Source organism: Pseudoalteromonas sp. 2CM41L (assembly GCF_023161905.1).
Taxonomy (GTDB): domain Bacteria; phylum Pseudomonadota; class Gammaproteobacteria; order Enterobacterales; family Alteromonadaceae; genus Pseudoalteromonas; species Pseudoalteromonas atlantica.
The window spans coordinates 1-42024 of sequence record NZ_JALNTN010000004.1 but is presented as its reverse complement, the minus strand read 5'-3'; the positions used below and the strand labels follow the sequence as shown (position 1 = coordinate 42024).

The following is a 42024-nucleotide window of genomic DNA, read 5'->3' as shown; positions in this document are numbered from 1 at the left end:
GGAGTGGTAGTTCAGTTGGTTAGAATACCGGCCTGTCACGCCGGGGGTCGCGGGTTCGAGTCCCGTCCACTCCGCCACTTGTTATTTCCTCAATAGCAAGCTTATAAAATCCTTGGTTAAATAATTTTATAAATTACCCTTTGGCTATCAGCTATCAGCTATCAGCTATCAGCTATCAGCTATCAGCTATCAGCTATCAGTCATAATTTACACGTAAACCGTAGTAGATTTGAATTAAAAACTCATAGCTTAATTTTTAGTTTAGTTCATAGCTTTACGTGTTATCAGAATTCAAATTGTCCTTTAAAGTAGTTTATATGGCTTGAGGATAAGTCATAGCGCCGCAGATGTAAAAAGCTTATCTTTATAGTGAAGTGTTAGAGAGGGACGCTGTTGATGACACAGGCTTTTTCAGGGCTTCTGATACTGTTGCACTTTGCTAAAAGATTTATCGCTATTAGAAAGCGACGTTACTTTCCCGTTAGTGTTGTTTTAAAGCTGTGGTGATGGGTTTTGTTTCTCATAAAAGTTTACCTATAATATCACGCTTACTTATAGGGATATTTTATGATTGAAGTGATTGGCTTAAATAAGCAGTTTGTTACCAACGTGGTTTATCGTGATTACAATAAAGTGTTTAGCAGCCAAAAAATATGCATCGAAGCACCTAATGGCCAAGGGAAAACAACTCTATTGATGATGTTAGCGGGGCTTGAAACTTACGAAAGTGGTGAGTTTTTGTTTTCTGGAAACGCGTTAACCGAACCACATAAGCAAGTTGCTATAGCCTCTGACAGTATTGCTTTACCCGACTTTTTAACAGCAAAGCAAATAATTAACTTATCCTCAAATACATTTTGCTGTTGTTGGCCAACAGCTATAGTCGATGGGTTTAATTTTAATGAATTTCTAAATACACGCTTTGACGCTCTATCATCAGGTAACCAAAAGAAGTGCCAGTTAATTTTAGCACTTATGCGTGATGCACCGTATTTACTGTTAGATGAACCCAGTGCAGCGCTTGATCAAGCGAGTATTGAGTATTTATTAATTTTACTTGATGAATATTTAGTAAATAAGCCACAAGGTCAAATAATTATCACTTGTCACGAGCCCGAGCCTTTTTTACTGCATGGCTTTGAGTGTATGCCTTTATGATTGCAAATTTAAAACAATCAATTGGCCAATACCGCTCTTTTATGGATTATCGTTTTCTGGCATACAAGACTGAACTTACACAATTATTATTACAACTGAAAAGCTTTGGGGTGTTATTTTTAGTGGTGTTGGGCTCGTCAGTGTTGGGTTTGATATTGCTACTTTTTTTAGGGCTTGGAAAAATTATTGATAGTAGTGATGCACCTCAATATGGTGCGCAAATGGCTTGGCTGTATTTGCTGCTACAAAGTGTAATGTTAAGCGCAATGAAGACTGCAATAAAAAACTCAGCCCAACGAGCGTTTCAACAGACATTGGTAAAGCGGTATTGGCTTGGTTTGATGGATATAAAGCTTTTGCTGTTAAGTAATGGCTGGTTGATTGCAAGCCTTGTTATTACAATTGACCTGAGCATAAACCAGTGGCTTAGGGTGCCGCATTTTTTGGTGTTTTTACTATTACAATTTACGCTCGGCATTTTATGCTTATACAAGCCAATAGCGCTTGTTTATGGATTTTTGTTATCTGCAATGTGGCTAATGTTACCGTTTGATGTAAGTCCACTGACTTATCAGTGTGGCTTTGTGCTGTTATTTACCTTAAGCACCTTAATGGTACCTTTTAATTTTGCAGCTAAGTTAGAGCTAAGCTCACTTACAGGCTTTTGGCTAATGTTTTTTATACACAACAGCTGGACTTTGATTTGGCGAGGTGCTTTATTGTTGTGCGTATTTATGGCATTTGAGGTACTACTACAAGAGCGCGCTAATTTAGCTGATATATTCAGTATTTTGTCACTTGCTTTTGTGGTGTTGTTTAGTAGTTCATTACAATTTGATTGTAGTCATCTACATCAACAATATAGTGTGTTTTTTAAAATGCAGAATAAGCAAACAGCATTTTTTATTGGCCAATTTGTTCCTAGTTTAATTGTGCTCTTACTTTCGCTTATTGGTTTTTTTGCTTTATTCAACCAAGCAAGTGGCTTGTTGCTATTAACTGGCATTATTTGGTGCGCACTCCAACAAGCTATCGTGCAAAAAAAACCAGCGCATTACGCGCTGGTTTGGATGATCACAACAGGCGGACTGTTGGCTGCGTTAACCTAACGGGTTAAGCTGCATCTGCTTTGCTGTCTTCACTTTTACGTGCGGCTTTGCCTGCTAATAAATCAGCTGGGTCAAAGTCATCAACGTTAATCACATCTAAGCGGGCTTTTTCAACAGCGGCTAATTTATCAGCTTCTGCTTGGCTTAATATGCCAGCTTCAAGGCCCATTTGCGCTACTTTATCAAGTTGGAAGAATGGCAGTTTAAGGCCTTTTTCTTTACATACTCGTTCAAATAACGGCTCTACAGCCAGTACGTCTTTAAGTGTTTGCTCTTGACGGCCAACTAGGTTTAGTGGCTCATCTTTTAAGTAAACATAGCTTGCTAAACGGTTACGCGTTTCGCTAGGTACTTGAAGTAGTTGTGCTAGTTTATGCTCAAGTTTGTCGGTAGGTTTACGAACCGGGCGACCAAACGGGAATAACAATACTTTTAATACGCCACGTAATGGGGCAGAGGGCATGTTATTGATTAAATCAGCAAGGGCACGTTGGCAGTGGTAAAGATGATCCTGACAGCTCCATTTTACTAGGGCTAAATCTTCTTGTTTACGGCCTTCATCGTTATAACGCTTAAGCGTTGCAGACACTAAATATAAGTAGCTTAGTAAGTCACCTAAACGTGCTGAAATACGTTCTTTACGTTTAAGCGAGCCACCAAATACCGCCATGCTAATGTCAGACATAAGCGCAAGCGATGCACTAAAGCGTGATGCTATACGGTAAAACTCTGCGGTGTCGTCTTTGTACGGTACGCTAGTAAAACGTGCACCACTAAGCGCAAGCCACTTAGTACGTACAAGGTTCGACATTGTAAAGCCAATGTGGCCCATTAGCGCTTTATCAAATACGTTAAGCGCTTCTTCGCGGTCTTCAATTTCACAAGCACCAAGCTCGGTTAGTACAAATGGATGACAGCGAATTGCACCTTGACCATAAATAATCATATTACGGGTCAAGATGTTGGCACCTTCTACTGTTATAGCAATAGGGGCACCTTGATAGCCACGACCTAAATAGTTATTTGGCCCAAGCATAATCCCTTTACCGCCAAGTACGTCCATTGCATGAATGGTCGACTCGCGCATTTGCTCGGTAAGGTGGTATTTAATAATAGCTGAAACAACCGATGGCTTTTCACCTAAATCTACCGCACCCGTTGACATACTAACTGCTGCATCTGAGCTGTAAGCGTAACCTGCAAGTTTAGCCAGTGACTCTTCAACACCTTCCATTTTACCAATTGGTAAACGGAACTGACGACGAATACGGCTGTATGCACCTGTTGCTACGGCAATTGTTTTAATGCCACCGGCAGAGTTTGATGGCAATGTAATTGCACGGCCAACCGATAAACATTCAACCAGCATGCGCCAGCCTTGGCCAGCCATTTCTGGGCCACCAATAATGTAATCAAGGGGTACAAAAATATCTTTACCGCGAGTCGGGCCATTTTGAAATGGTACGTTAAGCGGGAAGTGGCGACGACCAATTTCAACACCTGGCGTGTTAGTTGGAATAAGTGCACAGGTAATGCCTGGCTCTTTGTTGTCGCTTAGTAAACCATCTGGATCTTGTAGTTTAAAGGCAAGACCAAGTACTGTAGCCACTGGTGCAAGAGTAATGTAACGCTTGTTCCAGGTAAGGCTGATACCTACTACTTCTTCACCGTTCCATTGCCCTTTACACACAACACCGTAATCAGGAATTGAGCTTGCGTCAGAGCCTGCTTCTGGCGAAGTTAATGCAAAACATGGAATTTCTTGGCCTTGGGCTAAGCGCGGTAAATAATGATTTTTTTGATCTTCAGTACCGTAGTGCTGTAGTAATTCACCTGGGCCTAACGAGTTAGGTACACCTACAATTGACGATAGCAAGGTCGATTTACTGGTTAACTTTTGCAGAACACATGATTGTGCAAACGCAGAAAACTCTAAACCGCCGTATTCTTTTTTGATGATCATGGCAAAGAATTTATTATCTTTTAGATATTGCCATACATCTTGCGGTAAATCGGTAAGCTCGTGTGTTGCTTCCCAATCATCTAGCATGCTACATACTACTTCTACAGGGCCATCAATAAAGGCTTGCTCTTCAATAGTCAGCTTTGGTACTGGGTATTGGTGTAGCTTTTTCCAATCTGGGTTACCACAAAATAAATCAGCTTCCCACCACGTAGTACCGGCATCGATTGCTGACTTTTCAGTGTCAGACATGTTTGGCGTTACTTTTTTAAAGGTAGTAAAAATCGGCTTGATTATATATTGCTGACGAATGCCAGTAACAGAAAGAGGAACTGCGATGATCAAAAAGATCAACCAGCTAATTAAACCAAAAGCACCTGCAAAGGTACCAATTAATAATGTTGCGGCAGAAACACCAAGTGCTGTGTTCCAACTCGCTCTGTGGTAAACCGCGATGCTGAGCAGTGCGATTAAACCGAGTGTAAATATGAGTGTCATTGCTTATTCCTTAATAGAGGTCAGACCACCTTAGTTAGAGTAGCGCTAGTGAGCGTAAGTTTCAAGTACATTACAGCGTTAAATTAACGACAAACTAGCTATTATGCTTATCATTATTCCCTTTATAAGGAACGAGCATGCATCACTGCTGTGTTTAATTCAATCACAGCGATTATTTAAGCGCTAAAAATCAGTAAATCAGCTAGCCAAAAAAGTTTTTTTAAGTAAGTATGTCTGTTGTAGCGCACAGCAAAGTACAGCGCTATTTATACGTATTTTTTAAGGGTTAGTTTATTAATGTGTGAATTACTTGGCATGTCAGCCAACGTACCTACGGATATTTGTTTTAGTTTTTCAGGTTTATTAGAGCGCGGTGGTAATACTGGCCCGCATAAAGATGGCTGGGGTATCACGTTTTACGAGGGTAAAGGGTGTAGAACCTTTAAAGATCCTGAGCCAAGCTATCAATCAGAAATCGCCAAGCTAGTAAAAGCCTACCCCATTAAAAGTGTGTCGGTAATTAGCCATATTCGCCAAGGAAACCGTGGCCGAGTGTGCCTTGAAAATACCCATCCGTTTACCCGTGAGCTTTGGGGACGCGAAATTACCTATGCACATAATGGCCAGTTATCTAACTATCACGATTTAAAACCACAATATTATCGCCCTGTGGGCAACACCGACAGTGAGCTGGCGTTTTGTTGGTTGCTAGATAAAATTCGTGAAAAATACCCAAAACGCCCCTCTAATATGGCCTCTGTATTTAGATACGCGGCTAAGCTTTCGCATACGCTACGTGAAAAGGGCGTATTTAATATGTTATTGACCGATGGCGTATTTGTATTGGCGTACTGCACGAATAACTTACACTACATAACCCGCCGAGCACCATTTGGTAAAGCAACGTTAATTGATGCCGATATGGTAGTTGATTTTAACGAAGAAACCACCCCAAACGATGTAGTAACAGTAATAGCTACACGGCCATTAACCAACGACGAACGCTGGCAAAAAATGCAGCCAGGGGAGTTTGCGTTATTTAAAATGGGCGAACTAATTTAGTTAAATAGCCTAAAAGCAAACACAAAAAAACGCGATATAAAATCGCGTTTTTGTGTTTGCTATCACCGTGTTTACGGCGCTTCTGATCTTACTTCGCTGCTCTCACTTACTGGAGTAGAAACAGGCTGGGTAACGGTAAATGAATTCATTTGTACTTCAAACTGCTCCATGCCTTTTTCGCCTTTCCACATACGTACAAGCATGTAGTCCATTTCTGGTGCAAACCAGGCAAGGGCTTGGCGTTTATCGTTATCGTATAAACGTTTTACTTTTATAGCTTCTACGTTACCAATTGGCAGCGAAATCATTTCTTTGCCAACCACTTCAAAGTTGTAGTCGCGGCGATTGCCTTTTTTATCAATAAGCGGAAACGAAAAATAAGTTTCGCCTTTTTTTAAGCCTTCGCGTACTTGTACTTGATACGAAATAGCATCTTGAAATTCGTCAGTCCATTCGCACTTTAGCGGGTATTCGCTAGTACTACTGGTGACCACTTTATTTTGTGTATCAAAGTCTATTTTATAATCTTTATCTGGGCCGGTGCCGGTACGCACCATATTGTAATGATGAGGAGTGACTTTGTTATCTAAAAAAGTAAATACTGAGGTTTCTTCTCGCTTGTCAGAGAAAATCATCCACTCAATATTGCTGTGATAAGTAAGTTGATATGTTTGCTCGCCAACTTTTTTAAGTTCGCGTACTGCCTCGCCATGATTTTTACCTTTGCGTAAAATATCGTAGCTGGCTTGATACTCTGTTAGTTCGCCTGCAATTAGGCTAGTAGGAAGTAAAGCGCCCACACATAACAGCAGGGCACTTATTTTTTTATTGTGGGTAGTGCGCGCCGTGTGCAGGAAGTTGTTTTTCGTCAAGAACTGCATAATCTGCTTCCATAGTAAGTCTGTGTTCACTGAACCACTTGACCACCAAAGGATAAATTATATGCTCTTGTTCGTGCACGCGTTTAGCTAATGTTTCTGCTGTATCATCCTTGAGTACAGGTATTTGCGCCTGAAGAATAACGGGACCGCCGTCTAACTCTTCAGTTACAAAATGAACACTTACGCCATGAACATCGTCTTTTGCATCAATTGCTCTTTGGTGGGTATTCAGCCCCTGATACTTAGGCAACAAAGATGGATGAATGTTCAACATTTTTCCAACATATTTTTGCACTAAGCTAGGAGTAAGAATACGCATAAACCCAGCTAATACAACTAGATTTGGCATAAAAGAGTCAATAACGTTCATTAATTGCGCATCATAGGCCTCGCGCGAGTCAAAATCTTTGTGACTGAGCACTTTTGTAGCAATACCTGCTTGTTTTGCACGCTCAAGGCCGTAAGCGTCTGCTTTGTTACTTATAACAGCCGCTATGTGTCCGTTTATTTCGCCGCGTTCGCAGGCATCAATAATGGCTTGTAAATTAGAACCACTACCCGATATTAATACCACTAAGCGAATGGGTGCCATTACTTAGCACCACCTACAATTTCTACTTGCTCTTCGCCGGCAACAGCATCTTGAATTTCACCAAGGTGCCATGCGTTTTCGCCAAGCTCTTTTAAAATGCTTAAGCTTTGCTCTAGCGCATCGCCTGGTACTACTAATACCATGCCTACACCACAGTTAAATGTACGGTACATTTCGTGCGTAGTAATATTGCCGTTTTCTTGTAACCAGTTAAAAACGGTTGGCCACTGCCAGCTATCGCCTTTAACTACTGCTTTTGCAGAATCAGGTAATACACGCGGAATGTTTTCCCAAAAGCCGCCGCCAGTAATATGCGATAGGGCATGCACGTCTACTTGCTTAAATAGCTCAAGTAAAGGTTTAACGTAAATACGGGTTGGCTCTAGTAAGTGCTCGCCTAGTGTTTTGCCGTCAATAACTTGGTTCGTATCGGCGTTTGATACTTCAAGCACTTTACGAATTAAAGAAAAGCCGTTTGAGTGCGGACCGCTAGAGGCAAGGGCAATAAGTTGATCGCCGGCTGCTACTTTTGTGCCATCAATAATTTTAGATTTTTCTACTACACCGGTACAAAAACCGGCCATGTCGTAGTCTTCACCATCGTACATACCTGGCATTTCAGCTGTTTCGCCGCCAATCAGGGCACAGCCAGAAATCTCACAGCCTTTACCAATACCGGTTACTACATCGGCCGCTGTGTCTACATCTAGTTTACCTGTTGCATAGTAATCTAGAAAAAACAGGGGTTCAGCGCCTTGTACTATTAAATCGTTTACACACATTGCAACTAAGTCAATACCTACAGTGTCGTGTTTTTTTAAGTCGATAGCTAAACGTAGTTTAGTACCTACACCGTCAGTACCTGCTACTAGTACTGGCTGTTTGTAACCTTCTGGAATTTCGCAAAGAGCGCCAAAACCACCAATTCCGCCCATTACTTCTGGACGACGCGTTTTTTTAACTACGCCTTTAATACGCTCAACAAGTGCATTACCAGCGTCGATATCTACGCCCGCATCTTTATAGCTTAATGACTGTTTTTGTTCGCTCACAGGTTTTCCTCAAATAATTGCTTGGGGTTGCTTTTCGATAGCTTAGAAACGCGCGTATTTTACAACAATTGCAACTGCGCGGCTAGCTCAAATATAGTTTTGAAATAATTAACAAGGACACTTGTCCGCTGTCTGTTGTTTAAATAAACAAAAAAACGCCCGCAGGCGTTTTTTTAGTAATTAAAGTCGTTAAATTAACAGCTATGCTTTTGCAGTTAAAATAGCTCTAAGTGGTGCAGGGTAACCTTCAATGGTTTTACTGGTATCGTTTGGGTCTAAAAAATCAACTAACGATTCGTTTTCCATCCAGTCGGTCCTGCGTTGCTCATCAAGCGTGGTAATTGCGCAATCTTTTATTTGCACATCTTTAAAGCCAACGCGCTCCATCCACAGTTTTAGTGCAGCAGTACTTGGAATAAACCAAACGTTGCGCATTTTTGCGTAGCGGTCGGTAGGTACCAGTACGGTGTTTTCATCGCCTTCAATTACTAACGTTTCTAGTACGAGTTCGCCACCTGGGCGAAGCTGCGCTTTTAACTGCGCTAAAAAATCGATAGGCGAGCGGCGGTGATACAGCACCCCCATAGAAAACACCGTATCAAACGCTTTAAGCTCGGGTAGTGCTTCTACACCTAATGGTAATAAATGCACGTTTTCGTCTGGGTTGTAATGTTTAATGGCCTGAAATTGACACAAAAATAAATCAGAAGGGTCAATACCCACTACAAATTCAGCGCCTTCACCGCGCATACGCCATAAGTGATAGCCAGAGCCACAGCCTATATCTAATACTGTGCGGCCTTTTAATGGCTCAATATGAGGAAGTAGGCGGTCCCACTTCCAATCGCTGCGCCACTCAGTGTTTATTTCAATACCGTGTACAGTAAAGGGGCCTTTGCGCCATGGCATCATGCGTTTTAATAAATGCGTGGCTTGTTTTTGCTCGCCTTCGCTCATCTCCCCCGGTGCGCCAATTTCTACTTTAGTGGCGATATCAACGTGGGTTGTTTTTACTTCTGGCAAATTTTTAAGTACTTTTTGCCATTTTGGTAAATCGCCATGGCTTGCCTCGTTTTGCCAATGCTTTAATTGAGCGGGCAGGGTTTCTAGCCAGTGGCTAAGCGGGCTTTGTGCAATTGCTGCGTAAAATTGGTTAAACCATTGAGACATAAGTCACTCTCTTTATTTAATTGCTACCATTGAGCAAAAATTAAAACATTGATACCACACCTGCGTTTGGCTAAAACCAATGTCGCTTAAACGATTAAAGTGAGTGCTTAGCGTATCGGGGCGCATCACGTTTTCAATGGCAGTACGTTTTTGGCTTATTTCAAGCTCTGAGTAGCCATTGTGGCGTTTAAAGTCGTGGTGCAAATCAATTAATAAATTATCGCACTGCTCGTTTTCGGCTTTAATTTTTTCGCTAAGGAGCAGTACGCCACCGGGTTTTAAGTTAGCGTAAATTTTTTCAAGCACGGCTTGGCGCTGTAATGGCGGAATAAATTGCAAGGTAAAATTCATGGCCACTACCGACGCATTTTGAATCTCAAGCTCGTTAATATCGCCTAAAGTTACTGTAACAGGCACGTCTGACTTAAAGCCTTGTAAATGAACCTTACAACGCTCAACCATAGCTTGTGAGTTATCTACAGCAATAATGTGGCAGTTATCGGTGCGAATATTACGGCGCATGCTTAGGGTAACCGCACCAAGCGAGCAGCCTAAATCGTAAAGGTTTGAATTACTTTGCGCATATTCACCGGCCAATTTACCCATAGTGCTTACAATGGTGGCGTACCCAGGCACAGAGCGCTGGATCATATCCGGAAAAACCTCAACCACATTTTGGTCAAAGCTAAAATCTTTTACTTGTTGCTCAGAGGCGTAAATACTGTCTTTTATACTCACTAAGGCAGTCTCTTTAAAAATAATGGCACTATTTTAACATTTTATACTGGATAGTCAGTGATAAATTCAGTAGCTTGGCTAGAATTATGAATAATAAGTATAAAAGAGAACGTTAAATGAGCAAAAGTAAGGTAATTAGCACAGACGATATATTAGCAACCCTATGTCATTCAGTGACGGGTGTTCTGTCATCAGCCAGCGGTAACGAAATTAGCTACTCGGCTATGGTGCAAAAAATAACGCGCACCTGTATGCGTCCAGACATTGGCTGTTTTGTATTATTTGATGGTGGCTTTACAGGGCTGGTAGTCACTAATTTTACAGCGCAAGCGGCAATGGAAATTTACGGCGATTACATGCGCAATATGGGCATGCCTGAAGAAGAAATTGCCCACAGTCATTTATCGGATGACGTTTCAAATGTAATGGGCGAGCTGATGAACCAAATTGTTGGTGACTTCACTTCTAAAGTGCGTGAGCAGTTACATACCTCTATTACGCAAAACCAGCCAAAAATGATGGCGATTAATAAACAAGTGCAAATATCGGTTGATACCACTATGGATCGCCCACAAGCACGCCGCGTAACCTTTACTACGCGCAACCAAAATATTTTTTACCTAGAGCTGGCAATGGATAAAACAGAGTTTATTAAACTACATGACTTTGACATTGTAGAAGCGATAGACCCTGATGACATTATCGAAAACGAAGCTAAGCAAAAGGCCGAAAAAGCAAAAGCTAAGTCAAAAGAAGCAGAACAAGATGATGCCGATGATGACTTTATGGCTGAGCTAGGGCTGTAATGTAGGTTGGGTTGAGCGAAGCGAAACCCAACGTGCTTTTGAGCTGTCAGTTTTAAGCTATCAGTGAGTTATTAAAAAACGCGATTTAGTATCGCGTTTTTTATTTAATAAATTCAGCTTATCACCTCTTTGTTAAATCACTCATTAACGTTGATATTGGGATGTAATAAAGGATTGAAAATCCATACCAAGTGAGTTGAGCCCAATATACGATTTCGCTAATATCATTTAAAAAATTAAGCCCGATATAAAGAGTTAAAGATAAAAACGAAAAGATGAAAATTTGTACTTGTTTAGTGCTGAATTTATCTTTGTTTTTGTTTTTATCTGGTACATCAAATGTTTTTGCTAGCAATTGCCCCCATAGTATTGACGTTGCTAAAGCAAAATCCGAAAGTTTAATAAAACCAATGAAATCGCCTTGGAGTACTTTAAGTAATAAAAGCACAAAAAATGGTAAAGCTATAAATAAAGCTTCCTTTTTTGCACTCTCATAATTTATCTTACCCATCACTTAAATCCAATTCAGTTTGTTTAACTTCTTCTTGTGGTATTACTCGTATAACTTTAATAATTTCACATTCGATAGATGTCGTTTGTCGGTGATTATTGACTTTCTTAGTAGTTTTAATATCGGCTAAAAGTCCATCGCCAGGCCAAAGTTGTGCATCTTTATCATGATTCCTCCAGCTTTCGAACCAAACCTCATCCGTCATTTTAGCTGAAAACTTTTTAGGTTTTCTTGAATTACTTTCTAAGTCCCAATTTAGACCAAAAACATAAGAAGGGCGTCGAATAACTACAACCTCTCGACATGGTAAAGTCATTTCTACATTTTCGAAAATCTGTGATGCAGGTCGAGGACATGAAAAATCATCTGAAATATCAACAAATTTCTTCATTTTCCCAAACTGTGCTTTATCCTCTTCAGAGAGTAGATTCAACGCGTTATCTATTTTGTGGAGAGCTTCAGCGATTTCGAATAAATTTAGATTTGATTCACAAGTAAACTCTTCTAAATCAAGTCCATTAGCGGCTATTTGAGAATAAATTTTCTCAGCAAATAATTTAACGTCAGATTCAGAGTCAATCTTTTTTGCTACTGCAATTTCTTCTTCGAGGCCTCTATAAATTGCATCGCAGATAGATTCAAAGTTGACCCCCCTGACTTTATCAATGACGTTATGTTTGATATCGGCAATTACAGATCCTTTCCGTGTTTCTGAAAGTGCGGAACTAAACTCTATTTTTGTGCCAAAGCCTAGTAGTATCGTTGAGTGTAGTTTATCAAAACCTTCAACAAGTAAACCCATAGAGTTGAAGACTCTTTCGGGGTTGCTTACATTACGAGCAAAATCTATTCTAAGAGAGTAACTAGGGGGCATTAGATAATTCCTTTTTTAATGTGTAACTTATACTACTTAATAGATAGATATTTGTCACAGCTAAAATCAGCTAAACATAAGGATTCTCTCCCATTGCCACCACCACACAAAAAATCCTCAAATCTAACTCTAACTGATGGTATTGCGGCTCCATATGGCAGCACAATTTATAAAAGCTCTTGTTGTGGTCTTTTTCTTTAAAGTGGGCGAGTTCGTGTACGACTAGCGCTTTTAACAGTGGCTCAGGTGCGCGCAGTAAATCGCTGTTTATGGCTAAATCGTGCTTACGGGTTTTACCTTGCATGCGGTAGGTGTGAGTACCGAGTGCGTTGGTTACCATATCCCCTTGTTTTTTAAATGCAGCGCGGCCAAACGGTGGGGCGTTTTTTAAATACTGCTTTTTTAAATCAGTGGCGTAGCTGTAAAGTAGTTTGTCGGTGGTGATGGTGTGCGTATGTGGGTATTTTTTAAGTAAGTAGTCACATACCTTGTTGTTATTTATAAGGCTTAATACTTGCTCAACAATGTTAGCTGGGTAGCCGGTAAAGTAACGTGCGTATTCACTCATTTTTGTTCTCTATTTAAAAAAGCGTTGGCTGGTGGGCTTCTTTTTCGCCACTGAATGGATTTAATACCGGGTGATTATACCCTAGGTCTTCACAAAACTGCCTAGCAAGGAGTGGAGATTCACGGTTATCGGCAGTATGAAAAAACACATACGGGGATTTACCCTCATCAAGCCATTGTTTTACTTTATTGAGCCAGGGTTTATAAAAGGGTTTATAGTCGTTTTGTAAATCGGCTATTACAAAGCGCGCCATCGGCTGCGAGCCAGTAGCTATTGCATGTACCGGTAAGTGGGGCTTTTTTTGTTGTGCATCTATTAAAGCCTCGGTGGTGGGCTTTACTGCAAAAAGCGCACGGGTATCCATAGAAATACGGTTTATATTATTTGCCATTAATAGCTGATTAAGAGCAATCTCGGCCTCACCTTTTTTAAAAAAATCACTATGGCGTACTTCTACGCCGTAATTTAGCTCTTTGGGGAGCAAGCTAATAAATTGCGTTAATTTAGGTAAATCGTTTGGACCAAACGCTTTGGGTAATTGCAGCATTATTTGCCCTGTTTTTTCAAGTATTGGGGTAAATAACGTAAGCCAGTCATTAAGTTCTGTTTGAACATTACTAAGCGCAAGCTCGTGGCTAAAGCGACGATGAAACTTAAACGTAAATTTAAAGTCCTCGGGTACGCTTTGAGCCCAGCGTAAAACAGTGCTTGGCGCTGGGTCTGCGTAAAAGCTGGTATTGCCTTCAACTGAGTTAAAATGCTGGGCATATTGGCTTAGCATATCGGCATTTTTACATTGGCGGGTAAATAAGTTGCCTTTCCAGGCGCTGCTCGACCACTGAGGGCATCCAATATATAACATAAAAAGGGTGGCTTAATGACTTCGTGGCGTAAGTGTACCAAATACATACGGTGCTTGCTGCAAATTCAACCACCAACGTTCAACATGCCCTAGCATCTTGATACTACTTGGGTATAATGCAGGGCTTAATTTGATTATTTTTAGATTGCTAGCGGCTTTATTTGTATTGTGGTGACCAGTTTTTTAAATCACACGCCTTAAAACAAATAAATATAACCGTTTAAGCCTTTTATCTGACAGGAAAACTATGCGCTCTATATATTGCGGACAGCTAAATAAAACTCACGTAGATCAAGAAGTTGAACTATGTGGCTGGATCAACAAACGACGTGACCTTGGTGGACTTATCTTTGTCGATTTACGCGATAGAGAAGGGTTAGTACAAGTTGTATTCGATCCAGAGGTTGAAGGACTAATGGATAACGCTAACAAACTTCGCCAAGAGTTTTGTGTGCAGTTAAAAGGGGTTGTACGTGCGCGCCCAGAAAGCCAAGTAAATAAAGACATGGCAACAGGCGAAGTGGAAATTTTAGGTACCGAGCTAACTATTATTAATCGCTCTGAGCCGCTACCGCTTGATTTTAATCAAACCAATTCAGAAGAGCGCCGCTTAAAGTACCGCTACTTAGATTTACGCCGCCTTGAAATGAGCGACCGTATTAAACTGCGCGCTAAAGCAAGCAGCTTTGTTCGTCGCTTTTTAGATGACAATGGCTTTTTAGACATTGAAACACCTGTACTTACAAAAGCAACACCAGAAGGTGCACGCGATTACTTAGTACCAAGCCGTGTTCATAAAGGTAGCTTTTATGCATTACCACAGTCACCACAGTTGTTTAAGCAATTGTTGATGATGTCGGGTTTTGACCGTTACTACCAAATTGTTAAATGTTTCCGTGATGAAGATTTACGTGCCGATCGCCAACCTGAATTTACCCAAATAGATTTAGAAACCTCGTTCATGAGCTCTGATCAAGTACGTGGTATGACTGAAAAAATGATCCGTGAAATGTGGCAATCATTATTAAACGTTGATTTAGGCGATTTCCCAATTATGCCTTACAGCGAAGCAATGAGCCTTTACGGTTCTGATAAGCCAGACTTACGTAACCCAATGAAGCTTGTTGATGTAGCTGATTTAGTAAAAGACGTAGAGTTTAACGTATTTTCAGGCCCAGCTAATGACGAAAAAGGCCGCGTTGCTGTATTAACAGTACCGGGTGGCGCTAAGCTTTCGCGTAAGCAACTTGACGATTACACTAAGTTTATTGGCATTTACGGCGCTAAAGGTATGGCGTGGATGAAAGTAAACGACCGCGATGCAGGCGCTGAAGGCGTTCAATCTCCAGTGGCTAAGTTTTTAAACGAAGAGGTAATTACCCAGTTACTTGAACGCACTAACGCACAAACGGGCGACATTATTTTATTCGGTGCCGATAAACGCAACGTTGTAAACGAAGCAATGGGCGCGCTTCGCTTGAAGATTGGTGTTGATTTAGAAATCACTAACCTTGATAGCTGGGCGCCACTTTGGGTTGTTGACTTCCCAATGTTTGAAGAAGATGACGAAGGCACGTTACATGCTGTGCATCATCCATTCACAGCACCAAAAGATATTAGCGCAGAAGAGCTTGAAGCAAACCCAGCAGCGGCTATTTCAGATGCTTACGATATGGTATTAAACGGCTACGAAGTAGGTGGCGGTTCGGTACGTATTCATAATGCTGATATGCAAGAAGCAGCATTTAGAATTTTAGGTATTGATGCGCAAGAACAACAAGATAAGTTTGGCTTTTTACTTGATGCCCTTAAATACGGCACACCACCACATGCTGGTTTAGCCTTTGGTCTTGACCGTTTAGTTATGCTTTTATGTGGTACCGATAACATTCGTGACGTTATTGCATTCCCTAAAACCACTCAAGCATCGTGCTTATTAACCGATGCACCTAGCAAAGCTAATAGCGACTCGTTAACTGAGCTTGCAATCAGTGTGGTAGAAAAAGCAATTCCTAGCGAAGAGTAATACCGCGCGCAACAAATGCGCTTAGCTAGATTTAAAAACCCTTAGGAGTATGCCTAGGGGTTTTTTTATGGTTAAATTTAAAGCAGTTCATATCAATCGTGTTAAGTTATTAGTCTATTTAGCACGCTAGAATAGTTAAATATTCAAGTTGCTTGGTATCAAATATTATTCAATAGAGAGGGAGTTCTTATGTCGTTTAATCTCACATTATTTGGTGAATTTTTAGCTTTTTTTATTTTGTTTTGCATTCCAATTTTTGCGCTGATTAGCTATAAAATAGGTAAACGCAAAAGCACCATGCCGGGCGTTTTAGCTTTTGTGGGCGGATGCTTAGCGGTATTTCCGCTCTTTGGCTTAATTTTTATCGCCTTATTAGCGCTTAAACAAGACTTGCCAAAAACCAGCCCTTATGCCCATTAAACAACCCTAAATACGGACACGTAGTCACAGTGCCAATTTCTAATAATAACTATTATTGCGATCAGCAATTTAGTGCCTTACAGCTAGCAAAACACACACTCGAAAACACAGAGTTTGAAGCGTGTACGTTTATAGATTGCGACTTATCTCAGGGGCAATTTAAAGCGTGTCGATTTATAGAGTGCAGCTTTGAGCATTGCAATTTATCGAGCATTGAATGGGGATACAGCTCGCTTGAAAATGTAAGCTTTAGCCATTGTAAGTTAAACAGCGTGCAATGGAGCAATGCTGATTGGGGAGCCCTAAGTATAAATGCGCCGGTGAGCTTTAATAGCTGTGAGCTTAGTAACTGCTCTTTTTATGAATTAACTTTAAAATCACTAAAATTAATTCACTGCTTTGCAAAAAATGTTGATTTTAGACATGCCAATTTAAAGCAAAGTACATTTACAGGAAGTAATTTTCGCGATAGTGAATTTTTTCAAACCACTTTAACTGAGTGTGACTTTGTAGGGGCTACAGAATTTAATATAGATTTAAACAGTAATGCGTTAGCGGGTGCTAAGTTTGAGCGCTTTGAAGCTCTTAATTTACTTACAAGCCTTAATATTGAGCTTTGCGATTAATATGTGAGGAGCGTTTAGAAGCTGCATATTGCAAGCCTCTAAACAATGAATAACCTTTAATAAGATTAAACAGTGGCCTGTAGCTTGGTATTAACAGCTAGGGCCATTTTTATTACGTGCGTTTGCCAATGTGCGGGCAATTTCAAGCAGTGCAGGGGTGATGTCATAAGCGCCGTCTTTGATTAATTTGGTTACATCGCCTGATGAATATAAGCTATCGCGCGGCGACTTGATACCAAGTTCGCGCACAAAGTCTTTTGTTTTACCTGTGCTGCCTGTTTCAATAAATTTAAAAATAATACGCTCGTTGTTACTTTTTGGCTCGGCCTGTAACACGGCAATTTCTTCTTTATAGGCTTCTATTCGACTTTGCAAAATGTCGATACGTTGTTCAATAGTGCTGTATGATTTCATGGGGTACTTTTCTAAATTAACTAAAAATAATAGCCGTATTATCGCATACATTAGCAATGGCGCGCGCTAACCTTTATAGTAAAAGTTATTTTTATTTAAAAACAATAATTTATATAAGTTAAAACATGCATAAAACAATAAAAAAGTTACTAACATTAAGTGCATTTAGCCTAACCGCGAGTTTAATATCACCATTAAGCTTTGCTGATGATGTAATAGTGGATCAAAGCCGCAATCGGACCATCCCTATAAATATCACATACCCCAATGAGAGTAATCAATGCAGCGTACACGCAAAGTGCCCTGTAGCATTTGTAAATGCAGGCTACGGCATTAGCCACAATGACTACACGTTTGCGAGTAAGCTATTTAATGCACAGGGTTATTTAAGCATTGCAGTCGCACATGAGCTAAAAACCGACCCTGCGCTTAATCGCATACAGCCTTATTTAACCACCCGCATGGAAAACTGGCATCGCGGTGTAGTTACCCTTAAATTTTTAGTTAATCAGCTAAGTGCTCAATACCCTGAGTATAACTTTTCTCAGCTCACGTTATTTGGCCACTCAAACGGCGGCGATATATCTGCTTTATATGCTTCAATTTACCCAAATGAAGTAAGCCAACTAATTACCCTCGATCACCGACGCATGTTGATCCCACGTAATAAAAACATACGCGTGCTTACACTGCGTGGTAGCGATTACCCAGCCGATGCGAATGTTTTATTAAATGAAACAGAGCTAAAAAACTTCCCTGTTAGCCAAGTAATGATTGAAAAATCGCGCCATAACGATATGTACGACGGCGGGCCAAAATGGCTGGTACAGAGAATAAGTAAAGAAATGCAGGCGTTTTTAAATTAACAAAAATTTGTAGAGCTTTATTTTAGGGCCTGTTGACCTTTCAGGGTTATAATTTGTTCAATCTAGGGGCCATTTAATCACGGCGCGAGGTTTGTAACCTAGTGGGCTCGATAACTGCTCCTGCGTTATTCTAATGACTTACATCCCTGTAAGAATAAGTAAAAACCGAGTAACAAAGAGTAAATGGCCCCTAGGCAGAACCCTTTGGGCAGCGCCTGTTTGGCATTTATACGTCGTTATCGCCTATTTATGGGGGAACAACCACACTACATATGCTCTGCCTTGCCTAAATACCAAACAGACTGCTGCAAATTCAACCTCGAAAGGTAAACAGGCCCTAGTAAATAGCGCAGCCACAGCTGCGCTATTTTTGTTTTAGTTACTCAACTAATTCACTTACTACAATTGGGCTGTTATGCAGGGTTTTATGCACTGGGCATTTGTCGGCTATTTCTAGCAGGCGTTGGCGCTGTGCTTCGGTTAAGTCGCCGCGTAGGGTAATTTTACGGGTAATGGCCTCTAGGTTTTGGGTGCATTCGCCGTTGTCGCAATCTTTGTAATAGTCGCGGGTGTGTTCAAGTTCTACTTTTATATGATCAAGCGGCAGCTTTTTTAAGGTTGCATACATACGCAGTGTCATTGAGGTACACGCGCCTAGGCCTGCGAGTATATGGTCGTAAGGATCGGGGCCTAAATTACTGCCACCTACCTTTAACGGCTCATCGGCAAGCCATGTATGATCTTTAGTACTTACGTGCTGAGTAAATATATGATCTTTTTCTTCAACCAGTACTTTGCCGTTTTCTAATTTTGCGCTGTAGTTGCTTTGCTCATATTTAACGTAGCGGTTTGCCCAATTAGCAATAAGCGTAGCAGCGTACTCGGCATCGTTTTTATTACTCAGTAAGTGGTCGGCGTTATCGAGGCTAATAAAGCTTTTTGGGTGTTTGGCTGATGCATAAATTTTCTCGGCTTCTGAAATATTAACCGTGGCATCAACAGGGGAATGCATAACTAAAAGTGCGCGTTTTAATTTACCTATATGGCTACGGTCGTACTTTGCGATGTCCTCTACAAATTGTTTTTTTATGGTAAATTCGCGCCCAGCTAAGCTAACTTTAGCTTCACCTGCGGCGTTTATTTCGTCTAAATGGGCTTCAAAGTTATGTGCAACGTGTTGCGCATCTGAAGGAGCGCCAATTGTTGTAATAGCCGATACCTCAGGAATATGCTCTGCAGCAGCCAGTACGGCAGCGCCGCCTAAGCTGTGGCCAATTAATAACTGCGGCGCATCAAAGTAAGTACGCAGGTGATCGGCTGCGGCCACTAAATCTTGAATATTTGATGAGAAGTTACTGTTTGCAAAGTCGCCGTCGCTATTGCCAAGGCCGGTAAAGTCAAAGCGCAGTACGGCAATACCCTGTTGGGTAAGGGCGCGGCTTATGCGCGTAGCGGCAGCAATATCTTTACCACAGGTAAAGCAGTGTGCAAATAAAGCATAAAACTTTACATCGCCGGCTGGGCGTTCAAGCTGGCCTGCAAGTTCTAAATCGCCGCTTTTAAAAGATACTTTTTGTCGCATAGAAGAGCCTTAGTGTTTCATTAAAATACGTTACAATAATAGATAAGATATAAGCACTAACTAGTGTAATTTCAATGTTTATTATGCTTTGATCTTGATCAAGTAAACTGCTTACTATTTCATCGTGAGGACATTTGTCCTTATGTTTTTTGGGTGGTTTGTCTATCCTCGCACAGCGCTATAATGAAGGTTTTGCTACTTTATATTGGCTAATTAGCTATATTTTAAAGCAGCTCACTTCTAACAACCTATTCACTGGAACGTACAATGCAATTACCTACTGTTGATTATAAAGCTCCCGATGCGGCTGCTCACTTTGTTGAATCGTTAAGAAACACCGGTTTTGGTGTATTAAAAAATCACCCAATCCCGCAATCTTTAGTTGAGTCTATTTACGAAAAATGGCAAGACTTTTTTAATTCAGAGCAAAAGCACGACTTTTTATTTTCTAAAGAAACGCAAGACGGTTATTTCCCGCCTTCTGTATCTGAGGTAGCTAAAGGCTTTACAGTAAAAGACATTAAAGAGTACTTTCATGTTTACCCTAAAGGTCGCGTGCCTGCTGAGCTTGAAGCCGACGTACGTGAGTACTACCGCTTAGCTAACGAATTTGCAGCAACGCTTTTAAGCTGGGTTCAAGCAGAGGCACCAGCCGATGTACGTGCTAAGTTTTCTATCGATTTAAAAGACATGATTGCTGATTCTGAGCAAACATTGTTACGCATTTTACATTACCCGCCAATGACAGGTGATGAAGAGCCAGGTGCAATTCGCGCTGCAGCACATGGTGACATTAACTTATTAACTGTATTACCTGCATCGAACGAGCCAGGCCTGCAAGTTCAAAAAACTGATGGCGGTTGGTTAGATGTGCCATGTGACTTTGGTAGCTTAATTATTAATATTGGTGACATGTTACAAGAAGCGTCGGGCGGGTACTTCCCATCGACTATTCACCGTGTAATTAACCCAACGGGTAAAGCGTCGACTAAGTCGCGTATTTCTTTACCGCTGTTTTTACACCCACGTCCTGATGTTGTGCTTTCTGAGCGTTACACTGCAGACAGCTACCTACAAGAGCGTTTACGCGAGCTAGGTGTTAAATAACGTTATATTTATTGAGTTAAATATAAACCAAAAGCGGCTTTTAGCCGCTTTTGTTGTTTTTAAGCAAGGTTATACCAATCCGCAATAATGTTGAATCATTTTTAGGGGCTAAACGTGTCGCTATCTGCGTTAAAAAATTCTCATTTATGACTATATGGATGCAGAAGGTAGAGCAATGCAGGAGCAATTGCCGAGAACAACTAAATAACGAATTTATTGTCTAGCTATCAACACGTTTATCTATTCTCAAAATAGATCACTTAATTAAGCGGATTGGTATTAATTTTTTGGGTAAGTTTGTTTCATTATTAAAACCGACTCAGCAATTATTTGCTCAAGTATAGCTAAATCGATATTTTCCAATTTTGTCACGTACAAACAGCTTTTACCTAGGCTATGTTTACCAAGCTTATTTAATAATGCCGCTATTTTGGGGTGATCAAAGCCAGGCATAATATAAATAGAAAGCTTAGTTTTGCGTGGTGAAAACCCTGTGATTGGCCATTCACCTGTGCGGCCGGAGTCGTACCTATAGCTGTATTGGTCATACCCTATAATATCTTTACCCCATACAACAGGCTTTGCCCCTGTGACTTTTTCAAACAGGGTTAGTAAGGTCTGTGTGTCTTCAATACGCTTTGAATCTATACTTTCTAGGCATTGCTTAAGTGTTATTTGGTTTGCTTTAGTTTTTAATGTCATAGCGTTGATTTGTATTGTTATTAGCTACTCTAAGGTTAGCACTTAATTTGCTAAGTGAATATTTCCATGCATTTCTAAGTTAGTTGCGTATAATGCGCCCTTGGCCGGTTTGGCCTTTATTTTATTGAGAGATTTTATGAGTTTTGATGGTTTAGGTTTATCACAGTCTTTAGTTAACGCGGTTTTAGAAAAGGGCTATGAAACGCCAACGCCTATTCAGGCTCAAGCAATTCCTGCAATTATTGAACGTCGCGATGTGATGGCGGCTGCACAAACAGGCACAGGTAAAACCGCCGGTTTTACGTTACCGCTAATTGAGCTGTTATCTAAAGGCAGTAAAGCAAAAAGTAACCACGTACGTGCCCTTATTTTAACGCCTACGCGTGAGCTGGCTTTGCAGGTAAGCGAAAACGTTGAAGAATACGCTAAGCACTCTGATGTAAGTTCGTTTGTAGTGTACGGCGGCGTAAAAATAAACCCACAAATGCAGCGCCTTCGTAAAGGGGTTGATATTTTAGTGGCCACGCCTGGGCGTTTAATCGATTTACACAATCAAAACGCGGTTAAATTTGATAATGTTGAAGTGCTGGTACTTGATGAAGCCGACCGCATGCTTGATATGGGCTTTATTCACGACATTAAACGCCTGATTGCTAAAATGCCGCCTAAACGCCAAAACTTAATGTTTTCGGCAACGTTTTCAGATGATATTCGAGCATTAGCAAAAGGGTTAATTAACGACCCTGTTGAAATATCAGTTGCGGCAAAAAACACCACTGCTAAAAGCGTAACGCAAAGCGTTTACGCTGTTGATAAATCGCGTAAAACCGCATTACTTAGCCATTTAATTCGTAGCAACGATTGGCAACAAGTATTAGTGTTTAGCCGTACCAAGCACGGTGCAAACCGTTTAGTTAAACAGCTTGAGCGCGACGACATAGTAGGCGCCGCTATTCATGGTAATAAATCACAAGGCGCTCGTGTTAAAGCATTAGATGGCTTTAAAAGTGGCGAAGTACGCGTACTAGTAGCGACTGATATTGTGGCACGTGGCCTTGATATTGTTGAGCTTCCGCATGTGGTTAACTACGACTTACCAAACGTATACGAAGATTACGTTCACCGTATTGGCCGTACCGGTCGTGCTGGAGCATCAGGGCATGCTATTTCGTTTGTAACAGCCGATGATGCCGCTGATTTATACGGTATTGAACGTTTTATTGGTGAGCTAATCCCTCGCGCTGAAGAGCCTGGATTTGAACCAACTAGCCCAGTACCTGAGCGCGCATTAGATGCTCGCCCAATTAAACCTAAAAAGCCTAAAAAAGCAAAGCAGCCGTTTAACAAGCCTAAGTCTGATAAGCCGAACAGCAAAAAACCAAACAATGGGGGAAGCGGTACAGGCCCTCGTCGTGGTGGTTCTAAAAAACCAGCAGCCAAAACCGATGACAACGCACAAAGCCCATGGGCAAAGCGCCAATCGGTAGGTGGTAATGGCCAGCGCCGTCGTCGCCCAAATAACGATTAATCATTATTAAAGATTGTATTGGCCTTTAATTAAACGCCAATACAAAAAAACGCGCTACCTTTTTAATAGAAGTAGCGCGTTTTTTATTATCTGTAATTTATACTTACCTGATCAACGAATTAACGCCTAAACCTACAAACAAGGTAACGCTAACGCTTAGTAAGGTGCCTAGCATAACGTACTCGGTGAGCTTTTTATCTTTACTGGCACTTAAATCGCCAAACCTAAATACCGACTTGGCAGCTAGCAAAAAGCCAAGCCCAGCAAATTGATCAAGTAATATAAAGCTGAGCATAAGTACTCGCTCTATCATGCCAATGCTTTGTCCGGCCAACGGTAAGCTGCCCTCACTTGAAAAGTTAGCGGTGAGCCTTTCAAGCATCATTCTTATAAATACGGCACTTGGGCTTAATATAATTAAATATCCGCATACAACCCAAAGCACTTTAGGGTTTGTGGCAAGTGCGCTTACGTACGCGATTAAACTTTGGTTATCAGTTATATAAATACACAGCGCTATTATTACGGCTATATGCGCTATTTGGTCGAGTAAAAAGGGCACAACCCCTTTGTTAGAATACGACTTAGCAATATCTATTAGGTAGTGGCTAAGCATAATTGCAGCTGTTGAAAGTAACACGGTGCTTAGTTGTTGCCAGCCATAGCTATATTCCCAAAGCGCTAAAATAACGGCGCTAACCACACCGTGTACTAATACATGCAGGTAGAGCTTTTTAGCTTTAAAGTGGTGGGTGTTTCTATCGTTTACCCAGCTCATTGGTTGTAAAAAAAAGTCACTGACTAGGTGGCCTATAATTAATGCCGCTAATAATAACGAAAACCCCATTACTCACTTCCTTTTGCAATCGTTGTTATGACCTGTTTAGCGTGTACTATAAATCGCTCTATTAGCTGATAATTTGCTAAGTTAAGCAATTTAGTGACATTTTCGCGACTGGTGTTAAGCTCTTTTGCCAGTGCTGCATGGCTGTTATCGGCCTGGGTTAAATACACGTAAAGCGCATTGGCTTGTTTTTGCGTTATTTTGCTAAGCAAGGTATCAACAAAGGCAAGGTTAAGACTAAAGCCTTCATCTAGGGTGTGCTTTGCTATCTGTAAGGTAAAGCGCTGATTGGCTATTTTATCAAGGCCTTGCCCTGAGAGCACAAAGGCCGAGCCGGTGGCTGTTTTTATATCGCTGCGTGGGTTGTCTACCTCACCTAAGGCCATACTTTGGCGTAGCTCGTAACCTGCCGACTTTAAATGCAAATAAATGATAATAGCGGTTTTAATTAACTGCTCGCTTTGATTTATTTGCAACTGAAAAGCATCACCTCGGTATATGGTCCACAGTGAGGTATTATTACTAATTGCACGCAAACTTTGCTCTAGCTGATAAAGCATGGCATCGTATTGCTGCTTAGGTATTTTTTGCGATTTAATTATATCGCCGCTGATCACACCAATCATAAAAATCCAAAAAGTAACTTAATGCAGTTACATAGAATCAGGTAACCAAATTTGGTTACATTTAGTTAAGTAACCAATTTAGGTTACTTAAAACAAAATTGCAAGGTTCACTCGTTAATGGCGTTTTATTTCAGCTGCGCTGAGTTGTGAGCACTTAAGGAAACAAATGACTTTACAAAACGATCAGCAAATCAGTAAGCCACGTGTAGGTATTTTTGTTGATGTACAAAACATTTATTACACGTGCCGCGAAAGTTACCGTAAAAACTTTGATTACAATGCATTTTGGGCGCACATGAAGCAGCAGTATTCTATAGATTGTGCATTTGCGTATGCCATTCACCGCGGTGATGAAAAACAAAACCAGTTTCAAAATATTTTGCGTGCTATTGGCTTTGAGGTAAAACTAAAGCCGTTTATTCAGCGCCGCGACGGCAGCGCAAAAGGGGATTGGGATGTAGGCATAACGATAGATATGCTAGAGCAAGGCAAAAACCTCGATAAAGTCATTTTGCTCTCTGGTGATGGCGACTTTGCGTTATTGCTAGGGCATTTAAAAAATCAATACAATGTACCGTGCGATGTGTACGGCGCCGATAAGTTAACCGCAGAGGTGCTTAAGCAAAGTGCAGAACAGTTTCATTTAATTGATGATAGCTTGCTACTCTAAAGCATAAAATATAGCGGCTAAGTGCCTGCAACATGAGAGTTTTTAATAAAGAGCCTATATAGCTAATTATAGGCTTTTTTTATTGCGGTAATAAATTGGGTTTACTCAGCGGTTATGGTAATTTTACGCCATACCATGTTATTGAGGACTCACATGCTTTATTACAGCGACATGCCATTAGACCGCGGGTCTAATTTTCGTAAAAACGCGGCGTGGTTAAACGCACAAATGTCGGCACAAAGTAAGTGGCTTTTGGTGAATAATAACCACACTTTGTTTTATAAAGACGCAGCTCAAGTGTGCTACTTAACGTATCAGCAAATTGCCCATTTAGATTTATCAAACGCTATTTATTTAGGCTCAAATACTGAGCAACAGGGTGTGTTTGCGTTAGATGTTTCAGCCATACACGATGACGAACTCAAGTGCGTTATAGGCGACGCACAGTTTTTTGATATACGCCAATATGGCCCTCACGTTGATATACAAGATGGCTCTATAGCCGCACTTGCACGTGGTTTATGTTATTGGCATGCAACGCATAGTTTTTGCGGGCGTTGTGGCAGTAAAAATACATTAGTAGAAGCAGGACATTCACGCCTATGTGAAAACGAGCACTGCAAGCACCCTACATTTCCACGCACTGACCCTGCAGTAATTATGGTGGTTACTAAAGTATTTGAAGATGGAATAGAGCGTTGTTTATTGGGTCGCCAAGCAATATGGCAACAAGGTATGTATTCGTCATTGGCAGGCTTTGTAGATCCAGGTGAAACACTAGAGCAAGCTGTAGCGCGCGAAGTTAAAGAAGAAGCAGGCATTGACGTTGATAATGTACGTTATATTGCCTCGCAACCTTGGCCATTTCCTTCCTCTATTATGTTGGGTTTTATTGCTCAGGCTAAAACTGAGCAAATAAACGTAGATAAAGACGAATTAGACGATGCCAAATGGTTTACGCGCGAAGAAGTTAAGGCGTTTGGCAATATGGGCGATGAAGGCGATCATTATAAACTCCCTCGGGTCGATTCAATTTCGCGTTTTTTAATTGAACAATGGCTTTCAAATAAGGCTTAAGGATTGGTAATGGCGACAAGCAAAAATAAAAATACCCAGTTAGTATCAACGGGGCGTAAAAAAGTCTACACCCATGGTGTGGTAAATCCCGTAGTACAGCGCGCTTCTACAATTGTATTTGACAGCGTGGCCGAATTAAAAGAAGCCGCTAAAACCCGCGGAGATAAAACATTATTTTATGGCCGCCGTGGCACAACTACACATTTTGCACTGCAAGAAGCGATAACCGAGCTTGAAGGCGGCGAAGGCTGCGCACTTTACCCATGCGGCGCTGCGGCAATAAGCCAAGCGTTATTGTCGTTTGTAAAAGCGGGCGATCATATTTTAATGGTTGATAACGTGTATGAACCTACGCGTGATTTTTGCGATAAAATTTTAGCGGGGCTAGGTGTTACCACCACTTACTACCCACCTACAATTGGCGCAGGTATTGAGGCGTATATTCAGCCAAACACAAAAGTGCTGTTTTTAGAATCGCCTGGCTCTATAACCATGGAAATACAAGATGTACCTGCCATGGTTAAAGTAGCCAATGAGCATAATATTATGACCATGCTTGATAACACCTACGGCAATGGCTTGCATTACCGCCCACTTGAACACGGTGTAGATATTAGTATTCAAGCAGCAACTAAGTACATTGTTGGCCACTCTGATGTAATGATGGGTGTAGCAGTGGCAAATAAAAAGTACTGGCCAACCCTACGTGAGCAGTCGTACTTATTAGGGCAATGCACCAGCGCAGATGATGCCTATTTAGCGCTTAGAGGCTTACGTACTATGGCAGTGCGTTTAAATCAGCACGAAAAGGCGGCTATAGAGGTGGCAAAATGGCTTGAGCAACATGAGTTAGTTGATCATATTCGCCATCCTGCATTTGCAAGCTGCCCTGGGCATGAATTTTTTAAGCGCGACTTTGATGGCAGCAATGGATTGTTTTCATTTGTAATGAAAACCGGAAACCAAAAAGCCATTGATGCGTTTTTAGATAGCCTTGAGCACATTAAAATGGGCTTTTCGTGGGGCGGCTTTGAAAGTTTAGTTACCGCAAATTTGACCATGAAAGGTTTACGTTCGAACACCGGCTGGGATTTAGGCCCTGTTATTCGCTTGCATATTGGCCTTGAAGACATTGATGATTTAATTAATGACTTAAGCCAAGCACTTGAGGTATACCAACAGCATTTATAAAAATAGGCTAAATAAACAAAGTTTGGCCTGTTACATTTAAACGGTTTGTTACAAAGCTCACGTATGGTGAGCTTTTTTTTGCTGGTAATTCAAGGTGTTTACACTTACTGTTGTTACATTACGCTTTATTTTAAAGCATGAGCAACGTCATTAAGGAAAGCCAATGGCAACATCATCATTATTGAACATAGGGCGATTAACCCAAATAGCGGGTTTTGAGCTAGTACGTATGTTTTTAACCAAGCGCGGCTTAATTGCTATGGCCGCCTTTGCCCTTGTGTGGTTACTTATTTTACGCTACCCGATAGGCCAAGCCGTCAGCATTATTAGTGCCCCCAATTTTGAACAAATGGCACGCGATATTTCAGGCAGTATTGGTTTAAGTAAGTTGCTTGATTGGCCTGAGGCAGAATTTGCTATGTACTGGCTAGTCGCTTTGTATAGCTTTCCGCTGTTTGCTATTTTTATATCAAGCGATCAAACCGTTGGCGATAGAGCGCGCGGCACATTACGGTTTTTATCATTGCGCTCTACACGGTTTGAAATTTTATTTGGCCGTTTTTTAGGTCAGCTTGGCGTGTTAGCGTGTTTATTAGCTATTACCCTAGTGGCAACCCTTGGCGTACTTGGTTACAGAGAGCCTAGCCTATTAATGGGTGGGTTAAGCCGTGCGGTTTCTATATTTATAATAATGGTGGTGGTACTTAGCCCGTTTGTGGCATTAATGAGTTTGATTAACACGTTTGCTCGCTCGTCGCGTTTAGCCATTGTATTAGCCATTTTATATTTTGCTGGTGGCGGCATTATTGTGGGTATATTGGCGTGGCAAGTACCGGCTTTAAATGCGCTCGATTACCTTTTCCCAGGGGTTAATTCTGAACTTTTAGCTGGGCAAAACCTACCTTTATTGAGTGCCTTAGGTGTGCCGCTTATTCAAAGCGCTGTATTTATAGCGATTGCGCATCGAATATTTACAAGGAGTTCGCTATGAGCGTATTAATAAAAGCCAGCGGCTTGAGTAAATCGTATGGCGCAAAGCAAGCACTTAACAACGTAAGCTTTGAAATTCAAAAAGGCGCACCTGTGGCGTTAGTGGGCCCTAATGGCGCCGGTAAAACCACATTATTTAGTTTATTGTGCGGCTATATTAACCCAAGCCACGGTGAGCTCAGTATTTTAGGGCATAAGCCTGGTAGTGCCGCGTTGTTCAACCAAGTGAGTGCATTACCGCAAGATGCGCAGTTAGATCCGCGTTTTAATATAGATAAGCAACTGGCGTTTTATGGCAAGCTTCAAGGCATGGGTGCTAAACAAAGCCACAATGAAGCGCTGCGCGTACTTGATTTGGTTGGCTTAAAAGAAGTCGCTAAACAGCGTGCGGGCGATTTATCTCACGGTATGCGCAAACGGGTAACGATAGCGCAAGCGCTGATTGGCTCGCCGAAAATAGTGATGCTTGATGAAGCCACAGCAGGGCTTGACCCTATTCATGCCAGAGAGGTGCGAGAGCTGGTATCGAGCTTAAGCGATGAAGCCACCTTTATTTTAAGTTCGCACGATTTAACCGAGCTTGAGCGATTATGCTCCCAAGTGCTTCACCTAGATAAGGGCATTTTGAGCGAGCACCAAACAAAAGACAACAATACGCATACTCACTTTTATACCTTAATGCTCAACGAGGCGTATCAAAATGTGGAGCAGCAACTGCAGGCGTTAGCAGGTGTAAGCCGTGTGTATATGAGCCAACATAAAGAATACGTGATTGAGTACCAGCCAACCGGTGAGCCACTTGATATTGCTTTATTAAACTTTTGCCATCAACAAAACTGGCAATATAGGCAGTTAGTAAATGGTCACACCTTAGAAAATCAAATATTTACACAGGAGAAAGCATAATGGGACTACTCAGTGGTTTAATGGGGACTACTCAGTGGTTTAATGGGAAATGCAAGCGAAGTAGATGATTCTGATTTAGAAAAAGTACTTGCCAATACCCTAATAGATGGCGAACAAGTAGAAAAAGCCTATAAGGTGATTCGCGATATGTTTATTTTTACTAATAAGCGTTTAATTTTAATTGATAAGCAAGGTATGACCGGCTCTAAAATGGAAATGGTGAGTATTGCTTATTCTAAAATTACTAAGTTTAGTAAAGAAAGTGCAGGGCACTTTGATTTAGATGCCGAGCTTAAAATTTGGATTGGTTCAGACCCAACGCCTATTAGTAAAGAGTTTAAATCGGGCGATAATATTAACGAAGTTTATCGTGTAATAAGTCAGCATGCGCTTTAGTTTGCTGAACATGTTTTAAGTAGTTGTTGACTATATGTTGCAACTACTTTAAATTTACAGTTTCTTACACCTACTTACAATTAACTTAATAAATACAACTGCTTAATTAAGTTTTCATTCAGTTTCTCAGCGTTAGCATGTCCCCACTTTAGTCAATGAGCTAAAGCATAAAAAGCAATGCACAAAGGGAAGTCTTACAATGAAAAAATTAGCAGTTATTATTTCAAGCATTTTATTATCTAGCACTGCGGCTGCTGCAGACAGCTACAATTCAATCAGTAATTTAAGCTACAAAGATAGCGATAACAACGACACCGTTGCTGTAGACTCTATTTATTACCTATCTCCTAAAAAAACATTAGGTCCGTACGATCAGTTTGAGTACATTAATAAACAAACTAACGTTTACGGCGGTTATGCTGATGACGACTTTGGTGATGTTACTAACATTGGTGGCGAATACTTTATTAATGAATTTGTTGTTGGCGCATCTTACGAAAACCTTGACCCAGATTCGGGCTCTAACGGTGAGCTTTACAAGCTAACTGGTGGCTACTTCTTTAACCCTGATTTATTAGCAAAAGTAACGCTTGTTGAAAACAAAGACGGCGATGACTTTGCTTTGTTTGATTTAGCATACAATCACATGCTAAACAGCACAGACTACGTAGGTGTAACACTTACATCTGATGACGACTTTGATTACCGCGCTGTTGCAGCTAAGTACTTTATTGACTTACAGCAAGGTAACTTTTTAACGTTTGAAGGTAAATACGAGAGCATTGAAGATGCAGAAAACCAGTGGGTAGCAGAAACTAACTACTACTTCTCAAAAGCAACCTCGGTATTTGCTAACTACAACAAGCAAGATACATACAGCTTTGGTGCTCAGCACTTCATCAATAAAAACATTGGTCTTAAAGTAGGTTACGAGAACAATGCAGATGACTCTGATAACGATGCATACTTTGCAAACATGCGTTTTCAGTTTTAATTAAGCCCTGTACTTAATTAAAAGCATAAAAAGCCCGCTACTGTAGCGGGCTTTGTTGTTTTTAACTTAAATTAACTGTGGTAAAAGTTTTACCAGCCGCATTTACGGTCTTTGTTCTGCTCATCTAAATAGCGTTGCAGCGGTGCAAAGTAATCAAGCATAGCGGTTGCATCCATTTGCGGCTTGCCAGTGATGGTTTCAAGGGCTTCTTGCCATGGACGAGAAGAGCCCATTTCTAGCATTGCGTTTAGCTTATCTCCTGCTTCTTTTGAATTATAAATAGAGCAGCGGTGTATGGCTTTATCGTTACCGGCTATTTCACATAAGCTACGGTGAAATTCAAACTGTAAAATATGCGCTAAAAAGTAACGTGTATAAGGAGTGTTGCCTGGTACGTGGTATTTAGCACCTGGATCAAAGTCATCTTCGCTACGTGCAATAGGCGCTTTCACACCTTGGTATTTTTCACGTAGCTCCCACCACGCTTTATTATAATCTTGTGGCTTTACTTGGCCCGAAAATACCTGCCAGCGCCATTGATCAACCATTAAGCTAAAGGGCACAAAGGCGACTTTATCTAGCGCCATTTTCATTAGTAAGCCAATGTCTTTTGACTCATCAGGTACTTGCTCAAGTAAACCAATTTCTTTTAAGTAACCGGGTGTAACCGATAAAGCAATGGTGTCGCCAATGGCTTCGTGAAAACCATCGTTGGCACTTTCTTGATAAAATAAAGGTTGTTTATTATAAGCGCGCTGATAAAAGTTGTGGCCTAGCTCATGGTGAATAACAGAAAATTCTTCGCCTGTGCGTTGAATACACATTTTAATGCGTAAATCGTCTTTGCTATCTATATTCCAAGCAGAGGCATGACACTGTACGTCTCTGTCTTTTGGTTTTACAAATAACGAACGCTCGTAAAAAGTCTCTGGCAGTGGCTCAAACCCCATTGAGGTAAAAAAGGTTTCAGCACCTTTAACCATTTTTAGCTCGTCGTAATTATTTTTAGCTAAAAGCTCGGTAACATCGTAACCCGGATCGGCGTTTTCTGGCGCGACCACATCGTAAATGTTACCCCACGCTTGTGCCCACATGTTTCCTAATAAATGCGCAGGAATAGGCTCATCTTGGGCCACTTTGTCGGTGCCGTATTTTTCGCCTAATTTAGCGCGTACATGGCAATGCAGTGAGTTATAAAGTGGCTTTACTTGCCCCCAAATGCGGTCAAGCTCGGTTGTAAAGTCATCGGCTGGCATATCGTACTTACTACGCCACATTGCGCCGGTATCAGCATAACCTAGCTCTTTAGCCCCTTCGTTTGTTAGGGTTACTTGCTGCTCGTAAAGTGGGCGCATTGGCTTTGAAATTTGACGCCACCCTTGCCATAAATCAAGTAGCTCGTTGTAATCACGGCTGGTGGCCATTTTTGCGGTCATATCACCAAGGCTTAAACAGCTGCCATCATCTTTACAGTATTTACCTTTACCGTATAAACCCCCAAGCTCTGCCACAATAGTTGAAAGTTGGGCTGTTTTTTCGGCGTCCTGAGGAGCGGGTAAAGTAAGCGCAAGTTTAAGTTTATTAAGCTTGCGGCGTGCATCGTAATCAAGCGCTAAGTCGTCAAATTGGGCTGCCTGATTGGCTAAACGTACGACCGACTCGGTCATTTTACGATTAACCTCGGCAGATAACGCCGAGGTGTCGTGCGTTATAAAGTTTGCGTAAATCCACTCAGCGCGGCTCGACTCTAGGTAAAGCTCACTTAGTTCTTGCTCGGCTTTGGCAATAAATGCATTGGCATCTTGTTTTGTAAGGGGCTTCTTGGTCTGTGCTGAATCGGTAGTGTCTATGGCTATTTCCGCTTCGCAGGCGGTTAGCGCTAATGTACTTGCGACTATGAGGGCGCTCATACTTAATTTAAAGCGTGGCGTGTTCATTGTATTCCTTTGGTTTATTGTTATTAAGAAAGTGATAATAGCAGCGATGTTTAAAACAATAAAATTAATACGTTAAGGCGTGTGGTGCATCGCGCAATGATTGTATTTAAACTAAGATGGGTCATAATTAAGTTACTATTTTCATTCAATGTAAAAGGAATGTGCTCATGTCAGTATTTATAATATTGCTGGTCGTGGTGGTGGTTATTTTTGCAGTCAAAGATATTCGCCTCAACCTGATCAGCCGTCCTACGTTTAAAATGTTTAAAAAGGTACTTCCGCCGCTCTCGCAAACTGAGCGAGAGGCAATGGAAGCCGGCGATGTATGGTGGGATGGTGAGCTATTTAGTGGTAACCCAGATTGGCAAAAACTGCATAACTTTCCAAGGCCTGAGCTTAGCGATAAAGAAAATGACTTTATGGATAATCAGGTGAACACGCTACTGGCAATGCTAGATGATTACCAAATTGTACAAAAAGACAAAGACCTACCAAAAGAAGTCTGGGATTACTTAAAAACAGAGGGCTTTTTTGCGCTGATCATTCCTGAAAAATTTGGTGGACGTGAGTTCTCTGCCATTGCTAATTCAACCATAGTGTCAAAAATTGCCACAAAAAGCTTAACTGCGGCGGTTACTGTTATGGTGCCTAATAGCTTAGGCCCAGGCGAGCTGTTACTGCATTATGGCACAAAAGAGCAACAAGACCGTTGGCTACCAAGCCTTGCAAGTGGTAAAGATGTGCCGTGTTTTGCACTTACCGGCCCAGAAGCTGGCTCTGATGCGGGCAGTATTCCCGACTCTGGCGTAGTGTGTAAAGGGCAGCATAATGGTGAAGAAGTTATAGGCCTGCGTTTAAATTGGTCTAAGCGTTATATTACGCTCGCGCCAGTTGCAACTGTACTTGGCCTTGCCTTTAAAATGTATGACCCAGATGGGTTATTAGGCGATGAAAAAGAGCTAGGTATTACCTGTGCGCTAATTCCTACAGATCACGAAGGGGTAGAAACGGGTGAGCGCCATTATCCATTAAACATGGCATTTATGAACGGGACTACCTACGGTAAAGATGTTTTTATTCCGCTAGAGTGGATTATTGGTGGTGAGCAGGGCGCAGGACGAGGCTGGCGCATGTTGGTTGAGTGTTTAAGTGCTGGGCGCGGTATTTCTTTACCTGCACTAAGCACCGCAACAGGACATTTAGCCTCTAAAATGACTTCTGCTTACTCTGTGGTACGCCAACAGTTTGGTGTATCAATCGGCCAATTTGAAGGTGTACAAGAAGCCTTAGCGCGTATTGGCGGGTTAACGTATACATTAGAGTCTGCGCGTTTAATGACCGCAGGCGCAATAGATTTAAAACTGAGCCCATCGGTTGTTACCGCCATTGCAAAATACCATATGACCGAAATGGGGCGTACGGTAATGAACGATGCAATGGACATTCATTCTGGTAAAGGTATTCAAGTTGGGCCTAATAACTATTTAGCCCATGGTTATATGGGGATCCCGGTATCGATTACCGTTGAAGGGGCAAACATTTTAACCCGCAACTTAATGATTTTTGGCCAAGGTGCCACCCGTTGTCATCCGTTTGTGTTAAAGGAAATGGAAGCTGCCGCAATGGAAGACGATGATGCAGCACTTGATCAATTTGATAGTTTATTGATGAAGCACATTTTATTTGCTGCCAGTAATGCCGGCATGGCTTTTGTGCATGGTCTTACGCGAAGCTGTTTGGCAAAAGCGCCCGTGTGCGGTGCAACCGCTGTGTATTACAAACAGCTAAGCAGAATGAGCCGAGGGCTTGCTTTTACTACAGATGTAGCCATGTTGGTACTTGGTGGCGAGCTAAAGCGTAAAGAGATGATTTCGGCGCGTTTAGGTGATGTGCTTAGCCATTTATATTTAGCGTCTACTGTATTAAAGCGCTTTGAAGATGAAGGGCGCCAACAGGCTGATTTACCTTTTGTGAAATACGCTATTGAAAATTCTCTTTATGAGATAGGCCAAGCGTTTGACGGTTTTTTCAAAAACTTTTCAAATCCGGTGGTTAACTTTTTACTTAAACGCATTGTGTTTCCGCTGGGGAATCACTACCACAAGCCAAGTGATGAAACAGCCCAAAGTATTTGCGAGCATATGACGCAACCTGGGGTGTTTAGAAACCGTTTAACGCACTTATGTTATGTAGATGAAAATGCGGGCACAGGCGTGATGGAAAATGCATTTTTAGCTATGCACGATATGCAAACACAGTTTAAAGAATTAAAACACTGGCAACGCAGTGGTAAGGTCCCTGCAACACTCGACATAGAAGGCGCAATAAATTACGCACTAGAGAATGAGCTCCTTGCGCAAGCAGATGCCGATGCAATGCACCATACCAATAAACTAAGAAAACAAGCAATTGCCGTTGATAACTTTAAACCCGGTGAATTATAACGCTTAAGATAAGCGCTAAACGCAAAAAGGCCTTACATGTGTAAGGCCTTTTTTGTGGTGTATAAGTTAGCGTGCGTAAGGGTCTGCAACTATTTTATCGATATACCATTTCCCTTTTTTACGAAGCATTTTAACGCTGCGCATATCATCGACTTTATCGCCATTAAAGTAGCCTGTAAAAATGAGGTTTATTTTGGCGTTATCGCCATATTGTTCGCGTACGCTCATGTTGGTCATATCGACTTCAATTACTACTTCATCGTATTGCAGGTTTACTAAGTTTCGGGCAAATTGCTTAGCGGTGCCATAGGATTTCATAATTCGGCTGAGGTTAGGGGTGGCCATTGTACTGGCTTTTTGTAAATCTTTTTGATTATACAATGCATCAAAGTAAGCGGTGGCTGTATCGCCCGGTGAGTCGCCCAGCGTTTGTACGCTATCGCCACAGGCGGCTAAAAATAAGCATACGATAAAACTTAAATAAGCTGTTATTTTTTTCATGTTGAATGTTTTTAATTAGTTTTTTTAAAGTGTGTGGTTAATTAAACAAGATGTAAAGCAGCACTGAGGAATAAATAGAAAATTGAATCATAAATAATAAAAAAGGATGCCATAAGCATCCTTTTAAGTATCTCAAGGAGAGAAGTTTACTGTACTAATTCTTGCTCGCTAAATTCTTCAGCAAACATTGGGCTAGACAGGTAACGCTCTGTGGCACTTGGTAAAATCACCACAATATTTTTATCAGCGTTTTCTGGCTTTTCAGCAAGGCGTTTAGCGGCAACAACAGCTGCGCCTGATGAAATACCCACTAAAATACCTTCTTTTTTCATTAGCTCATGAGCCATTGCAATAGCATCTTCGTTTGATACTTGCTCAGCACCATCAATCACACTTAAATCAAGGTTTCCAGGGATAAAGCCTGCGCCAATACCTTGAATTTTATGTGGTCCTGGTTTTACTTCTTCGCCTGCAAGCGTTTGGCTAATAACAGGTGAGTTAGTTGGCTCAACTGCAATCGCTTTAACATCTAGGCCTTTTTCGTTTTTAAGGTAACGGCTAACACCTGTAATAGTACCGCCAGTGCCTACGCCTGCTACAAAAAAGTCTACTTTACCATCAAGCGCTTCAAAAATTTCTGGGCCGGTTGTTTCAAAGTGAATTTTAGGGTTAGCTGGGTTTTCAAACTGTTGTAATAAAATGTATTTTTCTGGATCTGTTGCTTGAATTTCTTTTGCTTTTTCAATTGCGCCATTCATACCTTTAGCGCCATCTGTAAGCACTAAGTTAGCGCCTAATGCTTTTAATAGTTTGCGGCGCTCTAGGCTCATTGTATTTGGCATGGTAAGTGTTAATTTGTAACCACGTGCTGCTGCAACAAATGCAAGGGCAATACCTGTATTACCCGATGTAGGTTCAATTAGTTCTTTACCTTCAACAAGCTGACCTGATTTTTCAGCTTCCCAAATCATTGATGCACCAATACGACATTTAATACTAAAGCTAGGATTACGCGATTCTACTTTAGCGTAAACGTTTCCGCCTGTTACGCGATTAAGTTTTACCAGTGGTGTATTACCAATGCTTAGTGAGTTATCTTCAAAAATAGTAGACATAATGTTCCTTTGGATACAATCTGATCAATGTGTTAATAGCCTTTGCTATTAACTATATAAATACACTTTACTGCGAGTTTAAAAAAACTAAAGTAAAGTTTGGCTATAACATATATCTATTGGGCTTATAACCAGCCGAAATAAAAATTAGTTATTATTGTTGCTTTAGTTATTAAAGATGCGGGCTCATTTTTAAATTTAAAGAGTAAATTTCGCCACGTAGTTAAAAAATGCTCAGAGTAGGCTAATTATTGCGATGTTTTTGTGTGTTATTTGCGCACATGAATATAACTTGAATACTTTTATCACACAATGCGCCTAAAACATGTTAAAAACACTCTATCTATATTCAACTAAGCAATCACAATGAAGTTAATCTTAAAATTAATTGCCGGTATTGTGGCCGGTATTTTGGTCGGACTTTATGTTCCTCTCACAGGTGTTGAGCTTTTATTTACTGTTAAAGAACTTATTGGCCAACTCATTTCTTTTACCATTCCATTAATTATTTTATTTTTTATTGCTTCTGGCATTGCGGGCTTGCCTAAAGGGTCTGGCCATTTATTAGGTAAAACCGTTGGCTTTGCTTATAGCTCTACAGTAATTGCAGGTACGCTTGCCTTTTTACTAGTAAGTGCGGTTATTCCACTGCTAAGTGGCAATATTACGTTTGAAGCCGAAGTTGCCACTGAAATTGGCAGTTTTATTGATTTAGAAATTCCACCGCTGATGGGTGTAATGACAGCGCTTGTGACTGCATTTGTGTTTGGTATTGGCATGAGCCAACTTGAATTAGAAACACTTAAAAAAGTGTCTGATCAGGGTCGCGATGTAATCGATGCTTTATTATCTAAAGTAATTATTCCGGCATTACCATTTTACATTGCGGGTGTATTTGCAGAAATGACCGTAGCAGGGACCGTGGTCGATACACTGCAAACCTTTGGTGTTGTGCTTATTGCTGCACTTGTTATGCATTGGCTGTGGCTAACCGTATTATATGTTTCTACGGGGATATTACTTAAACGTAACCCGTTGGAGCTCGTTAAAAATATGCTTCCTGCTTACTTTACAGCACTGGGGACAATGTCGAGCGCGGCAACCATTCCGGTGTCTTTGCAATCAAGCAAAGCAAATAACGTAAAAGAAGATGTAGCAAACTTTACAGTGCCACTGTGCGCTACTATCCATTTATCGGGTTCTACCATTACGATTGTGACGTGTGCAATGGCCGTTATGTTTTTATCGCCAAGCATGGAAGTACCTTCTTTAATGGGGATGCTGCCGTTTATTATGATGTTAGGGGTAGTAATGATTGCAGCGCCAGGTGCACCTGGTGGAGCAGTAATGTCGGCGCTCGGTTTATTAACTAGTATGCTTGGCTTTAACGAAGGCGCTGTGGCACTTATGATTGCACTTTACCTTGCGCAAGATAGCTTTGGTACTGCGTGTAATGTAACAGGCGATGGTATTATTGCCCTATGGGTAGACCGTTTTAGCGAAAAAGCAGCGTCATAAAAAACTAAAGTACTGGTTTTTAGCAGTAGTAAAATAATGCTAAAAGATGAGTACACCTAAAGCGAAGCAATAATATTAGTTATTGTTTCGCTTTAACTGTGGTAATGTGGCAAATTAGATTGTTTGTTGCGTATTGTTAGGTTAATGAGGGTATTACATTGATTAATGTGCTTTTAGTTGATGACCATGAGCTGGTACGAACTGGTATAAAACGTATATTAGATGATGTACGTGGTTTTAAAGTGGTAGGCGAAGCTAAAGATGGAGAGGCTGCGGTACAGTTTTGTCGCCAGCACGCACCTAATATTGTATTAATGGATATGAACATGCCTGGCATGGGTGGCTTAGAGGCCACTAAAAAGATTTGTCGCTATTGCCCAGATGTAAAAATTATTGTGCTTACGGTTAATTGCGAAGACCCGTTTCCATCAAAAGTGATGCAAATTGGCGCGCATGGCTTTTTAACCAAAGGTGCAGGCTCTGATGAAATGGTTCGTGCTATACGTTCTGTTCATGCAGGTCAGCGTTATATCGCCCCAGAAATTGCACAACAAATAGCCCTTGCACAAGTAACAGGGCGTACCGATGAAAACCCTTTTCAAAGCTTATCTGAGCGCGAGCTACAAATTATGCTAATGATCACCAAAGGTGAAAAAGCTCAAGATATTGCAGAGCGCTTAAATTTAAGCTCAAAAACAGTGAACAGCTACCGTTACCGTATGTTTGAAAAATTAAACGTAGGGGGCGACGTTGAGCTTACTCATTTGGCTATTCGCCATAAAATGATTGATATAGACGTATCTCATTAATTTTTTAATTTATGTCTGAATTCGATCACGCCCAATTTTTAAAAACGCTATCAAGTGAACCGGGTGTATACCGTATGCTTGATAGTGAACAACAAGTTATTTATGTCGGTAAAGCTAAAAACTTAAAAAAACGAGTAAGTAGCTACTTTAGATCTAATCTAACCGACAGTAAAACCCGTGTGTTAGTGAGTAATATTTGCGATATTGAAGTTACGCTCACAAACACCGAAACCGAAGCCCTGCTGCTTGAAAACAACCTTATAAAAAAATATCAGCCGCGTTATAACATTTTATTACGTGATGATAAGTCATACCCCTATATATTACTTACCAGTCATAAACATCCGCGTTTAGCCTTTCATAGAGGCAGTCGCAAGGTAAAAGGCGAGTACTTTGGGCCTTTCCCAAGTGCTGGCGCAGTGTCGGAAAGTTTGCGTTTAATGCAAAAAATATTTCCTGTACGTCAGTGCGAAGATGCCTATTACCGTGCCAGAAGCCGCCCGTGTTTACAGTATCAGCTAAAGCGCTGCTCAGCACCGTGTGTTAATAAAGTGACAGAGCAAGAGTACGGCGAACAAGTTGATTATGTACGTAAGTTTTTAACAGGTAAGTCGCACGAAGTAATAGCCGATTTAATAAAAAAAATGGAAGCGGCGAGTAAAGACCTTAACTTTGAGCTCGCAGCTAAAGTGCGTGACCAAATTATGCTACTGCGCAAAATGCAGGAGCAGCAGTCTATTTCAGGTAATTTTGCTGAAATGGATGTGGTAGGTTTTGCGCACTTAAATGGATTAAATGGGATTCATTTATTAATGATCCGCGATCATAAAGTGCTAGGCAGTAAAACCTATTTTCCAAAAGTACCTAAAGATTCGGGGCAAGAGGAAATACTCACTTCGTTTTTAGGGCAATATTATTTAGCGCCTGGTGCGACAGGGCGCATAGCAAAAGAAATTATTTTACCGTTCGAGATTGAAGAAAGTAGCGCATTGAGTGAAGCGCTTACGCAAATTAGTGAGCGCAAAGTATCGCTTAAAGTGGTCACCCGCGGAGAGCGAGCACAATACCTTCAGCTTGCTAATAAAAACGCATTAAACAGCATCACCGTTAAACAAAGTACGCAAGACTCTATAAACAAACGTTATGCACAATTAAAAGCGACCCTGGGCTTAGATGATATAAACAGAATGGAATGTTTTGATATCAGCCATACCATGGGGGAGAACACAGTAGCCAGTTGTGTTGTATTTGATTCGCAAGGGCCGAATAACAAAGAGTACAGGCGCTACAACGTAACGGGTATAACCGGCGGTGATGATTACGCGGCAATGGAGTTTGCACTGAACAAACGCTACAACAAAGTGGTAGATGAAGACAAAATTCCTGACGTTATATTCATTGACGGTGGTAAAGGGCAACTAGGCCGTGCAGAGCAGTATTTTGCCACGTGGCCACATGCTAAAATGCCGCTGTTAGTAGGTGTAGCAAAAGGCACAAGCAGAAAGCCAGGCCTTGAAACCTTATTAATTGATGGCGGGCGAAAAACGATTCCTATGGATTCGGATGCGCCAGCACTTCATTTAATCCAGCATATTCGCGATGAGTCGCACCGATTTGCTATTGCAGGGCACCGTAATAAGCGCCAAAAACAGCGCACGCAATCATTATTAGAAGAGATCAACGGAGTAGGTTCTAAGCGCCGCCAAACATTATTAAAATATTTAGGGGGCATGCAAGGGGTAAAAGCTGCTAATATAGAACAGTTAAAGAAAGTTCCTGGGATCAGTCCTGACATGGCTGAGAAGATATTTAACCATTTGCATGACAAGGGCTAGCCCTTCATGCGAATATAGAAAAAAAGACATATCCAAGTAGTTATGTGGAATATTCCAAACACACTCACAACCTTTAGACTTTTTCTTATCCCCATATTTTTGGTGATATTTTACTTGCCTTATAGCTGGGCGTTTTTTGCTGCCGCTTTTATTTTTTGGCTTGCATCAATCACCGATATACTTGATGGCTATTTAGCACGAAAGCTAGAGCAATCTACGCCTTTTGGTGCGTTTTTAGACCCTGTAGCCGATAAGGTTATGGTGTGTGCTGCACTTGTTGCGCTCTCTGATCATTATCAGTCTATGTATATGACGATTCCGGCCCTTATTATTATTAGCCGTGAAATAGTGATATCTGCATTACGTGAGTGGATGGCCGAACAAGGCAAACGTGGAAACGTTGCAGTATCAAATATGGGCAAAATAAAAACCGCGGCGCAAATGCTGGCGATTATTGGCCTAATTTGGCAATACGATACGTGGATGATCTATTTAAGTTTTGCTTTATTGTATATAGCCACCTATTTAACACTGAGCTCTATGGTGCAATATTTAATGGCTGCATGGAGTGAATTGACCAAAAATTGATTGCAAACGTCTAATAACGCACCGTTTTAGATAAAAAATAATCAAACAGTTCAAAAGTGGCATTTTTTGTGTTGACGCGTTTAATAATCTCTGTAGAATGCGTCCGTGTTGAGAGGGCATAGCCCCTAAGATAAAGAAAACCAAAGTTACTTAGTTAACAGCGTAAACATCGCAAGATGTTGAATAACGCAGATAATTAAATAATAATGCGGCACTAGCTCAGTTGGTAGAGCGCGACCTTGCCAAGGTCGAGGTCACGAGTTCGAGCCTCGTGTGCCGCTCCAAGTTTTCATTAGGTTGTCCAACGGTTTGGCGGAATGGCAGAGTGGCCATGCAGCGGATTGCAAATCCGTCCACCTCGGTTCGACTCCGGGTTCCGCCTCCATTCAACACTCCACATGCTTTAAATAGCAAACTCGATGCCCGAGTGGTGGAATTGGTAGACACAAGGGATTTAAAATCCCTCGA

At 41.2% G+C, this 42024-nt stretch carries 39 protein-coding genes, 3 tRNA genes and 1 pseudogene; 25 read left to right on the top strand and 18 right to left on the bottom strand.

Translation table 11 applies throughout. From position 1 onward, the window contains the following. From MTF64_RS07005 to MTF64_RS06995, 3 genes are all read left to right on the top strand, one after another. Window positions 1-77: transfer RNA gene (locus MTF64_RS07005), tRNA-Asp, on the top strand. A gap of 490 nt (window positions 78-567) precedes the next feature. Then, complete coding sequence (locus tag MTF64_RS07000; protein WP_248450994.1) at window positions 568-1158, top strand: ATP-binding cassette domain-containing protein; 591 nt, start codon at window positions 568-570, stop codon at window positions 1156-1158. After that, window positions 1155-2267 carry a DUF6136 family protein gene (locus MTF64_RS06995; RefSeq protein ID WP_248450993.1) on the top strand — a complete coding sequence of 371 codons (1113 nt, stop codon included), beginning with the start codon at window positions 1155-1157 and terminating at the stop codon, window positions 2265-2267. The genes MTF64_RS07000 and MTF64_RS06995 overlap by 4 nt, the downstream gene beginning before the upstream one ends. Window positions 2268-2271: 4 nt before the next feature. On the opposite strand, the gene fadE is transcribed toward MTF64_RS06995, so the two are convergent. Further along, complete coding sequence (fadE, locus tag MTF64_RS06990) at window positions 2272-4728, bottom strand: acyl-CoA dehydrogenase FadE (RefSeq protein WP_248450992.1); 2457 nt, start codon at window positions 4726-4728, stop codon at window positions 2272-2274. Between the two features lie 297 nt (window positions 4729-5025). Here fadE and MTF64_RS06985 point away from each other — a divergent pair, with 297 nt between their 5' ends. Then, window positions 5026-5790 carry a class II glutamine amidotransferase gene (locus MTF64_RS06985; RefSeq protein ID WP_004587229.1) on the top strand — a complete coding sequence of 255 codons (765 nt, stop codon included), beginning with the start codon at window positions 5026-5028 and terminating at the stop codon, window positions 5788-5790. Window positions 5791-5861: 71 nt separating this feature from the next. Here the strand turns inward: MTF64_RS06985 and MTF64_RS06980 are convergent, their stop codons facing one another. From MTF64_RS06980 to cmoA, 5 genes are all read right to left on the bottom strand, one after another. After that, complete coding sequence (locus MTF64_RS06980; protein WP_029772580.1) at window positions 5862-6599, bottom strand: DUF3108 domain-containing protein; 738 nt, start codon at window positions 6597-6599, stop codon at window positions 5862-5864. Between the two features lie 16 nt (window positions 6600-6615). Next, window positions 6616-7263, bottom strand: coding sequence for a phosphoribosylglycinamide formyltransferase (gene purN / locus MTF64_RS06975; protein WP_004588939.1), 648 nt, complete (start codon window positions 7261-7263; stop codon window positions 6616-6618). Beyond that, complete coding sequence (gene purM, locus MTF64_RS06970) at window positions 7263-8315, bottom strand: phosphoribosylformylglycinamidine cyclo-ligase (RefSeq protein WP_029772582.1); 1053 nt, start codon at window positions 8313-8315, stop codon at window positions 7263-7265. Before purM ends, purN begins: the two co-directional genes overlap by 1 nt. A gap of 201 nt (window positions 8316-8516) precedes the next feature. After that, a complete protein-coding gene (gene cmoB, locus MTF64_RS06965) occupies window positions 8517-9485 on the bottom strand; it encodes a tRNA 5-methoxyuridine(34)/uridine 5-oxyacetic acid(34) synthase CmoB (protein ID WP_054982276.1) in 969 nt (322 codons plus the stop codon). Window positions 9486-9497: 12 nt separating this feature from the next. After that, complete coding sequence (gene cmoA / locus MTF64_RS06960) at window positions 9498-10223, bottom strand: carboxy-S-adenosyl-L-methionine synthase CmoA (RefSeq protein WP_004588942.1); 726 nt, start codon at window positions 10221-10223, stop codon at window positions 9498-9500. 116 nt (window positions 10224-10339) lie between these two features. On the opposite strand from cmoA, the gene MTF64_RS06955 reads away from it, so the two are divergent. Next, window positions 10340-11029 (top strand): DUF3334 family protein, encoded by a 690-nt coding sequence (locus tag MTF64_RS06955; RefSeq protein WP_004588943.1) that lies wholly within the window; start codon window positions 10340-10342, stop codon window positions 11027-11029. Window positions 11030-11150: 121 nt separating this feature from the next. Here MTF64_RS06955 and MTF64_RS06950 read toward each other — a convergent pair whose 3' ends face one another. From MTF64_RS06950 to MTF64_RS06935, 4 genes are all read right to left on the bottom strand, one after another. After that, window positions 11151-11543: a hypothetical protein gene (locus MTF64_RS06950; RefSeq protein ID WP_212750829.1), complete on the bottom strand. Its 393-nt coding sequence runs from the start codon at window positions 11541-11543 to the stop codon at window positions 11151-11153. Next, window positions 11533-12342 (bottom strand): hypothetical protein, encoded by an 810-nt coding sequence (locus MTF64_RS06945; protein ID WP_248450991.1) that lies wholly within the window; start codon window positions 12340-12342, stop codon window positions 11533-11535. The genes MTF64_RS06950 and MTF64_RS06945 overlap by 11 nt, the downstream gene beginning before the upstream one ends. A gap of 142 nt (window positions 12343-12484) precedes the next feature. Next, window positions 12485-12982: a YgjP-like metallopeptidase domain-containing protein gene (locus tag MTF64_RS06940; protein ID WP_248450990.1), complete on the bottom strand. Its 498-nt coding sequence runs from the start codon at window positions 12980-12982 to the stop codon at window positions 12485-12487. 13 nt (window positions 12983-12995) lie between these two features. Beyond that, window positions 12996-13844 (bottom strand): DUF72 domain-containing protein, encoded by an 849-nt coding sequence (locus tag MTF64_RS06935; protein ID WP_248450989.1) that lies wholly within the window; start codon window positions 13842-13844, stop codon window positions 12996-12998. Between the two features lie 247 nt (window positions 13845-14091). Between MTF64_RS06935 and aspS the strand changes: the two genes are divergently transcribed. The 3 genes from aspS (at window position 14092) to MTF64_RS06920 (ending at window position 16916) form a co-directional block, all read left to right on the top strand. Further along, complete coding sequence (aspS, locus tag MTF64_RS06930) at window positions 14092-15870, top strand: aspartate--tRNA ligase (protein ID WP_029772588.1); 1779 nt, start codon at window positions 14092-14094, stop codon at window positions 15868-15870. Window positions 15871-16059: 189 nt separating this feature from the next. After that, window positions 16060-16290, top strand: a complete 231-nt coding sequence (locus tag MTF64_RS06925; RefSeq protein WP_024033669.1) for a hypothetical protein — start codon at window positions 16060-16062, stop codon at window positions 16288-16290. 29 nt (window positions 16291-16319) lie between these two features. Next, window positions 16320-16916 (top strand): pentapeptide repeat-containing protein, encoded by a 597-nt coding sequence (locus tag MTF64_RS06920; protein WP_248450988.1) that lies wholly within the window; start codon window positions 16320-16322, stop codon window positions 16914-16916. 90 nt (window positions 16917-17006) lie between these two features. Here MTF64_RS06920 and MTF64_RS06915 read toward each other — a convergent pair whose 3' ends face one another. Further along, a complete protein-coding gene (locus tag MTF64_RS06915) occupies window positions 17007-17330 on the bottom strand; it encodes a hypothetical protein (protein WP_248450987.1) in 324 nt (107 codons plus the stop codon). 125 nt (window positions 17331-17455) lie between these two features. Between MTF64_RS06915 and MTF64_RS06910 the strand changes: the two genes are divergently transcribed. Continuing rightward, window positions 17456-18196 carry an alpha/beta hydrolase gene (locus tag MTF64_RS06910; protein ID WP_248450986.1) on the top strand — a complete coding sequence of 247 codons (741 nt, stop codon included), beginning with the start codon at window positions 17456-17458 and terminating at the stop codon, window positions 18194-18196. A gap of 379 nt (window positions 18197-18575) precedes the next feature. Here MTF64_RS06910 and MTF64_RS06905 read toward each other — a convergent pair whose 3' ends face one another. Then, a complete protein-coding gene (locus MTF64_RS06905) occupies window positions 18576-19778 on the bottom strand; it encodes a bifunctional alpha/beta hydrolase/OsmC family protein (protein ID WP_064386443.1) in 1203 nt (400 codons plus the stop codon). Between the two features lie 267 nt (window positions 19779-20045). Here MTF64_RS06905 and MTF64_RS06900 point away from each other — a divergent pair, with 267 nt between their 5' ends. Continuing rightward, complete coding sequence (locus MTF64_RS06900; protein ID WP_004589526.1) at window positions 20046-20885, top strand: 2OG-Fe(II) oxygenase family protein; 840 nt, start codon at window positions 20046-20048, stop codon at window positions 20883-20885. Window positions 20886-21164: 279 nt separating this feature from the next. On the opposite strand, the gene MTF64_RS06895 is transcribed toward MTF64_RS06900, so the two are convergent. Continuing rightward, window positions 21165-21587, bottom strand: a complete 423-nt coding sequence (locus MTF64_RS06895) for a DUF1801 domain-containing protein (RefSeq protein ID WP_121637266.1) — start codon at window positions 21585-21587, stop codon at window positions 21165-21167. A 136-nt stretch (window positions 21588-21723) separates the two neighbouring features. Here MTF64_RS06895 and MTF64_RS06890 point away from each other — a divergent pair, with 136 nt between their 5' ends. After that, complete coding sequence (locus MTF64_RS06890) at window positions 21724-23115, top strand: DEAD/DEAH box helicase (protein ID WP_248450985.1); 1392 nt, start codon at window positions 21724-21726, stop codon at window positions 23113-23115. A gap of 103 nt (window positions 23116-23218) precedes the next feature. Here MTF64_RS06890 and MTF64_RS06885 read toward each other — a convergent pair whose 3' ends face one another. Together MTF64_RS06885 and MTF64_RS06880 are read right to left on the bottom strand one after the other, a co-directional pair. Beyond that, a complete protein-coding gene (locus tag MTF64_RS06885) occupies window positions 23219-23962 on the bottom strand; it encodes a DUF3307 domain-containing protein (protein WP_248450984.1) in 744 nt (247 codons plus the stop codon). Beyond that, the gene (locus MTF64_RS06880) at window positions 23962-24585 is read right to left on the bottom strand and encodes a hypothetical protein (RefSeq protein ID WP_064386445.1); all 624 of its coding nucleotides are present in this window, start codon (window positions 24583-24585) and stop codon (window positions 23962-23964) included. The genes MTF64_RS06885 and MTF64_RS06880 overlap by 1 nt, the downstream gene beginning before the upstream one ends. 166 nt (window positions 24586-24751) lie before the next feature. Between MTF64_RS06880 and MTF64_RS06875 the strand changes: the two genes are divergently transcribed. From MTF64_RS06875 to MTF64_RS06845, 7 genes and pseudogenes are all read left to right on the top strand, one after another. After that, window positions 24752-25255 (top strand): NYN domain-containing protein, encoded by a 504-nt coding sequence (locus MTF64_RS06875; RefSeq protein WP_004589523.1) that lies wholly within the window; start codon window positions 24752-24754, stop codon window positions 25253-25255. 153 nt (window positions 25256-25408) lie between these two features. After that, a complete protein-coding gene (gene nudC / locus MTF64_RS06870) occupies window positions 25409-26332 on the top strand; it encodes an NAD(+) diphosphatase (protein WP_029771750.1) in 924 nt (307 codons plus the stop codon). A 9-nt stretch (window positions 26333-26341) separates the two neighbouring features. Continuing rightward, on the top strand, window positions 26342-27523 hold the full coding sequence (locus MTF64_RS06865) for a cystathionine beta-lyase (protein WP_055255250.1): 1182 nt from the start codon (window positions 26342-26344) through the stop codon (window positions 27521-27523). A 163-nt stretch (window positions 27524-27686) separates the two neighbouring features. After that, window positions 27687-28514 carry an ABC transporter permease subunit gene (locus MTF64_RS06860; RefSeq protein ID WP_248450983.1) on the top strand — a complete coding sequence of 276 codons (828 nt, stop codon included), beginning with the start codon at window positions 27687-27689 and terminating at the stop codon, window positions 28512-28514. Next, entirely contained in the window at window positions 28511-29419 is a 909-nt protein-coding gene (locus MTF64_RS06855; RefSeq protein WP_024033654.1) for an ABC transporter ATP-binding protein, read from the top strand. Before MTF64_RS06860 ends, MTF64_RS06855 begins: the two co-directional genes overlap by 4 nt. Window positions 29420-29443: 24 nt before the next feature. Next, window positions 29444-29815, top strand: a pseudogene (locus MTF64_RS06850) (PH domain-containing protein); the annotation flags it as partial. A gap of 199 nt (window positions 29816-30014) precedes the next feature. Next, window positions 30015-30809 carry a putative porin gene (locus MTF64_RS06845; protein ID WP_004589517.1) on the top strand — a complete coding sequence of 265 codons (795 nt, stop codon included), beginning with the start codon at window positions 30015-30017 and terminating at the stop codon, window positions 30807-30809. 89 nt (window positions 30810-30898) lie between these two features. Here the strand turns inward: MTF64_RS06845 and MTF64_RS06840 are convergent, their stop codons facing one another. Further along, window positions 30899-32746: a M2 family metallopeptidase gene (locus tag MTF64_RS06840; RefSeq protein ID WP_248450981.1), complete on the bottom strand. Its 1848-nt coding sequence runs from the start codon at window positions 32744-32746 to the stop codon at window positions 30899-30901. A 167-nt stretch (window positions 32747-32913) separates the two neighbouring features. Between MTF64_RS06840 and MTF64_RS06835 the strand changes: the two genes are divergently transcribed. After that, on the top strand, window positions 32914-35190 hold the full coding sequence (locus tag MTF64_RS06835; protein ID WP_248450980.1) for an acyl-CoA dehydrogenase: 2277 nt from the start codon (window positions 32914-32916) through the stop codon (window positions 35188-35190). Between the two features lie 66 nt (window positions 35191-35256). Here the strand turns inward: MTF64_RS06835 and MTF64_RS06830 are convergent, their stop codons facing one another. Both MTF64_RS06830 and cysK read right to left on the bottom strand, forming a co-directional pair. After that, window positions 35257-35691: a hypothetical protein gene (locus MTF64_RS06830; protein ID WP_029773124.1), complete on the bottom strand. Its 435-nt coding sequence runs from the start codon at window positions 35689-35691 to the stop codon at window positions 35257-35259. 146 nt (window positions 35692-35837) lie between these two features. Continuing rightward, window positions 35838-36806, bottom strand: a complete 969-nt coding sequence (gene cysK, locus MTF64_RS06825) for a cysteine synthase A (RefSeq protein ID WP_004589513.1) — start codon at window positions 36804-36806, stop codon at window positions 35838-35840. A 366-nt stretch (window positions 36807-37172) separates the two neighbouring features. Between cysK and MTF64_RS06820 the strand changes: the two genes are divergently transcribed. The 6 genes from MTF64_RS06820 to MTF64_RS06795 all read left to right on the top strand — a co-directional run bounded on the left by MTF64_RS06820 (window position 37173) and on the right by MTF64_RS06795 (window position 41941). Further along, window positions 37173-38324, top strand: a complete 1152-nt coding sequence (locus MTF64_RS06820) for a dicarboxylate/amino acid:cation symporter (protein WP_024033649.1) — start codon at window positions 37173-37175, stop codon at window positions 38322-38324. Between the two features lie 158 nt (window positions 38325-38482). After that, a complete protein-coding gene (gene uvrY / locus MTF64_RS06815) occupies window positions 38483-39133 on the top strand; it encodes a UvrY/SirA/GacA family response regulator transcription factor (protein WP_004589511.1) in 651 nt (216 codons plus the stop codon). A gap of 11 nt (window positions 39134-39144) precedes the next feature. Continuing rightward, window positions 39145-40968 (top strand): excinuclease ABC subunit UvrC, encoded by a 1824-nt coding sequence (uvrC, locus tag MTF64_RS06810; protein WP_004589510.1) that lies wholly within the window; start codon window positions 39145-39147, stop codon window positions 40966-40968. A gap of 42 nt (window positions 40969-41010) precedes the next feature. Beyond that, window positions 41011-41556, top strand: a complete 546-nt coding sequence (gene pgsA / locus MTF64_RS06805) for a CDP-diacylglycerol--glycerol-3-phosphate 3-phosphatidyltransferase (protein ID WP_024033647.1) — start codon at window positions 41011-41013, stop codon at window positions 41554-41556. A gap of 208 nt (window positions 41557-41764) precedes the next feature. Beyond that, window positions 41765-41840 (top strand) — tRNA-Gly (locus MTF64_RS06800). Between the two features lie 27 nt (window positions 41841-41867). Next, a tRNA-Cys gene (locus MTF64_RS06795) sits at window positions 41868-41941 on the top strand. Window positions 41942-42024 lie beyond the last annotated feature (83 nt).

Coding starts and splice junctions, on each gene's coding strand:
- MTF64_RS06875 (WP_004589523.1), top strand. CDS start 24,752: ATGACTTTACAAAACGATCAGCAAATCAGTAAGCCACGTGTAGGTATT.
- MTF64_RS06945 (WP_248450991.1), bottom strand. CDS start 12,342: ATGGGTTTACTTGTTGAAGGTTTTGATAAACTACACTCAACGATACTA.
- fadE (WP_248450992.1), bottom strand. CDS start 4,728: ATGACACTCATATTTACACTCGGTTTAATCGCACTGCTCAGCATCGCG.
- nudC (WP_029771750.1), top strand. CDS start 25,409: ATGCTTTATTACAGCGACATGCCATTAGACCGCGGGTCTAATTTTCGT.
- MTF64_RS06885 (WP_248450984.1), bottom strand. CDS start 23,962: ATGGGGTTTTCGTTATTATTAGCGGCATTAATTATAGGCCACCTAGTC.
- MTF64_RS06985 (WP_004587229.1), top strand. CDS start 5,026: ATGTGTGAATTACTTGGCATGTCAGCCAACGTACCTACGGATATTTGT.
- MTF64_RS06955 (WP_004588943.1), top strand. CDS start 10,340: ATGAGCAAAAGTAAGGTAATTAGCACAGACGATATATTAGCAACCCTA.
- MTF64_RS06940 (WP_248450990.1), bottom strand. CDS start 12,982: ATGAGTGAATACGCACGTTACTTTACCGGCTACCCAGCTAACATTGTT.
- uvrC (WP_004589510.1), top strand. CDS start 39,145: ATGTCTGAATTCGATCACGCCCAATTTTTAAAAACGCTATCAAGTGAA.
- MTF64_RS06880 (WP_064386445.1), bottom strand. CDS start 24,585: ATGATTGGTGTGATCAGCGGCGATATAATTAAATCGCAAAAAATACCT.
- MTF64_RS06900 (WP_004589526.1), top strand. CDS start 20,046: ATGCAATTACCTACTGTTGATTATAAAGCTCCCGATGCGGCTGCTCAC.
- MTF64_RS06835 (WP_248450980.1), top strand. CDS start 32,914: ATGTCAGTATTTATAATATTGCTGGTCGTGGTGGTGGTTATTTTTGCA.
- MTF64_RS06915 (WP_248450987.1), bottom strand. CDS start 17,330: ATGAAATCATACAGCACTATTGAACAACGTATCGACATTTTGCAAAGT.
- cysK (WP_004589513.1), bottom strand. CDS start 36,806: ATGTCTACTATTTTTGAAGATAACTCACTAAGCATTGGTAATACACCA.
- MTF64_RS06935 (WP_248450989.1), bottom strand. CDS start 13,844: ATGTTATATATTGGATGCCCTCAGTGGTCGAGCAGCGCCTGGAAAGGC.
- cmoB (WP_054982276.1), bottom strand. CDS start 9,485: ATGTCTCAATGGTTTAACCAATTTTACGCAGCAATTGCACAAAGCCCG.
- MTF64_RS06860 (WP_248450983.1), top strand. CDS start 27,687: ATGGCAACATCATCATTATTGAACATAGGGCGATTAACCCAAATAGCG.
- MTF64_RS06890 (WP_248450985.1), top strand. CDS start 21,724: ATGAGTTTTGATGGTTTAGGTTTATCACAGTCTTTAGTTAACGCGGTT.
- MTF64_RS06905 (WP_064386443.1), bottom strand. CDS start 19,778: ATGCGACAAAAAGTATCTTTTAAAAGCGGCGATTTAGAACTTGCAGGC.
- MTF64_RS06995 (WP_248450993.1), top strand. CDS start 1,155: ATGATTGCAAATTTAAAACAATCAATTGGCCAATACCGCTCTTTTATG.
- pgsA (WP_024033647.1), top strand. CDS start 41,011: ATGTGGAATATTCCAAACACACTCACAACCTTTAGACTTTTTCTTATC.
- MTF64_RS06845 (WP_004589517.1), top strand. CDS start 30,015: ATGAAAAAATTAGCAGTTATTATTTCAAGCATTTTATTATCTAGCACT.
- MTF64_RS06895 (WP_121637266.1), bottom strand. CDS start 21,587: ATGACATTAAAAACTAAAGCAAACCAAATAACACTTAAGCAATGCCTA.
- aspS (WP_029772588.1), top strand. CDS start 14,092: ATGCGCTCTATATATTGCGGACAGCTAAATAAAACTCACGTAGATCAA.
- MTF64_RS06820 (WP_024033649.1), top strand. CDS start 37,173: ATGAAGTTAATCTTAAAATTAATTGCCGGTATTGTGGCCGGTATTTTG.
- MTF64_RS06840 (WP_248450981.1), bottom strand. CDS start 32,746: ATGAACACGCCACGCTTTAAATTAAGTATGAGCGCCCTCATAGTCGCA.
- purN (WP_004588939.1), bottom strand. CDS start 7,263: ATGGCACCCATTCGCTTAGTGGTATTAATATCGGGTAGTGGTTCTAAT.
- MTF64_RS06925 (WP_024033669.1), top strand. CDS start 16,060: ATGTCGTTTAATCTCACATTATTTGGTGAATTTTTAGCTTTTTTTATT.
- MTF64_RS06865 (WP_055255250.1), top strand. CDS start 26,342: ATGGCGACAAGCAAAAATAAAAATACCCAGTTAGTATCAACGGGGCGT.
- MTF64_RS06910 (WP_248450986.1), top strand. CDS start 17,456: ATGCATAAAACAATAAAAAAGTTACTAACATTAAGTGCATTTAGCCTA.
- MTF64_RS07000 (WP_248450994.1), top strand. CDS start 568: ATGATTGAAGTGATTGGCTTAAATAAGCAGTTTGTTACCAACGTGGTT.
- MTF64_RS06830 (WP_029773124.1), bottom strand. CDS start 35,691: ATGAAAAAAATAACAGCTTATTTAAGTTTTATCGTATGCTTATTTTTA.
- MTF64_RS06855 (WP_024033654.1), top strand. CDS start 28,511: ATGAGCGTATTAATAAAAGCCAGCGGCTTGAGTAAATCGTATGGCGCA.